Source organism: Phycicoccus mangrovi (genome assembly GCF_018729305.1).
GTDB lineage: Bacteria > Actinomycetota > Actinomycetes > Actinomycetales > Dermatophilaceae > Phycicoccus > Phycicoccus jejuensis.
The window spans coordinates 56,796-111,649 of sequence record NZ_JAHHWP010000004.1 but is presented as its reverse complement, the minus strand read 5'-3'; the positions used below and the strand labels follow the sequence as shown (position 1 = coordinate 111,649).

The window sequence follows — 54,854 nt, the reverse complement described above, 5'->3', positions numbered from 1 at the left end:
GCCGTTGCGCCGCACCCCCGCCTCGACAGCCCTGGAGCGCACCGCGCGGGAGGTCGACGGTGCGGTGTTCGCCGACCTCGACCCGTGGGTGTGTCCCGGGGACCTCTGCCGGGCCACGTACCGCGGCGTCCTCACGTACCGCCAGGGGTCGCACGTGACCGACACCTACGCGGCGACGCTGACCGGGCCGGTGGAGGCGCTGCTCGACGCCGCCCAGGCGCAGGCCAGGGCCGAGGTGTCCCGGTAGCGTCGACGCCATGCCCGAGAACGTCCACGGCCTCCCCGGGGCCGCCGCCCGGATCGTCGACACCGTCCTCGACCGCACGGTGGCGCCGGGCTTCACCGCGCTCGGCCTCGCCGTGCGGCGGCGGCTGCCCGGCTGGCCCGCCGACCCCGCCGTCGGGGCCCTCGCCGGCCGGCACGTCGCCGTCACCGGCGCGACGTCGGGCCTGGGCCGGCGCACGGCCCTCGACCTCGCCACGCTCGGCGCCACCGTCCACCTCGTCGTCCGCGACCCCGAGCGCGGCGAGCGCGTCGCGGCGCAGGTGGCCGCCGCCGTCGGACGACCGGACGCCGCGCGGGTCTGGCGCTGCGACGTCGCCGACCTCGACTCGGTACGGACCTTCGCGGGCCGCTTCGCCGCCGCCGACCTGCCGCTGCGTGGGCTGGTGCACAACGCCGGCGCGCTGCCCGCGGAACGCACGGAGTCCCCGCAGGGCCACGAGCTGACCCTCGCCCTGCACGTGCTCGGCCCGGTCCTCATGACCGAGCTGCTCCTGCCCGTCCTCGAGCAGGACGCCGGCCGCGTCGTCCTCGTCACCTCCGGCGGGATGTACACCCAGCCGCTGCCCGTCGACGACCCCGAGTACACGACCGGCCGCTACAGCGGGTCGGTCGCCTACGCCCGCAGCAAGCGCGGCCAGGTCGAGCTCCTGCCCGTCCTCGCCGACCGCTGGGCGTCGCGCGGCGTCACGGTCCACGCCACGCACCCGGGCTGGGCGCGCACGCCCGGTCTGGACGCCTCGCTGCCGTCCTTCTCCAAGGCGCTGCGCCCGGTCCTGCGCACCGACGCCGACGGCAGCGACACCACCGTCTGGGTCGTGGCGACCGAGCCCGCCCCGGAGCCGGGCCGGCTGTGGCACGACCGACGGCCACGGCCGACGAGCGTGCTCCCGTCGACGCGCACGACCACCGCGGACCGCGTGCGCTACTGGACCGGCGTCGCCGACGCCCTCGACCTGCGCCCCTGACCCTCAGCTCCCGCGGGGCGACCCGAAGCGCACGACGTGGTGCCAGACCTTCTTGAGGTCCTGCGGGTCCTCGCGACCCGTCTCGACGGCCCGGCCGACGACCGCAGCGTCCAGCCGGCCCTCCTCGGCCACCCGCCGGCCGACCTCGACGACCTGGGGCCCGCGGTAGTCCGGATGGCGTTCGAGCTCCGCGACCTCAAGGACGCGGCCCTCGTGCCACTCGACGGGCACACCCAGGGCCGCGGCGTGGTGCTCGACCTCGCTCCCCCGGAAGCAGGGGTCGAGGACGAGGGCCTCGACGTCCTCGGGGATCCGCACCGGCCCGTGCACCTGGGCCTCGACGTAGTCGTCGAGGACCCCGCCCTCCTCCCGCTCGAGGGCGTCGGTCAGCGGCCGTGCCGCGAACGCATCGGCCGGACCGATGAGGTCGCAGCGCTCGACCGTGCCGACGGCGGTGGGCAGGAAGACGGAGTCGGGGAAGCAGAAGGTCGTCCGCGGCAGGACGGACGTGGCCAGCCGGAGGTGGGCCGAGCCGAAGCGCGGGGCCCCACCGAGTCCCCGCCGCCGGTGGTCCAGCGCCCCGTAGCGGGGCCGCTCCGCCGCGGGCGCGTCGTCGTAGGCGCCCCCGAACATCCGCTGCTCCCACCGCCAGCGGCTGCCCCCGGGGTGGGCGGTCAGCCCGCCGTTGCTCGTCCCGGTCTCGAACTGCGAGCGGTACACGCGGTCGTGGCCCAGGTGCTCCAGCACCGTACGGCCGCCCGACGTCCGGTCCGGGTGGAAGTTGACCGTCACCCGGAGGGTGGGATCCAGCGGCCCTCCGCGGGCGAGCCGCCGGACGTGCTCCAGGGCCCGCAGCCGGCGGTCGTCAGCGCCCGTCACGGGCGACGTGGAAGCGCTCGAGCTGCGCGTCGCCGAAGGCGAGGTCGGACCACCGGCCGGCGTAGTGCAGGACGGCGAGCGCGCAGGTCGGGAAGCCCTCGGCCATCGCCCGGTGCCCCTCGGCGCTGCCCTCGCCGTCGGCGAGCAGCTCGGCGAGGGCGGGGATGCCGGGCGCGTGGCCGACGACCATGACGACGTCGGCGTCGTCGTCGGCCTCGTGCACGACGTCGAGCAGCGCCTCGGGAGAGGCGTTGTAGATGCGCCGGTCGTGGTGCACGTCGGCCTCGGGGCAGCCGGCCTCCCAGACGAGCTCGCACGTCTGCCGGGTCCGCTCGGAGGTCGAGCAGAGCACCTCGTCGATGCCGATGCCGTGCTCGTGCAGCCAGCGACCGGCGGCGCTCGCGTCGCGCCGGCCGCGGCCGGTCAGCTCGCGCTCGTGGTCGCCGCCCGGGTTGGTCTCCTCCGTCTTGGCGTGCCGGAGCAGGACGAGGACGCGGTCTCGGGCGGCGCTGGTCATGCTCCGATCATGCACCCGCGGGGCACGCGGGTCATCCCCACGCGCCTCCGCGTGAGGAGGGCGACAGGACCTCGCAGGTCAGGCCTGGCCGAGGCGCTCGAGGATGATGGCGCGGGCCGCGCCGGCGTCGGCCTGGCCCTTCATCTCGCGCATGACCTGGCCGATGAGCGCACCGACCGCCTGCACCTTGCCGTCGCGGATCTTCGCGGCGACGTCGGGGTTGGCGGCGATGACGGCGTCGACGGCCGACTCGAGGGCCCCGGTGTCCTGCACCAGCTCCAGGCCGCGGGCGTCGGCGACGGCGGTGGGCGTGCCCTCGCCGTCGAGGACGCCCTCCCAGGCCTGGCGGGCCATCGAGTCGTTGAGGCGGCCGCTCGTGACGAGGCCCTCCAGCTCGACGACGTGCGCCGGGGTGACGCCGAGACGCGCGGCGTACGACGGCACGTCCTCGCCCTCGGTGTTGGCGCGGCGGGCGATCTCACCGGACCACCACTTGCGGGCCGCCGCGGGCGAGGCGCCGGCGGCGACGGTCTCCTCCACGAGCTCGACGAGCCCGGCGTTGACGACGTCGCGCATCTCCAGGTCGCTGTAGCCCCAGTCGGCCTGGAGCCGCTTGCGGCGGGCGGCCGGCGGCTCGGGCAGCGTGGCCCGCAGCGCCTCGACGGTCTCGCGAGACGGTGCGACCGGCACGAGGTCCGGCTCGGGGAAGTAGCGGTAGTCCTCGGCGTCGGACTTCACGCGGCCCGAGGTCGTGATGCCGGTGTCCTCGTGCCAGTGGCGGGTCTCCTGGGTGATGGAGCCGCCGTCGGTGAGCACCGCTGCGTGCCGGCCGATCTCGTAGCGGACGGCCCGCTCGACCGAGCGCAGCGAGTTGACGTTCTTGGTCTCGGTGCGCGTGCCGAAGGTGTCGCCGTCGCGCGGCATGAGCGAGAGGTTGACGTCGCAGCGCATCGAGCCCTGCTCCATCTTCACGTCGGAGACGTCCATCGCCTTGAGCAGGTCACGCAGCGTCGCGACGTAGGCCTTCGCGACCTCGGGGGCCTTCTCGCGCGTCGCGACGATCGGCTTCGTGACGATCTCGATGAGCGGGATGCCGGCCCGGTTGTAGTCGACGAGCGAGTGGGTGGCGCCGTGGATGCGACCCGTCGCGCCGCCGACGTGCAGCGACTTGCCGGTGTCCTCCTCCATGTGCGCGCGCTCGATCTCGACGCGGAAGGTCGAGCCGTCCTCGAGCTCGACGTCGAGGTAGCCGTCGAAGGCGATCGGCTCGTCGTACTGCGAGGTCTGGAAGTTCTTCGGCATGTCCGGGTAGAAGTAGTTCTTCCGGGCGAACCGGCACCATTCCGCGATGGAACAGTTGAGCGCCAACCCGATCCGGATGGCCGACTCGACCGCGACCGCATTGACGACCGGCAGGGCGCCGGGCAGCCCGAGGCAGACCGGGCAGACCTGCGTGTTCGGCTCGGCGCCGAACTCGGTCGGGCAGCCGCAGAACATCTTCGTGTTCGTCCCGAGCTCGACGTGCACCTCGAGCCCCATGACGGGGTCGAACGAGGCCAGCGCCTCGTCGAACGAGAGCGTGCGCTCACCGGTCGTCGTGCTCATCGGGACACCTCCGTCAGGTCGGGCGCGCGGTCCAGCAGGGGGCCTCCCCAGGCCGCGGCGAGGCGCGCCTCGAGGGCCGCGCCCACCGAGTACAGGCGCTCGTCGGCCATCGCCGGGGCGAGCACCTGGAAGCCGGCCGGGAGGCCGTCCTCGTCGGCGAGGCCGCTCGGCAGCGACAGGCCGGGGATGCCGGCGAGGTTGGCCGGGATCGTCGCGATGTCGTTGAGGTACATGGCCATCGGGTCGTCGAGCTTGTCGCCGAGCTTGAACGCGGTGGTCGGCGCGGTCGGCGTCACGAGGACGTCGGCCGTCTCGAAGGCGGCCGCGAAGTCGTTCGCGATGAGCCGGCGCACCTTCTGCGCCGAGCCGTAGTACGCGTCGTAGTAGCCGCTCGAGAGCGCGTAGGTGCCGAGGATGATGCGGCGCTTGACCTCGTCGCCGAAGCCGACGTCGCGCGTCGCGGCCATGACCTGCTCGGCGCTCGGCGCGTCGACGCCGTCCGGCGTGACCCGCAGGCCGTAGCGCATCGCGTCGAACTTGGCGAGGTTGCTGCTCGCCTCGCTCGGGAGGATGAGGTAGTACGCCGCGAGCGCGTAGGTGAACGACGGGCAGGAGACCTCGACGACCTCGGCCCCGGCGTCGACGAGGTGCTGGACGGCCTCGTCGAAGCGGGCCTGGACGCCGGGCTGGAAGCCCTCGCCGGTCAGCTCGCGGACGATGCCGATGCGCATGCCGCTGACGTCGGCGCGGCGCGCGGCCTCGACGACGGCGGGCACCGGGGCGTCGACGGACGTCGAGTCCATCGGGTCGTGCCCGGCGATGACCTCGTGCAGGAGAGCCGAGTCCAGCACGGTGCGGCTGCACGGGCCGGCCTGGTCGAGGGAGGACGCGAGCGCGACGAGGCCGTAGCGCGAGACCCCGCCGTAGGTCGGCTTGGTGCCGACCGTGCCGGTCACCGCGGCCGGCTGGCGGATCGAGCCGCCGGTGTCGGTGCCGATGGCCAGCGGCGCCTGGAACGAGGCCACGACCGACGACGAGCCACCACCGGAGCCGCCGGGGATGCGGTCGAGGTCCCACGGGTTGTGGCTCGGCCCGAAGGCGCTGTGCTCGGTCGAGGAGCCCATCGCGAACTCGTCCATGTTCGTCTTGCCGAGGATCGGCATCCCGGCCTCGCGCAGGCGACGCACGACGGTCGCGTCGTACGGCGGCACCCAGCCCTCGAGGATGCGGCTGCCGCAGGTCGTCGGCAGCCCGCGGGTGGCCATGACGTCCTTGACGGCGATCGGCACGCCGGCGAGGGCGTGCAGCTCCTCCCCCGCGGCGCGACGGCGGTCGACGTCGTCGGCGGCGGCGAGCGCGCCGTCCTCGTCGACGTGCAGGTAGGAGCGCACCGCGCCGTCGACGGCGGCGGTGCGGTCGAGCAGCGCGCGGGTCACCTCGCGGGAGGAGACGGAACCGGCACCGAGGAGGTCGGCGAGCTCGGCGGCGGTGGCGCGGGTCAGGTCGGTGGTCACGCGGTCGGTCACTCCTCGTCCAGGATGCGGGGCACGCTGAAGCGCTGCTGCTCGCTCTCGGGGGCGCCGGCGAGCGCCTCCTGCGGCGTCAGCGACGGCCGGACGACGTCCGGGCGGGTCACGTTGACGAGCGGCAGCGGGTGGCTCATCGGCTCGACGTCGGCGATCGGGGCCTGCTGCACCGTCGCGACGGACTCGAGGATGACGCCCAGCTCCCCGACCATGCGGTCGAGCTCGGCGTCCGAGAGGTCGATCCGGGCGAGCCCGGCGAGGTGCGCGACGTCGTCGCGGGTCAGGTCGGCCATGGCGGTCAGTCTATGGGGGCACGCGGGCACGGCCGCGCGGTGCCCGGCCGCCTCACGACCGGGAGAGCCCGAGCGCCCCCAGCCGGACCAGGCCCGCGAGCCCGGAGCCGACCGCGACGGTCAGGAGCACCGACTGGACGAGCCAGAACCCCCAGCGCAGGACGAGACCGGGCCGACCCCCACGGGTCTCCGCCCGACCCGCGCTCCACCAGTGGTTGGCGGTGAGCGGCCCCCACGAGCCGTCGTCGCGGCGCAGCCACGGCACCCACGGGTCCCGCGCCCGCACGGCCCGACCGGTCTCGCGCAGGACCGGCACCACGATCAACCACCACGCGCCGACGAGGACCGCCGCGACGAGCAGCAGCATCCCGGCCACGAACACCGCGATCACGATCCCGACCGCCGTCATGCCGTGCGACCTGTCGCGTCGAGGACGGCGAACAGCTCGCGGGTCGCTTCGTCGCGGACGAGCTCCGGGCGCCGGCGCACCCACTCCCGCAGGACCGCGAGCACCGCCACCCAGTCCGCCTCGGTCGAGCGGTAGGACGCCGCGACCTCCCCGTCGGCACCACGGACGACGAGCGCCGCCGGGCGGCGACCGGTGACGGAGAAGTCGCGACCGTGCTGCAGCTCGACGGCGGTGGCGTCCTCGACGGACACCGTGCTGCGGCGCCAGAGGAACCACGTGGTCGAGCGACTGGTCGTGAGGGTGGACCGGAACGACACGAGCACCGCCAGGGCACCTGCGCAGAGCGGCAGCAGCGCGAGGACGACGAGCCACCCGACGACGACGAGGGGCGACCACCCGTCCACCCCGAAGGGCTCGCCGACGTTGCCCGCCCGGACCGCGTCGACGATGCCGATGACGACGCCGACGGTGAGCCCGCCGAGCAGCGGGACACCGAGGAGCACGAGGCCCCACGGGACGTGCGCCCGGACGGTCCGGGCGAGCGGCAACGGGTCCGTCCCGGGACGGAAGCCCCGCCAGCCCCGGTCCACCCGCTCCACGTCCGTGCCGCTCCCCCCGGTCATGGGGCCAGAGCCTAGACCGCACGGCGCGACGGCCCGTGCCGCTGCGAGAATCGGCCGGTGCTCACCGACACCGCGTCGCTCCAGACGGTCCTCGACGTCGTCGGGGTCTTCGTCTTCGCCCTGTCGGGCGCCATCGTCGCGGTCCGCCGGGGGCTGGACCTCTTCGGCATCCTCGTGCTCGGCTGGGTCGCCGGCCTCGGCGGCGGGATCATCCGCGACCTCTTCCTCGGCATCACCCCGCCCGTCGCGGTGAGCGACTGGCGCCTGCTCGCCGCCGCCGTCACGGCGGGCCTAGGGGTCTTCCTCCTCCACGGCACGTGGGAGCAGTCCTCCTCGACCCGCCCGCAGGCTCGTCGCCGCCGCGTCTCGTCGGTCGTGCGCCTGCTCGACGCGGCCGGGCTCGCGGTCTTCGCGGTGAGCGGCGCGCTCGTCGCCCTCGACCGGTCCGCCGGGCCGCTGGCCGCGACGCTCATCGGGGGCATCACGGCGGTCGGCGGCGGGATGCTCCGCGACGTCCTCGCCCGCCAGGTCCCCGAGGTGCTCCAGCGCGAGCTCTACGCCGTGCCGGCCCTCGTCGGGGCGGCGCTCGTCGTCCTCCTGCACGACCTCGGCGCCCTGACGCCCCTCACGGCCTGGCTGTGCGTGGGGCTCGTCTTCGCCATCCGGGTCGTGGCGGTCGCCCTCGACCTCAACGCCCCCCGGGCGCTGCGCAGCACCCCGGTGGAGTGAGCCGTCGCGGTCAGGGCAGCAGGGCCTGACGCGAGTACTCGCCCTCGACCAGCCCAGGGTGCTGTCGGGCCCACTCCCGCAGCACCACGAGTGCCGCGGGCCACTCCCTCATCGACTCCTCGACCTGCGCGGCGACCCGCCCCTCGGCGTCGAGCACCTGCACACGGGCGCCGCGGTTCGCGCGGCCGACCGGCGCCGCCGGGAGGGCGCGCAGCTCGCGCACCTCGCTGACGGCGAGCGAGACGTTCCCCGGGCGCCGCTCCACCCGGCCGTTGGCCAGGTCGAGCACGGTCCGGTAGCGGACCACCGACCACGCCGCGGGCGGGATGACGACGACGAACAGGCCCAGGAGGACGTACGAGACGACCGCGGCAAGGAGCGGGGTCCCGTCGCCCACACCCACCCCCGAGACGAGGAAGCCGACGAGCATGAACGCGCACAGCCCCCACCACAGCACCATGAGGGGCAGCCCCACGTACCGCACCCAGGTCGGCGCCCGCACGACCACGCGGGTGGGGAGTTCTCCCCGTTGAGGATCCGTCATGGGCCTCAGTATGGTCGGATGACAGGACGACGCATCCGGGGATGTGCGTCGCGACGGACGAGAGGGGACGGCAGTGACCTACGACGTGAGCCCGGGCGAGATCCGCGCCCACGCCGGCGACGTCGCCCGGGTGGCCCAGACCCTGGGCCAGATGCGACAGGCGAGCTCGATCAGCGGGGACAGCTACGGCCTCCTGCTGCAGTGGATCCCCGGCGTCGTCAACTCGGCGATGGGTGACGTCGAGGGAGCGCTCGACGGCGTGGCGACGAACGCGGACCAGGCGGTCAACGGCCTGCGCGCGATGGCCGACCAGTACGAGACCGACGACCTGAACGCCTCCTGGCAGCTGAGGAGCTCCTACCCGTGAGCGAGACGCCCACCATCGGCCCCACGAACCCCTACGCCGTCGCGGACCAGGGCAGCACCAACGCCGGCGACGCCTTCTTCGGCTACGACGAGGGATCCGGCATCACCTCGGGCGCGGGGATCATCGACAGCGGCTACGGCACCATCTCGGCGCTGTGCGACGGGAACTGGATCGACGCCGCCCTCAGCGGGGTCGCACTCGTCATCGACACCGCGGCCACCGTCGCCGACCCCCTCGGCTCCGCCATCGCCGCCGGCATCGGCTGGGTCATCGACCACCTCAACCCCGTCAAGAAGTGGTTCGAGGAGGTCGCCGGCAACCCCGGTGGCGCGGTCGCGCAGGCGCAGACCTGGGGGCTCATCGCGAACGATCTCGGCCCGGCCGGCAGCGACTGGGGCACGAGCGCCGCCGTGCTGCAGGGCGGGAACGAGGGGCCGGCCGTCTCGGCGTACCTCGGGTGGCAGCAGACGCACACCGAGGCCATCGCGGCGCTGCAGCAGACCGCGAGCGGCATGGAGAAGGCGATCAGCGCGATGGCGGCCGTCGTCGGGTTCGTGCACGGCTTCCTCCGCGACGTCCTCGCTCAGCTCGTCGGCGCGGCCATCAGCTGGGTCACCGAGGCCGTGCTCTCGCTCGGCACCCTCATCCCGTGGATCTGCGGCCAGATCAGCACGCGCATCGCGGCCGTCACGGCCCGCTGCTCGTCCTTCGTCACCGGGCTGGTCCGGACGGGCAGCTCGCTCGACGGGCTCCTGTCCTCGCTGTCGTCCTGGGGGCGTCAGCTGCTCCAGCTGCTCGACAAGGTCAAGACCAACCCCGCGCTGCACCGCCCGACGCCCCGGCACGCGGGGCCGCCGTCGGCGACACCCCCGTCCGTGCCTCCGTGGAGCTGGACCCCGCCCGACGGGTGGAGCCCCGGCGGACGGCACAGCGCCCCGCAGCCCTCGTTCCCGGCGCACATGCAGGACGCCGTCGCGGCCGCGGGTCGGGACAGCGGCTACTCGGCGGCCACGAATGGCACGGACGCGGGCAAGCAGGGGCACGCCGGGGTGACCGACCCCGACGAGTGAGCGGCCCCCGTCAGAGGATGGCCAGCGCCATGGCGGCGAACTGCGCCGGGAGGTAGGACAGGGCGACCACGACGACCACCCAGAAGGCCCAGCGCGCCACGAGACCACCGCGTGTGCGTCGTGCCGGCTCGGGGGCGCGGAAGAGCGCGAAGTACCGCGACGCCGCGAGGACACCCCACCGTCCGTCCTCCCGCTGCACGAACGGGGACCACCAGTCCCCGGAGCGCAGCCCCTGGACGACACCGCGGACGAACGGCACGAGGAAGAGGAGCAGGACGGGACCGAACACCGCCAGTCCGATGGCTCCGGCGACGGCGACGCCCCGCTCGGGGTGGAGCTCCTGGAGCAGCACGTGTCGTCGTCCCTCCCAGACGGGGTGCCCGGCCGGCGGCGGGCGCGATCGGGTCGACCGTACACGGTCGACCCCGTCGGTCGGCGCACGGCGGACCTCGCCGCTAGGGTCGTGAACATGACTGAGCCACGCGGGTACTCGGGTCCCGAAGAGGCGCTCGCCGCCATCGCGCACGACACCGCCCAGGCCGGGCCGTCGGCCGACAAGGCCCTCGCCTGGCAGCGGGAGGCCGAGTCCCTCACGGGCACGGGGACCTCCGAAGGGGGACACGTCCGCGCGGAGGTCGACGTCCAGGGCATGCTCACCGGCCTCGTCGTCGCCGACGTCGTCGCCGCCCGCGGTGGACGCGTGGTGACCCGCGCCGTCCGGGCTGCCCTGCGCGCCGCTCAGGAGTCCGTGCGGGAGAAGGCCGCTCGCTCGGCCGAGGACGCCTGGGGCGCGGGGTCGGCGACGGCCGCGGCCTTCAGGGCCGAGGTGGAGCAGGCCACTCCCCTCGTCCGGGTCGACCCACCGGAGACGGACGGACGGTCCATTCCCGGCCGCGGTCCGCGGACGCCCGCCCCCGGAGGCACCTGGTGACCCGGCCCGAACCGACGCCGGCGATGGACCCGTCGCGCTTCGACGGCGACACCCCGACCGAGGGCGAGCTGGCCGGGCTCGTCGCGCAGGCGCGGGCGGCCATGGCCTGGCGCGCCGCCGCGGACGCGCTGCGCGGCACCGGTCGCTCCGAGGACGGCATCACGGTCGAGGTCTCCGCCAGCGGAGGGGTGCTCGAGGTGGCCGTCCCCGACGAGGCCTGCCGTGCCGGCGGCCGAGCGGTCAGCGAGCAGGTCCTCGACGCCGTGCTCGCGGCCCAGCGCGACCTCGCCGAGCAGCTGCGGCGCTCCAGCGCGGAGACCTTCGGCGAGGAATCGAGCGCGGCAAGGACCGTGGCGACCGCCACCGAGACACGGTTCCGCCGCGCGCAGGTGCTGCCCGAGGACCCGGACGCCACCCCCTGAGGCGCGACCCGACGTCCCGCTCAGACCCACACCGCGACCACGCCGACGACCGCCGCCGCGGCGGCGGCCACGCAGCCGACTCCGAGGACCAGGGCGACCCCGCCCCAGACACCCCACCGCACGGCGAGCGCCGACCTCTCGCCCCTCTCACGGGCACGGAACTCCGCCCACCACCGGTTGTCGGTGAGGGGTCCCCACGACCCGTCCTCGCGGGGCACCCACGGCGCCCACCAGTCCCCCGCGTGCCGCGACCGGCGCAGCTCGAGCAACACCGGGCGGACGGCGCTCCGCCAGATGGACCAGAGCAGCCCGAGGACGGCGACGAGCGAGACGACGAGCACCAGCCGCACACCCCACACCAGCGCTCCGAGGTCGGCGTCCACGGCGCTCACGCCCCCTGCCGATGGTCCAGGTACACGCCGAGGCACCACACGAAGGGGTAGACGAACGTCGCGATGACCCCGAGCCAGACCACGTAGCGCACGGCGAGGCCCACCGGTCCGCGCCGAGAGACGGCCGGGGCGCGGAAGGCCGAGAACCAGCGGTGCCGCGCCATGAAGGTGTACCCGCCGTCGGGCTTCCGGTCGAACGGCAGCCACGGGTCGCGAGCCGCGACGGCGCGGGCGACGTGCCAGAGGAACGGGAGGAGGAACAGGGCCAGCAGCACGCCCGTGAGGACGACGCCGACGACGAAGATCCTCCCGCCCGACCCGGTGACGGCGACCAGGTCGCGCATCACTCGGTTGAGCCGGTCTCGAGCAGGCGGGTGAACTGCGCCTCGTCGAGGATGGTCAGCCCGAGCTCGCGCGCCTTGTCCTCCTTGGAGCCGGCGTTGGCGCCGACGACGACGTAGTCGGTCTTCTTCGAGACCGACCCGGACGCCTTGCCGCCGCGCGCGAGGATGGCCTCCTTGGTCTCGTCGCGCGAGTACCCCTCGAGCGAGCCGGTGACGACGACGGTGAGCCCGGCCAGGGTCTGTTCGACCGACTCGTCGCGCTCGTCCTCCATCCGGACCCCGTCGGCGGCCCACTGCTCGACGATGCGCCGGTGCCAGTCCGACCCCTCGCCGTCGAACCACTCGCGGACGGCCTGGGCGATGACCGGCCCGACGCCCTCGACCCCGGCGAGCTCCTCGAGGCTCGCCTCGCGCACGCGCTCCATCGAGCCGAGGTGCTGCGCGAGCGCCCGGGCGGCCGTGGGCCCGACGTGCCGGATGGACAGCGCGACGAGCACGCGCCACAACGGCTGGTCCCTGGCTGAGCCGAGGTTGTCGACGAGCCGCTGCCCGTTGGCCGACAGGACGCGACCGTCGACGACGGCGTCCTCGGGGTCCGTTTTCTTGGCCGCACGCGTGTAGAGCGGCACACGGGCGACGTCGGCAGCGGTGAGCGAGAACACCATCGCCTCGCTGGGGCCGCCGAGCTCGGGGTCGTCGAGGACGCCGGACTCCAGCAGCGCCGTCGAGCCCTCCCAGCCGAGCGCCTCGATGTCGAACGCGCCGCGTCCGGCCAGCGAGAACAGCCGCTCGCGCAGCTGGCTCGGGCAGGACCGCGAGTTGGGGCAGCGGATGTCCTTGTCGCCCTCCTTCTCGTACGCGAGCTCGGTGCCGCACGACGGGCAGTGCGTCGGCATCTCGAACTCGCGCTCCGAGCCGTCGCGCAGGGCGACGACCGGGCCGAGGATCTCGGGGATGACGTCGCCGGCCTTGCGCAGCACGACGGTGTCGCCGATGAGCACGCCCTTGCGCACGACCTCGTGGGCGTTGTGCAGCGTGGCCATCGAGACGGTCGAGCCCGCGACGGTGACCGGCTCCATCACCCCGAACGGCGTGACCCGGCCGGTGCGGCCGACGTTCACCTGGATGTCGAGGAGCCTCGTGTTGACCTCCTCCGGCGGGTACTTGAACGCCATCGCCCAGCGCGGCGCGCGGCTCGTCGAGCCGAGCTGCCGCTGCACCGAGAGCTCGTCGACCTTGACGACGACCCCGTCGATCTCGTGCTCGACGCTGTGCCGGCGCTCGCCGTAGCCGTCGACGAAGGCCTGGACGTCCTCGACGCTGCCGAGGACCCGGTAGTGGGTGCTCGTGGGCAGCCCCCACGCGTGGAGCAGGTCGTAGGCCTCCGACTGCCGCGTGATGTCGAAGCCGCGCCGCGCGCCGATCCCGTGGACGAGCATCCGCAGCGGGCGGGTCGCGGTGACGCGAGGGTCCTTCTGTCGCAACGACCCCGCCGCGGCGTTGCGCGGGTTCGCGAAGGGCGGCCGACCCTGCTCGACGAGCGAGGCGTTGAGGTCGCCGAAGGCCTCGATGGGGAAGAACACCTCGCCGCGCACCTCGACGAGCTCGGGCACGTCGTCGCCGTGCAGCTCGGTGGGGACCCCGTCGATGGTGCGGACGTTGAGGGTCACGTCCTCGCCGGTGCGCCCGTCGCCGCGGGTCAGCGCGCGGGTGAGCCGGCCGTTCTCGTAGAGCAGGTTGATCGCGAGGCCGTCGATCTTCAGCTCGCAGAGCCAGTGGAAGGACGCTCCCCCGGCGTCGCGCTCGACCCGCGCGGCCCACGCCGCGAGCTCCTCGGCGGAGAAGGCGTTGTCGAGGCTGAGCATCCGCTCGAGGTGGTCGACGGCCGTGAAGTCCGTGGAGAAGGTCGCCCCGCCGACCTGCTGGGTCGGGCTGTCGGGCGTGCGCAGCGAGGGGTGCTCGTCCTCGAGGGCGTTGAGGCGCTTCATGAGCGCGTCGTACTCGCCGTCGCTGACCGTCGGCGCGTCCTTGACGTGGTAGTCGAACTGGTGGCCGCGCGCCTCCTCGGCCAGCGCCTCCCACTCGTGCCGGACCTCGTCCGGGACGGTGGCGGCGGGCTCCTGCGCGGCGGGGTCGGTCGGGGTCTCGCTCACCCGCCCATCCTGCCGCAGACCACCGACGGCCCGGCGCGGGTCAGCCCTGCGGGTACGGGCCGGGCGCCGGCACGGCGGGCGGGGCGGGCTCGAGGTCATGGCGGTCGGCGAGGACGGCCGCGACGCCGAGGCACGAACCCGCGAGAGCGAGCAGCCCGAGGACGCCCTGCACGAGGGCCAGCACCGGGTAGATCTCCATCCCCCAGACGCCGACGAAGTAGAAGCTCCCCGTGATGATCGCCTGGGAGGCCCCGGTCACGACCCCGATCCCGAAGAAGAGCAGGGCCCAGGTCCTCCACGACCCGCGGGCGCGACGCCGGGCGACGAGCACGAGCCCCACGGCCGGCGGAACCACCTGCCCGACGAGCAGGACCATCGACAGCACGCTGGTGACCGAGAGCTCCACGACCACGCCTCCCCGGACGGACCCCCCGCCCTCCTGCGACGGACCCTAGCGGGCGACGCCGCCGCGGCGGGCACGCTCGAGGACGATGTCGCGCGTCACCTCCAGCTGCCCGAGGTGCTGGGCGAGCTCCTCGTGGACGTGGAGCAGGACCGCACCCTGCGTGGGGTAGGCGTCCGGCTGGTCCGGCGGGGGTGCGACGGGCGGGTCCCCGAGCCGAGCGGCGCGCACGTCGTCGACGAGGTCGCGACGGGCGCGCTCGAGCAGGGCGAGCGCCTCCTCCACGGTGCCCGAGGCCCGGAACTCCGCGTCCCGGTCGCGCGGCACGGGCATCCCGCGGTTGACCGTCCTCCCCCACCGGGTCATCACGCCCGCGACGTGGGTCACGAGCGCGAAGGCGCTGTTGGACCCCGAGACCTCGTCGAGGCGCGCGGTGACGTGCTGGTCGCCCAGCTCACTGCACAGGGCCTCGTACTGGTCGAGGAGGCCCTCGCAGGAGGCCAGCAGCTCGTCGGCGGCGGTCATCCGGCGAGGCTAGCCCGCCCCCGTGCGAGGTCGTGGGAGGGCGGCTGTCGAGAACCGGGTCGCTCGCTCGTCGTCCCGGTGACCGCCCCCACGAGAGGATGCCCACCGTGCCCGAGTTCATCGTCATGTTCCCCGCCGACGACGAGGCGGCCTGGCTGGCCGCCACCGCCGAGCAGCGCCAGGCCACCTACGACATTGACGTCGAGTTCGTCGGGCGGCTGCGTGCCGCCGGCGGGTCGGTGACGGGCGGCGCGGCCCTCGGTCCGAGCTCCGGCGTCGCCACGCTGCGTCGCGACCCGAGCGGCGACGCCCTCGTCACCGACGGGCCCTTCGCCGAGACCGCCGAGCAGCTGTCGGGCTTCTACGTCGTGCAGGCGAGCGGGCGCGACGCGGTCGTCGAGGCGGCCCGCGTCCTGCTGCGGGCCCACCCGGTCGTCGAGGTCCGTCCGGTCGACGAGGACTGAGCGGTCCGCGCCTCGACACGGCGCGGGCCGGGTCGGCCGACCTCTGGCGCGAGCGCGCCCCGGCGTATGAGGATGGGGGTCCGTCACCGACGCCGGACCCAGGAGCACCGATGACCAACCTCTCGACCAACCTCACCACCACCGCCGCGGCGCACCCCGAGCAGGACGCGCTGCGGGTCAACGGCCAGGGCGTCACCTACGCCCAGCTGCACGGCATGGCCGCCAAGGTGGCGGGGACGTTGCGCGAGAACGGCATCCAGCGCGGCGACCGCGTCGCCGTCATCCTCCCCAACGTGCCGGCCTTCCCGGTCGTCTACTGGGGCATCCTCCTCGCCGGCGGCATCGTCGTCCCGATGAACCCGCTCCTCAAGGCCGGCGAGATCGACTACTTCTTCACCGACTCCGGCGCGAAGATCGCCTTCGTCTGGCCGGACTTCGTCGACGAGGCGGTCAAGGGGGCGCAGAACAGCGGCACCCGGGTCGTGACGACGGGCGCGATGGGGCCGGAGGACTTCGAGGGCGGCACGCCCCTCCCCGAGCCCACGCCCCGCGAGGACGACGACACCGCGATCATCCTCTACACCTCGGGCACGACCGGCCGCCCGAAGGGCGCCGAGCTGACCCACAGCAACATCCACCTCAACGCGATGCGCTCGGCGCAGGTCATCCAGCAGATGACCGCCGACGACGTCGTCATGGGCTGCCTGCCCCTCTTCCACGTCTTCGGGCTCGTCGTCGGTCTCAACGCCGCGACGATCTCCGGCGCCTCGCTCGCGCTCATCCCCCGCTTCGACCCGCAGGCGGCGGTCGAGGTCATCGAGAAGGAGCGGGTGACGATCATGCAGGGCGTGCCGACGATGTACGCCGCGATCCTCAACCACCCGAGCTCGGACGGGATGGACGCCAGCTCGCTGCGCACCTGTGCCAGTGGCGGGTCCGCGATGCCGCTCGAGGTCATGAAGGCCTTCGAGGAGAAGTTCGGCTGCGTCATCCTCGAGGGCTACGGCCTCTCCGAGACCTCCCCCGTCGCGAGCTTCAACATGCCCGACAAGGAGCGCAAGCCGGGCACCATCGGCGTGGCCATCCCCGGGTGCGAGATGCGGTGCGTCGACCTCGACGGGAACGAGGTGCCGGTCGGCGAGGTCGGCGAGATCGCCATCCGCGGCGACAACGTCATGAAGGGCTACTGGAACAAGCCCGAGGCGACCGCGGAGGCCATCCCCGACGGCTGGTTCCGCACCGGCGACCTCGCGACGATGGACGACGAGGGCTACTTCACGATCGTCGACCGCAAGAAGGACATGATCCTGCGCGGCGGGATGAACGTGTACCCCCGCGAGGTCGAGGAGGTCGTCTACCAGCACCCCGACGTCCTCGAGGTCGCCGTCGTCGGCATGCCGGACGACCTCCTCGGCGAGCAGGTCGGCGCGGCCGTCGCGCTGCGCGAGGGCTCGACCGCGACGCCGGAGGACATCATCGCGTTCACGAAGGAGCGCATCGCGGCCTACAAGTACCCCCGCAAGGTGTGGGTCGTCGACGCGCTGCCCAAGGGCCCGACCGGCAAGATCCTGCGCCGCGAGGTCCGGGCCCCCGCCGAGGGATGACCGGTTCGCCACCGGCGGCCCCGGCCCAGGTCGGCCGCCCCGGGCACCCGGCCGCGGTCCGGACCGCCGACCGGTGGCGCGCCGCGGGCGTCGTGGCGTGCGTCGCGTGGGTCGCCTGCGCGGTCGTGGTCGTCGGCTGGTACGTCGGCGTCGTGACGAACGACGACCCGCTCTCGGACGTGCACGGCTACATCACCGTGTTCGGGCCGTTCGTCCTCGTGCTGCCCGCCCTCGGCCTGCTGGCCTGGGCGTTGCTGACCGTGCGCCTGCTGGTCCGTCGCCGCGACCTCGCCTGGGTCTTCCACTGGACGGTCGGGGGCGTGGGGCTGGTCGGGTCCGCCCTCGTCGTCGCCCTGCCCGTGGTGCTGCTCAGCGCGGCCACCCTGCTGGTCGCGTGGGCCGGCAGCCGCTCCTGGCGCCGGGCGGCCGGCCCCCCGGCCTGATCGCCGCCTCCCCGGCTCAGGCGGAGGCCCGCTCGCGCTCCCGCACGGCCGCGGCCTCGGGGGTGCGGGGCCGGCGGTTGACGACCCACGCCGCCGCGAGGACGACGCCGAACCCGACCACCTGCCAGGCCCCGAGCCGCTCGTGGAGGACGAGGACGCCGAGCAGCACCGAGACGACCGGGATGAGGTAGGTGATCGTCGAACCGACGACCGGCCCGGCGCCGCGGACGACGTCGAACTGCAGGACGTAGGCGAACCCGGTGCCGACGACCCCGAGCACGAGGACGCAGGCGAGCGGGAGCCAGCCGGGCACGTCCGTCGCGGGCCCGTGCGCCCAGAGCGCGGCCAGGCCCTCGGGACGGGTCAGCGCCCAGCCGAGCGCCGTCGGGACCATGAGCGCGAGCCCGGTGAGGAGCGTCGCCGCGGGCATCGCGAGCCCACCGAGGTCGGCGCCGGCGAGGAAGCGGCGGTTGTAGGTCCACCCGACGCCGTAGCTGGCGCCGCCCGCGAGCGCCATCGCGAACCCGACGAGGTCCGGCCCCTCGGTCGAGGTCCACGGCTGCATGATCGTCACGACGCCGAGGAACCCGACGCCGACGGCGACGAGGCGCCGTCCGGTGACCCGGGCGCCGGGGAGCAGCGCGAGGGTCGCGAGGACGGTCGCGATCGGGGTCGCGGCGTTGCCGATGCCCGCGAGCGCCGACGCGATCCGCGTCTCGGACAGCGCGAACAGCGTGAACGGGAGCGTCGCGAGCAGGAGGCCGCACACGAGCAGGTGCCCCCAGACGCGCGCCCCGCGCGGGAGCCGCCCGCCCCCGGCGACGAGCAGCGCGGTGACGACGACGGCGCCGGTGACGATGCGCAGCCCGGAGATCTGCACCGGCTCGAGCGACTCGAGCCCGACCTTCATCAGCAGGAAGCTCGACCCCCAGATGAGGACGAGCGCGACGAACTTGACCTGCCAGGCCACGCGCGGGCGGGCCATCAGGACGCCTGCTCGGCGAGGCGGCGGGCGGTGTCGAGCGCGGCCCGCAGCACCCCCTGCGCCACCGCGGGGGTGACCCCCGCGAGCCCGCAGGCCGGCGCGACGACGAGCCCCTCGACGGCGGCCGCGTCGAGGCCCGCACGCCCGAGGCCCTCGACGAGCGCGCGGTGCGCGCCGGTGTCGCTCGTCGAGCCGTCGGTCGCGAGGACGCCGGCGTACACCCCGGTCCCGGCCTCGAGCGTCGCCGCGACGCTCTCCCAGCGCGCGGGCGAGGCGGCGGTGAGTTCGAGCGCGAGCGCCCCGGCCCCGGTCGACCTCAGGAGCGGCACCGGCGCGGCGGGGTGGCAGGAGTGGACCACGGTCGGACCGTCGTGGGCCGCGAGGAGCTCACGCAGGCCGGAGGCGACGGTCTGGGGGTCGACCGAACGCACCCGTCCGTAGCCGGACGCCGTCGGCAGCGACCCCTCGAGGACGGCCGTGAGGGCCGGCTCGTCGACCTGGAGCACGACCTCGGCGCCGGGCACGAGCCGGCGCACGTCGGCGACGTGCCGGGCCATCCCCTCGGAGAGCGAGGCGCGCAGGTCGGCGGCGGCCCCGGGGTCGGTGACGACCCGTTCGCCACGGGTCAGCTCGAGGGTGGCCGCGAGCGTCCACGGCCCGCACACCTGCACCTTGAGCGGGCCCGACCAGCCGTCGTAGGCCTCGGCGAGCTCGTCGAGGTCCTCGCGCAGGAGCGAGGCGGTGCGCGCGGCGTCCCGGCCCGGCCGGTCGACGAGCCGCCAGCCGCTCGGCTGGAGGTCGACGGGCAGGTCGACGAGCATCCCGGCGGCCCGGCCCACCATGTCGGAGCCGGGACCCCGCGAGGGCGTCTCGGGGAGGAAGGGCAGCCCGATGCCGTCGCCGTCGACGAGCAGGTCGCGCACCGTGCGGACGGCCTCGCGGGCCGACGCCCCCGGCCACGAGCCGATCCCGGTGGCGCGCACCGGTGCCGACGCCATCACGACCACCGCCCGACGAGGGTCTGGACCGAGACCGGCACCGGCGCGTCCCCGGCCCACGGCGCGGGCTCGGGCGTGCCGGCCACCGTCCGCAGCGGCACGACACCGCACCAGGCGCCGCCGGTGTCCTCCTCCGGGGCGCTCGGGCCGCCGGTGCGGGCCTTGAGCAGCCAGCGCCCGTCGGTGATGGGGAGGGCCATCGCGAGGGTCGCGGCCTCCTCGCGGCGGGTCATCGGCCGCACCTCGCCCGTGCGGCCGGGCAAAAGGCGGTCCGAGAGCCGGTCGAGGGCCCCGGTGCGGTCGGCGCCGGTCAGCGTCACGAGCTCGCCGTGGACGACGGCCGAGCGGTAGTTCGCCGAGGACTCGAACGTCGTGTGGGCGACGACGAGCCCGTCGACGGACACGACCGTCAGGGCGGCGGGCGCGCCCGCGGCCACCCGGCGCAGCGCGCCGGCCCCGGTCGAGCCGTGCAGGAGGATGCGGTCGCCGTCGCGGGCGAACAGCATCGGCACGACCCACGGCCGGCCGTCGACGACGGTCGACAGCGTGCCGGCGAGGACCTCGTCGAGGAGCGCGTCGAGGGCCGCGCGCTCCGTGCTGCCACGCTCGGCGTGGCGAGCCAGCCCTTCGGGCGCCCGATCGGCGTGCGCGAGACCGGAGTAGCCGGGGCCGGGGCACTCCCCTGCGGACACCACGCGCTCGCTCGAGGCGGGGTGACGGCGCAGCGCGTCGCCGACGCGGGTCGGGCGCGGCATGAGCTCCCCCCCGCAGTTCGGGCACACCCGCTCGAGGTGCTCGGCGCAGCCGGCGCAGAACGTGCACTCGAAGGAACAGACGACCGCCCCCACGGCGTCGGCGGGCAGGTCGGCGTCGCAGCACTCGCACGACGGGCGCATCTCCAGGGTCACGGGACCATCCTGCCAACAGCACTGGACCCCGCGGAAGGACCACTACCGGCCGTTCCGGCAGGACCGGTATGGTGCGGCCCGTGGCCCGCTCCCCCCGCGCCGTCGACGTGCCCCTGCGCCTCGCGGTCTCGTCCGCGCCGCTGCGGCACCGGGTGGCCGACGCGGTCGTCGACGCCCTGCGCTCCGGTCGGCTGCGCCCCGGGGACACGCTCCCCTCCACCCGGACCCTGGCAACCGCCCTCGGCGTCTCCCGCGGCCCCGTCGTCGCGGCCTACGACGAGCTCGCCGCGGCCGGATTCGTCGTCTCCCGGGCCGGGTCGGGCGCCGTCGTCGCGGCCGGGGCCGACGCCGCCGCGCGCGGCGGGGCGGCCACCCACGTCCCCGAGCCCGGCCGCGAGCCCGTGGCCTCCCCCGCGCGGCCGGCCGCCGGCCCACGCTTCGACCTGCGCCCGGGGCGCCCCGACACCTCGCTGCTGGACCGCGCGGCGTGGCGGCGCGCGTGGCGGGCGGTCGGCGACGCGCTGCCGGGCAACGACGCCGGCGAGGTCCCGCGCCACACGCTCCTCCGGGGCGTCCTCGCCGACCACCTGCGCCGCAGCCGCGGTGTCGTCGTGGACCCGGACGACCTCTTCGTCGTGCCCGGGGTCGGCGGCTCGCTGCGTGCGCTGCCCGAGGCGTTCGGCCTCGTGGGCCGGACGGTCGCCCTCGAGGACCCCGGCTACGTCGAGGCATGGACCGCGTTCGCCGCGGAAGGGGCGCGGACGCACCCCGTGCCCGTCGACGCCGACGGCCTGGACCCGGCCCTGCTGCCGGCCGACGCCCGCGCCGTGTACGTCACGCCGTCGCACCAGTACCCGCTCGGTGCGCGGATGCCCGTCACCCGGCGCGTCGCGCTGCTCGACTGGGCCCGCACGACCGGTGGGCTCGTCGTCGAGGACGACTACGACGGGGAGTTCCGCTACGACGTCTCCCCGCTCCCCGCGCTCCGCTCGCTGCCCGGCGCGCAGGACCACGTGGCCTACGTGGGCACCGCCTCCAAGCTGCTCGCGCCGTCGCTGCGCGTGGCCTGGGTCGCCGTGCCCCGGCACCTGCGCAACGCCTTCCGCGTGGCCGTCGAGTCACGTGGCCTCGTCGTCAACGAGGCGACCGGTCTCGCGCTCGCCGAGCTGGTGTCGTCCGGCGCCCTCGCCGCCCATCACGCGCGCGCGAGCCGGACGTACGCGGCCCGCCGCGGGGCGTTCGTCGCCGCGGTCGCCGACCGGATGCCGGACGCCGTCCTCGAGGGCGTCGACGCCGGCCTGCACGTCGTGCTGCGCCTGCCGGACGGCACCGACGACCACGAGGTCGCCCGGCGCTGCTCACGGGTCGGTGTCGAGGTCAGCCCGCTGTCGGCCTACGCGGTGGAGTCGGACGTGCGCGGCCTCGTCGTCTGCTACGCCGGCCTGCCCGATTCGTCGGCGCGTGCCGCGGTCGAACTCCTCGCCGGCGTGATGGCGGGCTGACCGGTTCGCCTGCGCCGCAGGCGTCCCGGCCGATAGCGTCGGTCCTTCGACACCAGGGAGGGAAGGACCCGTCATGTCCAGGAAGTCCGGCGCAGCAGCCGTCGGCGCAGCGGTTGCCGTCGCGCTCACCGTCGGACCGGCCGCGCCCGCGGGCGCCGTCACCGGCACGTGGAAGAACTGCACGAGCGTCAACAAGAAGTACCCGCACGGGGTGGGCAAGGTGAAGGCCAGAGACCGCACGTCGGGCCGGCCGGTCACGACCTTCCGCAAGAGCGACTCGCTCTACGCCCAGGCGATGCGGGCCAACAAGGGTCTCGACCGCGACAAGGACGGCATCGCCTGCGAGAAGCGCTGAGCCGCGTCGCCGCACGACGACGCCCCCGGCACCGTGAGGTACCGGGGGCGTCGTCGTCCGCGCGGTCAGAGCACGTCGTGGCCCGGGTGCGGCTCGCTCGGGATGGTCCCGAGGCGACCGGCCTGGAAGTCCTCGAACGCCTGGATGAGCTCGGCGCGGGTGTTCATGACGAACGGGCCGTACGCCGCGACGGGCTCGCGGATCGGGCGCCCACCGAGGATGTAGAGGTCGAGGCTCGGGCTGCGGCTCTCCTGGCTCTCGTCCGCGCCGACCTCGACGACGTCGCCGCCACCGAGCACCGCGAGCTGGCCCATCCGCAGCGGACGCCTGTCGGGGCCGACCGAGCCGTTGCCGTTGAGCGAGTACACGAGCGCGTTGTAGGCCGGGTTCCACGGCAGCCGCACCCGCGCGCCGGGCGCCACGGTGACGTGGAGCGCGGTGATGGGCGTGTGCGTGATGCCCGGGCCCTCGTGCCCGTCGAGCTCGCCGGCGATGACGCGCACGAGCGCGCCGCCGTCGGGGCTGGACAGGAGCGCGACGTCGCCGCCACGGATGTCCTGGTAGCGCGGCGCCGACATCTTCTGCGCCGCCGGCAGGTTGACCCACAGCTGGAGGCCGTGGAAGAGGCCGCCGCTGACGACGAGCTCCTCCGGCGGGACCTCGATGTGGAGGAGGCCGGAGCCGGCCGTCATCCACTGGGTGTCGCCGTTGGTGATGACGCCGCCGCCACCGTGGCTGTCGCGGTGCACGAACGAGCCGTCGATGATGTACGTGACGGTCTCGAAGCCGCGGTGCGGGTGCCACGCGGTGCCCTTGGGCTCGCCCGGGGCGTACTCGACCTCACCCATCTGGTCCATGTGGATGAAGGGGTCGAGGGCGGCGAGGTCGACGCCGGCGAACGCGCGGCGCACCGGGAACCCCTCGCCCTCGAAGCCCTGCGGGGCGGTGGTCACCGAGCGCACCGGGCGGGACACCGCCGTGGGCAGGGGCTCGGAGACCCGGGGCAGGGTCAGGATGTTCTCGACGGTCACGGCCGGCATGTCACTCACGCTCCTCGTGGTCATCCTCCGGGGTGGAGGGTCACCGCGTCCAACAGTAGTTGACAGTTCAACTATTCCGCGACCCGGGGCACGGGTTAGCCTTCGACGCATGAGCCGCTCCGTGTCCGTCGTCCTCGGCGCCGTCCTCGTGCTCGTCGGCCTGCTCTGGATGCTCCAGGGCCTCGGCTACGTCGGCGGCAGCCCGATGACCGGCGTGACCTTCTGGGCCGTCGTCGGCCCGCTCGTGGCGTTCGCCGGGCTCGCCCTGGCCTTCCTCGGGGGCCGACGCCGCCGCGACGGCTGACCCGTCAGCCCGCGTGCCGCACGCAGGTGCGGGCCGTCGGCCGGGCCTCGAGCCGACCCGCCGGGATCGGCTCGCCGCACACCGAGCACACGCCGTAGGTGCCGTCGTCCACGCGTCGCAGCGCGGCGTCGAGCTCGGCGAGGTGCTCGCGCTGCCCGTCGGTCAGAGCCGCCAGCTGCGAGCGCTCGTACGCGATGGTCTGCCCCTCCGGGTCGTGCTCGTCGTCGGCGTTGGAGTCCTGCGAGGCCTCGACGAGGCGATCCATGTCGGCCTCCATCCCCGCGAGCCGTTCGAGGAGGTCCGCCCGCTCGGCGAGCAGCCGCTCGGCGGGGGTGGCCTCAGGCGGCACGCGAGGTCCCCGTGATCGTCGCGGACCCGACGACCCGGGTGCCGTCGTAGAGCACGACCGACTGGCCGGGTGCGACCCCGCGCAGCCGTCGCTCCAGCCGCACGCGGACCGCGTCGCCGTCGACCGCGGCGGTCGCGGGCACCTCCTCGCCGTGGGCCCGCACCTGCGCCCCGACGGCGACCTCTCCCGTGGGCGCCGGGCCGCACCAGCGCAGGTGCGCCCCCTCGACGACGTCGACGCCGAGCAGGTCGGCCGTGCCGACGAGCACGCGGTTGCGGGGCGCGTCCACCTCGACGACGTAGCGGGGGTCGCCGTCGAGGCGGGAGCGGTCGATGCCGAGCCCGCGGCGCTGGCCGACCGTGAAGCCGTGCGCGCCGGCGTGCTCGCCGACGACCTCACCGCTCACCGCGTCGACGAGCTCACCCGGCCGCTCCCCCAGGCGCCGGCCGAGGAAGCCGCGGGTGTCACCGTCCGGGATGAAGCAGATGTCGTGGCTGTCCGGCTTGCGGGCCACCGAGAACCCGCGCTCGGCGGCCTCCTCGCGCACCTGCGGCTTCGTGAGGTCACCGAGCGGGAAGAACGCACGGGCCAGCTGGCCGGCGTCGAGGACGCCGAGGACGTAGGACTGGTCCTTGGCCGTGTCGACCGCCCGGTGCAGCTCGCGCCCCGCCGGCCCCTCGACGACGCGCGCGTAGTGGCCCGTGGCGACGGTGTCGAACCCGAGGGCGAGCGCCTTGTCGAGCAGGCCGGCGAACTTGATCTTCTCGTTGCACCGCAGGCACGGGTTCGGGGTGCGCCCGGCGGCGTACTCGGCGACGAAGTCCTCGACGACGTCGCGCTCGAACCGGGCGGCGAGGTCCCAGACGTAGAACGGGATGCCGAGGCGGTCCGCGACCCGGCGCGCGTCCCCGGCGTCCTCGAGGGTGCAGCAGCCCCGGGCCGACTCGCGCAGCGTCGCGGCCGAGCGCGAGAGGGCGAGGTGCACGCCGACCACCTCGTGGCCGGCGTCGAGCATCCGGGCGGCGGCGACCGCGGAGTCGACCCCGCCGGACATCGCGGCGACGACGCGCATCAGAGCAGCCCGCCGGCCCGCCGGGCCCGCTCGACGACGCCGGGGAGGGCGGCGAGGACGGCGTCGACGTCGGCGTCGGTCGAGGTGTGCCCGAGGGTGAGGCGCAGCGCGCCGCGAGCCGCGGTCTCGTCGTGGCCCATCGCGAGGAGGACGTGGCTGGGCTGCGGCACGCCGGCCTGGCACGCCGAGCCGGTGCTGCACTCCACCCCGGCCGCGTCGAGGAGGTAGAGCAGCGAGTCGCCCTCGCAGCCGGGGACGAGGAGGTGGGCGTTGCCGGGCAGGCGGCCCTCGGCGTCCCCCGGGCGCCAGCAGCCGCTCACCGTGATGCCGAGGTCGAGCGCGAGCGCGCCCTCGACGAGGCGGTCGCGCAACGCCATGACCCGCTTGGCCTCGACGTCGCGGGTGGCGACCGCGTGGTCGAGCGCGACGGCGAACGCGTGGACCGCGGGGGCGTCGAGGGTCCCGCTGCGGACCTGGCGCTCCTGGCCGCCGCCGTGGAGCTGCGGGACCAGGACGGCGTCGCGACGCGCGACCAGCGCCCCCACCCCGAGGGGGCCGCCGAGCTTGTGCGCGGTGACGGTCATCAGGTCGGCGCCGGAGTCGTCGAAGCGCACCGGCAGGTGCCCGACCGCCTGGACGGCGTCGGTGTGGAAGGGGACGCCGTGGGCGCGCGCGGCGGCGGCCAGCGCGGCCACCGGCTGCACGGTACCGACCTCGTTGTTGGCCCACATGACCGACACGAGCGCGGTGTCGTCGACGTGCTCGGCGAGCAGGGAAGCGAGGTCGTCCGCCGACAGGTGCCCGCAGCGGTCGGGCTCGAGCCACGAGACCCTGGCCCCGCGCCGCTCGACGAGGTGCTCGACGGGGTCGAGCACCGCGTGGTGCTCGATGGCGCTGGCCACCACCCGCACCCGGCGGGGGTCGGCGTCCCGGCGGGCGAGCCAGGTGCCCTTGACCGCGAGGTTGTCGGCCTCTGTCCCGCCCGAGGTGAAGACGACCTCCGAGGGTCGGGCGCCCAGGGCCGCGGCGATCCGCTCGCGCGACTCCTCCACGGTCTTGCGCGCGGCGCGACCCGAGGTGTGCAGCGAGGAGGGGTTGCCGACCCGGCCCGCCGACTCGACGAACGCCTCGACCGCGGCGGGGAGCATCGGCGTGGTCGCCGCGTGGTCGAGGTAGTGCGTCACGAGGGTCGAGTCTACGTTTCGGGGGTGGCCCCACCCGCCGCCGGAGTCGCCCCGGGCACGGCAGAGGGGCGAGCGGATCGCTCGCCCCTCACCTGTCGCGCTCGCGCGCGACGAGACCGCCTCGTGAGCGGTGGTCGGGTCAGCCCTTGCGCTTCTTGACCTCGGTCGTGGCCTGCGGGAGGACCGAGAAGAGGTCGCCGACGACGCCGAAGTCGACGAGCTCGAAGATCGGCGCCTCCTCGTCCTTGTTGACGGCGACGATCGTCTTGGACGTCTGCATGCCCGCGCGGTGCTGGATGGCGCCCGAGATGCCGGCCGCGACGTACAGCTGCGGCGAGACCTGCTTGCCCGTCTGCCCCACCTGGTTGCTGTGCGGGTACCAGCCGGCGTCGACCGCCGCGCGGCTCGCGCCGACCGCGGCGCCGAGGCTGTCGGCGAACTCCTCGACGGGCGAGAAGTCGCCGCCGGTGCCGCGGCCGCCGGAGACGACGATGGCCGCCTCGGTCAGCTCCGGGCGCCCGGTCGCCTTCTTCGGCTGCGAGTCGGTGATGCGGGCCGCCTTCGCGGCGTCGCTGACGCTCACCTCGACGGCCTCGACCGCGCCGGCCTCGGGCGCGGCCTCGATGGAGGCCGAGTTCGGCTTGACGCAGATGATCGGCGTGCCGGTCGTGACCTTCGCGGTCACGGTGTACGAGCCGGCGAAGACCGACTGCGTCGTCTCCGGCGTGCCGTCCTCGCCCGCGCGGACGTCGACGGCGTCGGTGATCATCCCGGAGCCGGCCTTGATGGCCAGGCGGGCGGCGATCTCCTTGCCGGCGGCGTTGCTCGGGATGAGCACGGCTGCGGGAGAGGTCTTCTCGATGAGCTGCGCGAGGACCTCGGCCTGCGGGGCCACGAGGTAGCTCGCCGCGTCGGCGTCGTCGACGACGTACACCTTGTGCGCGCCGTACTTGGCGTAGGTCTTCTGCGCGGTCTCGGCGCCGGGGCCGATGTGCACCGCGGAGGGCTCGCCGAGGCGGCGGGCGAGGGTCAGCAGCTCGGCGGTCGCCTTGCGCAGGCGCCCCCCGGCGTGGTCGGCGAGGACGAGTACTTCAGCCATCTGTCTGTGCTCCTGGTCTCGGGCGGCCGCGGTCAGAGGAACTTCTGGGCGCTGAGGAACTCGGCGAGCTTCGCGCCGCCCTCGCCCTCGTCGGTGACGATCTGGCCCTGCTCGCGCGGCGGGCGCTTGGCGAACGCGACGACCGAGGTCCACGCGGCGCCGAGGCCCACGTCACCGGCGTCGACGCCGAGGTCGGCCAGCGACCACGTCTCGACCGGCTTCTTCTTGGCCGCCATGATCCCCTTGAAGGAGGGGTAGCGCGGCTCGTTGATCTGGTCGGTGACCGAGACGAGGGCCGGCAGCGACGCCTCGATCGTCTCGGAGGCGACGTCGCCGTCTCGGCGGATGGTGACGCGGCCGTCGCCGACGGTCAGCTCCGAGGCGTACGTGACCTGCGGCAGGCCGAGGCGCTCGGCGAGCATCGCGGGCACGACGCCCATGACGCCGTCGGTCGAGGACATCCCGGTGAGGACGAGCTCGGGGCTGCCGTCGGTCGCCTTCTCGACGGCCTTCGCGAGGACGAGCGAGGTGCCGACGGCGTCCGAGCCGTGGATGGCCTCGTCCTGCACGTGGACCGCCTTGTGGGCGCCCATCTGGAGGGCCTTCTTCAGCGCGTCGGCGGCGGCCTCGGGGCCGACCGTCACGACGGTGACCTCACCGTCGCCGGCGGCCTCGACGATCTTGAGGGCCTCCTCGACGGCGTACTCGTCGAGCTCGGAGAGCAGGCCGTCGACGGCGCGGTCGACGGTGTTGTCGGACTCCTGGAACGTCCGGTCGGACTGGGCGTCCGGGACGTACTTGACGCAGACGACGATGTTCATCCGTCCCTCGTCCCTTCGTGTCGTGGGGGTCTTGCGCCCGGGGGTCTCCGGCGCACAACGCCTCCCATCCTCTCAGCCGGTGAGCGCTCGTTCACCACCCGGCCGGCGTGACGGTCACCACCCCGTCGAGGGTCCCGCGGCCATCCGGCGCACGACGGCGCGCCGAAGAAACCTGCGACGGCGTTCAACAGGCGCGCGCCGGGCCCCGTATCCACCGGTACCAGCCCACGGACCGAAGGAGCTCCCGATGCACCGCACCCGCCTCGCCGCCGCCGGCGTCCTCACCGCCGCCCTCGCCCTCCCGATGGCGCCCGCCGCCACCGCCACCCTCCTGCCCTCCCCCGACGCCGTCGGGCTGGCGGGTGCGAAGACGCTCGTCGCCGTCGACCTCGACCGACCGGGCTCGGCGCGCACGCTGGGTGCGGTCACCGGCCTGACCCGGGACACGCGCCTCCTCGGCATCGACCACCGTCCGGCCGACGGGCGCCTCTACGCCGTCGGCGACCGCGGCGGTGTCTACACGGTGACCGTCCCCGAGCGGCGCCTGCTCTTCACCAAGGCCCCGAGGGCCACGCTCGTCAACCGGCTCACGGTCGCCCTCGACGGCAAGCACTTCGGCGTCGACTTCAACCCCGCGGCCGACCGCCTGCGCGTCATCAGCGACACCGGCCAGAACCTGCGCCACGACGTGAACCCCGGCGGCACGACGATCGCCGACACCCCGCTCAACGTCACCGGCGCGACCACGGCGTCCACGGGCGTGACCGCCGCCGCGTACACCAACCCGGACACCGACGCCGCGACCGCGACGACGCTCTTCGACATCGACACGAAGGCCGACCAGGTGGTCGTCCAGTCGCCGGCCAACGCCGGATCGCTGGCCCCGACGGGCTCGCTCGGCGTCGACGCCACCCGCGGTGGCATGGACATCGACCGGAAGAACCGTGCGTACGCCGCGCTCGAGGTCGACGGGAAGGCCGGTCTGTACCGCGTCGACCTGCTCACCGGGAAGGCCACCCGGGAGGGCTGGTTCCCGCGGGGCGCCCAGGTGCTCGACCTCGCGGTCCCGACGGGTCGCTGACCGAGGCCGTCGGATGCTCGTGCGCCGCCCCCGGACGTCCTCCTCGCTCACCGAGGAGGACGTCCGGGCGGCGTACGCGGCGCACGGCGCGGAGCTCTACCGGTTCGCGCTGCGCGGCCTCGGCGACGGTGGCCTGGCGCAGGACGCCGTCCAGGAGACCTTCCTGCGCGCCTGGCGGGCCCGGGAGCGCTACGACCCGGCGGTCGCGGCACTGCGCACGTGGCTGTTCGGCATCGCCCGCAACGTCGTCATCGACCTGCACCGGGTCCGTCAGGCGCGTCCGTGGCTGCGCGACCTCGCCGACCACGAAGGGCTCGAGGGCGCGGCGCCCGCGACCGACGGGTGGGACGCCCTGCTGCACACGTGGCTCGTCGAGGAGGCGCTCGGCCGCCTCGGCGAGGCCCACCGGCAGGCGCTCACCGAGACCCACCTCGCCGGCCGGCCCTACGGCGAGGTCGCGGCCGAGCTGGGCATCCCGGAGAGCACGCTGCGCAGCAGGGTCTTCTACGGTCTCAAGGCCCTGCGGGTCGCGATGGAGGAGATGGGAGTGGAGCGATGAGCACGCCGACCGACCACGAGGCGCTGCGGACGGCCCTCGGTCCGTACGTCCTCGGCGACCTCCCCCCGGACGAGGTCCCGGCGCTCGAGGCGCACCTCGACGGGTGCGCCTCCTGCACCGCCGAGCTCGCCGCACTCGCCCCGGTCGCCGCTGCGCTGACCGGGCTGCGCGGCTCCCTGCCGGCCCTCCCGCTGCCGCCCGCCGACCTCGGCGACCGGGTCTCCGCGGCGGTGGCCGCCGACGCCCGGCGCGGATCTCGTCCGGGTGGCGCTGCCCGTCGGGCCGGGACGCTGCTCGTCGCGGCCGCGGTCGGTGCGGTCCTCACCCTCGGCGTGACGCGTCTCGTGGCCGAGCCCGCGGCCCCGGCGGTCCCGCTCGAGGCCGTCCCGGTCGCCGTCGGCGCCCCGGGGGTCGTCGCGTCCGCCGGGCTGGTCCCCCACACCTGGGGGGTCGAGGTCAGGCTCACGGCGCGCGGCTTCACCGCCGGGGACCGCTACCGCGTCGTGGTCCTCGGGCCGGACGGCACGCAGTTCCCGGCCGGCGAGTTCGTCGGCACGGGCGAGCGCACCATGCGCTGCAACCTCAACTCGTCGGTGCTGCGCGAGCGCGCGAGCGGCTTCGAGGTCCTCGGCGACGACGGCCGGGTCCTCGTCCGCTCCTCCTTCCCCCGCGCCTGACGGTCCGCGCCACGCCCCCGACGGTCTGACAGGATCGATGGATGAGCGACGAGAGCGGTACCGGGCCGGGCACCGTGCGACGCACCGTCGGGCCCGTCGGGGACCCCGTCACCGTCGGCTGGTGGGAGTCGCTGTGGCGCCCCTTCTGGGCGCTCCCCTCCGCCGTCGTCGTCGTGACGGTGCTCGCCGGTGCCACCCTCCCCCTCGTCGACGAGCACCTGCTCGGCGACGTCGACGTCCTCTTCGGCGGCAACGCGGACTCCGCGCGCAGCCTGCTCGGGACGATCGCCAGCGCGATGATCTCGGTGACCGGGCTGGTCTTCTCGATCACGATGGTCGTCATGCAGCTGGCGAGCAGCCAGTTCACGCCGCGGCTGCTCTCCACGTTCCTCGGCAGCCGTGTGGTCCAGGTGACCCTCGGTGTCTTCATCTCCTCGTTCGTCTTCGCGCTCATGGTGCTGCGCGACGTGCGCGGGGGTGACGGGCCGTTCGTGCCGCAGCTGTCGGTGACCGTCGCCTTCCTGCTGGTCCTCGCGAGCGTCGCCCTCTTCCTCGCGTTCATCCACCACATCACCGACTCCATCCGTGTCGACCAGGTCGTCGACCGGATCGCGCGGCTCACGGTCGAGGCGCTGGAGCGCGGGTCGGCGCAGGAGTGGGACGACACCTCGGCAGTGCCCCCGACGTGGTCGCAGGGCGACGGGCCGGGGGTGACGGTGACGACGGGGTCGGACCACGGCGTCGTCTCGCGGGTGCACCTCAGCGCACTCGTCGAGTGCGCCGAGCGGGCCGGCGCGGTCGTCGAGCTGCGCACCCGCCTCGGCGAGGTCCGGCACCGCGGCCAGGTGCTCGCGGTCGTCCACGGGGGTCACCGCGACGACGACCTCACCGAGTCCGTCCGCGAGGCGATCGGGCTCGGCCGGGAACGCAGCATGACCCAGGACCCCGAGTTCGGGGTGCGCCAGCTCGTCGACATCGCCGAGCGGGCCCTCTCCCCCGGGGTCAACGACCCGACGACGGCCGTGCAGGTCCTCGACGACCTGCACCGCATCCTGCGGGTCGCCGCGCTGCGCCCGGACCCGTCACCCCACCTCGTGGACGGGTCGGGCGCGGTCCGCGTCGTCGACCGCCCGACGACCTTCGCCCGCCTCCTCGACCTCGCGCTCGACGAGGTCTGGCACTACGGCCGGGACGGGCTCCAGGTGCCCCGGCGCATCGAGGACCTGCTCGAGGACCTCGTCGCCGACGGGCGCCCGGAGCACGCCGCGACCGCCGCCGCCAAGCTCGCCGGGCTGCGTCGGATGGCGTGACGCCCCGGGCAGGGTGACGCCGGCGGGTCAGGCGCCCTCGAAGGGGGCCGGGCCCTTGCCCTTCTCGACGAAGTGGCGCATCCCGGTGGACTGGTCCTTCGTCGCGAAGAGGCCGGCGAAGAGCACGCGCTCGATCTCGAGACCGGTCTCGAGGTCGACCTCGAGGCCCCGATCGATGGCCTCCTTCGCGGCGCTCAGGGCGTACGCGGGGCCGCCGACGTAGCGAGCGACCAAAGAGCGGGCCGTCTCGTACACCTCGGCGGCCGGGACGACGCGGTCGACGAGGCCGATGGCCAGCGCCTCCTGCGCGTCGACGAAGCGACCGGAGAACACGAGGTCCTTGGCCTTGGCCGGTCCGACGAGGCGCGCGAGGCGCTGCGTGCCGCCGGCCCCGGGGATGATGCCGAGGTTGATCTCGGGCTGGCCGAGCTTCGCGTCGTCGGCGGCGACCCGCCAGTCGCACGCGAGCGCGACCTCGCAGCCGCCGCCCAGGGCGTACCCGGTGACGGCGGCGACGGTCGGCTTCGGCAGCCCGGCGAGCGCCTTCGTGAAGTCCTGGAGCAGCGCGGAGTGGTCGACCATGTCGGTGTACGACATCGTCTCCATCTCCTTGATGTCGGCGCCCGCGGCGAAGACCTTCTCGCCGCCCCAGACGACGACGGCGGCGACGTCGCGGCGCTCCGCGGCCTCGCGGCACGCGGCGACGAGGCCGTGCTGGATCTCCGCGTTGAGCGCGTTCATCGGCGGCCGGTCCAGCCGGATGGTCCCGATGCCGTCCGCGACCTCGAGGCGGACGAGGTCGGTCACTGCCCGTCCTCGATCGGCTGGCCGGTCTCGGGGTCGATGCCGAGGATGCGCTGGTGCCACAGGTGGACGGCGGAGAGGACGACCTGGATCGAGACCTGGGTGAGCGTCGAGAGGTCGGCGCCCGGGGTGACGACGTGCTCGCCGGTGACGACGAGGGTCGTGCCCGCGATGCCGGTCTTCACGTGGTTCATGTGCAGGTTGATCTCGTTGCACGTCTCGTGGAGCTTGAGGCGGTCGGCGGTCAGCTCGTCCTGGATCTGCCACTGGCCGAACAGGCGCATGATCTCGACGTCGCCCTCGGTGCAGCGGACGAAGAGCTGCTGGTCGTTGACCGTGAAGGCCACGTCACCGTCGCCGTCGAGGTTCGGGGCGAGCCCGAGGTCGACGAGGACGTCGAGGACCCGGCCGCGCAGCGGGTGCTCGTTCGCGGGCGGCGGGAAGTTGGGCAGCGAGGTGGGGTCGGTCATGGCCCCACCGTATCGACCGCACCCGAGGGCGCGACCGGGCCGGGTGGGCCGGACGAGGGGCGCCGTCGAGGCACGATCCGGCCCTCAGGACTCGCCCCGACCCCGGATCCGGTAGTACATTCGCCCCTAGACCTCTGTGATGGGTAGCCTGACGGCCCCGTCGCCACGGATTCCACCACCCCAGGAGCAGCGACGATGTCCGCGACCGAGACCCCGGCCCGCCCGTACCCCGCCCACGACCCGGCCACCTACCGCCGCCTCCCGGCGAGCAGCCGCCCGGTCGACCCGGCCCGCGTCGAGTCCCTCCTCGCGGCCGAGTGGGAGCGCTTCGCGGCGAGCACCCCGGCCTCCGGCGAGCACAACACCCGCGCTGCGCGCACCCTGCCGCTCGGCGTCACCTCCTCCTTCCAGCACTGGGACCCCTACCCCGTCTCGGTCGCCTCCGCCCGCGGCGCCTGGCTGACCGACGTCGACGGCCGCCGGATGCTCGACCTGTCGATGGGCTTCGGCGCGATGCTCGTCGGCCACCTCAACCCGACCGTCGTCGAGCACGTGCAGCGCGCGCTGACCGACACCGGCACCCTGTTCGTCACCCCGTCCCCGCAGGCCACCGAGATGAGCGAGCGGTTCTGCGAGCGCTTCGGCCTCGACATGATCCGCTTCACCAACTCCGGCACCGAGTCGCTCATGTACGCGATCCGCGCCGCCCGCGCCTACACCGGCCGCAAGGCCGTCGTGAAGATCGAGGGCGGCTACCACGGCGGCTACGACGCCCTCCAGGTGTCGGTCAAGCCCGCGCTCGAGGACATCGGCCCGGCCGAGGCCCCCGTGCCCGAGGTGCCGTTCGACGTCGAGGCCGGCACCGTCCACGTCGTCCCCTACAACGACCTCGACCGCCTGCGCGCGATCCTCGTCGAGCACGGCCGCGAGATCGCCGTCATGGTCGTCGAGCCCGTCGTCGAGAACCTCTCGATCGTCGTCCCCGACGCCGGCTACCTCGCCGGTGTCCGGGAGCTGTGCGACGAGCACGGCGTCGTCCTGCTGTTCGACGAGGTGAAGACCGGGCTCACCGCCGGCTACGCGGGCGCCGCGCAGCGCCTCGGCGTCAAGCCCGACCTCATCACCCTCGCCAAGTCGATCGGTGGCGGCCTGCCGCTCGCCGCGTTCGGTGGCCGCCGCGAGGTCATGGAGGTCGTGGTCGACGGCCGGATGGCGCACTTCGGCACCTACAACGGCAACCCGCTCGTCATGGCCGCCGCGAAGGCCGTCGACGAGATCTGCACCCCCGAGGCCCTCGCCGCCACCGAGGCGATCAACGTCCGCGCCCTCTCGGCCATCGACGACGTCATCGACACCTTCGAGCTGCCGGCCCACACCGTCGGCCTCGGCGTCAAGGGCTGCGTCACGTGGTCGACGTCGCCGGTGCGCACCTACCGCGACTACAAGGCGACGGACTTCGCGATGGCCGAGCTGTCGTGGCTGTGGGGTGTCAACCGCAACATCCTCACGCCTCCCGGCCTCGACGAGCAGTGGCTGGTCTCGCTCGCGCACACCGACGAGGACATGGACCTCCTCGTCGAGCACGTCCGCGAGCTCGCCGAGGCCCTGCGCGCCTGAGCCGCACCGACACCGCCGACACCACCACGCCCGCGCGACCGCCCGGCTAGGGTCCTGCCGTGCCCACCCGCCCCGCCCCGCCCGGGCCGACGACCCGCGACCTGCCGCCGCCCCCCGGGGTGACGCTCGTCCCGGGCGGCGCCGACGTCGCCGTGTACGCCGGGCACGCCGAGGCGGTCGACGTCTGCCTCTTCGAGCCCGGCGACACCGCCGGCACGAGCGAGCGACGGGTCGCGCTGCGCGAGCGCGCCCACGGCTGGTGGTTCGGCTTCGTCCCGGGGATGGGTCCGGGCACGCGCTACGGCGTGCGCGTCGACGGCCCCTGGTCGCCCGACCAGGGGCTGCACCACAACCCCGCCAAGCTGCTCCTCGACCCCTACGCCGGCGCCGTCGAGGGCGACGTGGCGTGGGGGCCCGAGGTGTACGGCCACCGCGTCGACGAGCAGTGGCGCGGCGACCTCGAGCACCGCTCGCCGCTCGACAGCCGGGGACACGTCCCGCGCGGCGTCGTCGTCGACCACTCCTTCGACTGGGGCGACGACGCCCCGCCGCGTCGCTCGCGCAGCGAGACGGTCGTCTACGAGGCGCACGTCCGCAACCAGACGATGCTGCTGCCAGGGGTGCCGGAGCACCTGCGCGGCACGTACGCCGGTCTGGCGCACCCGGCCTCGGTCGAGCACCTGCTCTCGCTCGGGGTGACGACGGTCGAGCTGCTGCCGGTCCACGCCTTCACCCACGAGCCCCACCTCGTGCAGCGCGGCCTGACCAACCACTGGGGCTACAACACCCTCGGGTTCATGGCGCCGCACGCGCGCTACGCCGCCGCGTCCGACCCCCAGGGGGTCGTCGACGAGGTCAAGGGCATGGTCAAGCTGCTCCACGCGGCGGGCATCGAGGTCGTCCTCGACGTCGTCTACAACCACACCGCCGAGCAGAGCCGGTCGGGGGCGATGCTCTCGTGGCGCGGCCTGGACCAGCGCGCCTACTACCGGCTCGACGAGCGCGGGCGCGACATCGACGTCACCGGCTGCGGCAACACCCTCGACCTGCGCCACCCGGTCGTCTGCCGGATGGTCCTCGACAGCCTGCGACACTGGGTGCAGGCCTACCGCGTCGACGGGTTCCGGTTCGACCTCGCCGTCGCCCTCGGCCGGGGTCGCGGCGACGACTACGACCCCGACCACCCGTTCCTCGTCGCGCTGCGCACCGACCCCGTGCTCTCGCGGGTCGTGCTCGTCGCCGAGCCCTGGGACCTCGGGATGCACGGCTGGCGCACGGGGCAGTTCCCGCCGCCGTTCCTCGAGTGGAACGACCGCTTCCGCGACACCGCCCGGCGCTTCTGGGTGGGGGACGTGCGCGCCCAGTCGCTCGGCGAGCGCGGGCACGACGCGCGCGAGCTCGCGACCCGGCTGTCCGGCTCGCGCGACCTCTTCGGGGCGCGCGACCGCGGCCCGACGGCGTCGGTCAACTTCGTCACGGCGCACGACGGGATGACCCTCGCCGACCTCGTCGCCTACGACCGCAAGCACAACGAGGCCAACGGCGAGGACAACCGCGACGGCACCGACGGCAACGGCTCGTGGAACCACGGGGTCGAGGGACCGAGCGAGGACGCCGGCGTGCTCGGCGCCCGGACGCGGGCCATCCGCAACCTCCTCGCGACCCTCCTGCTCTCGCAGGGCGTCCCCATGCTGACGGCCGGTGACGAGATCGGGCGCAGCCAGGGCGGCAACAACAACCCCTACTGCCAGGACACCGAGGTCTCGTGGGTCGACTGGCGGCTCGCGCCCTGGCAGGCCGACCTCCTCGAGACCACGCGGCACCTGCTGGCCCTGCGCCGCGCCCTCCCCGTCCTGCGCCAGCGCACCTGGCTGACCGGCCGCGAGGTCGACGACGAGGGCACGCTCGACGTCGCCTGGTACGCCGCCGACGGCCGGCCGATGGGCGACCGCTGGCACGGCGAGGGCACCCGCGTGCTCCAGATGGCCCTCGCGCCCCCCGTCGACGGCAGCAGCGCCGCGCTGCTCGTCGTGCAGGGCGGCACGGCCGACGCGGCCGTGACGCTCCCCGCGGGCGCGCACCGGCTGCTCTTCGACAGCACCCGGGAGCGGCCGCACCCCGAGGAGGAGCCGCACGAGGGCACGGTCGTCGTCCCCGGGCCGTCGGTGCGCCTCTACGTCCCCGCCTGAGCGTCGCCGTCACCCCGCGGAGACCGCCCGGTGTCGCCTCCCGACGTGTCGCGGCCCGCGTCCTAGACTGGCGGGCAGTCCGCGAGTCACCGATCCGAGGAGACACCGAGCATGACCGCGACCGCACCCGCGCCGACCGGTTTCGAACCGATCGACCCGGCCATCCGCGAGCAGTACGACCGTGACGGCTTCGTCGTCATCAAGGGAGCCCTCCCCGAGGAGGACCGGGCGTACTTCGAGAACGCCGTCGACCGCATCTACGCCGAGGAGGAGGCCGCCGGCGAGCTGCGCCCGGACCGCTCCATCCACGTCATGGGGTGGCTGCACAAGGACCCGCGCTTCCCCGAGCTGCTCACCTGGCCGACGACCTTCCCCTACATCTGGGGGAACATGGGCTGGAACATCTACACGCACCACAACCACATCGACGTCAACCCGCCGAAGGACGAGCCGCCCTTCTGGAACTGGCACCAGGACGGGTACCGGCAGAACTCGGACATCGACATGGACGTCCGTCCGATGTTCATGACGAAGATCTGCTACGCCCTGACCGACCTCTCGGAGCCGGGCTACGGCAACACCAAGGTCATCCCGGGCAGCCACAAGAACAACACCCTGGAGGGCCGCCCCGAGAAGCCGGGCGACCCGATCATCGAGCCCGAGGGTGCCGTCGAGGTGCTCCTGGAGCCGGGCGACGCGTTCATCTTCGACCGCCGCATCTGGCACAGCCGCTCGATGAACAAGAGCGAGCGCATCCGCAAGCTGATGTTCATCGGCTACACCTACCGCTGGATCCGCCCGCTCGACGAGGCGGTCGCCGACCAGTCCTCCGAGTGGTTCCAGGGCCTCTCGCCGCTGCACCAGCAGCTCCTCGGCTACGGCCCGGACCACGCGTCCTTCTGGGGCATCAAGCAGAGCGGCTGGATCGACGACGAGATCCCGCTGCGCGCCGAGCTCAAGGAGCGGGGCCTGCTCGACCGGGCCATCCCCTACCTGCGCTGACCGCGTCACGCACGGCACGACGAGGCCCCCGGACCGCACGGTCCGGGGGCCTCGTCGCGTCGCGGGGCGGGCGTGCGCCGGTCAGGCGGTGGCGATCCACCCGGCACGGGCCACGCGCTGGACGAGGATGACGGTGAGCACGCCGACGACGACGCTGGCGAGGAAGGTCAGCGGGTAGAGCCCGAGACCGCCGACGGTGAGGACGATGGCGAGAAGCATGAGCACACCGACGACGAGGGTTGCGACGCGCAGGATGCGGGCCCAGCGGGCGGAGTCCGGGTCGTCCGCCGGCGCGGTCGCGAGGATGCCGGTGCAGACCTGGTGGACGAGCAGGGTGGTGACGACGACCTGCACCGTGAGGGCGGTGACGAGCAGCGTCCCGTAGCGCGGCGAGGCGAAGAGCGGGGTCCCGAGCACCGCCCAGACCGGGATGCCGACGACGGCCGCCGACCGCGCGCGGACGAACGCCGGGTGGACGCCCGCGGCGCCCGTCAGGCCGTAGATGACCCAGGCGTACCCGACGACGTCGGGCAGGACGTCCCAGCCGTCGAGCGGCAGGTCGACGACGACGACGAGGAGACCCCAGGCGACCCACACGAAACGCTGCACGGCACGACCCTAGGGCGTCCACCGCGGACCGGGTCGCCCGGTTCGCCCGGCGGGCCCCCGGACCGGTCGACCGGTCGGCGCCGCGCCGCCCGACCGACGCCGCGCCGTGCCACCCACAGGGTGCACTCCCCAGATCCTGTGACCCCGGAAGGTTTCCCTTCCACCCGCAACCACTCCTTCCACCCGCAACCACTCCTTCCACCCGGCAAGGTCTTCCTTCCGCGGCGCATGGGATTCTTTCCGCGGCGCATGGATCCCGGGACCACACCCCTTTCCCCGGCGCCGCCGGATCCCCGTCCGGGCCCCGCCCCACAGCACGACTCGTCCGACCGACACCGCCACCGCCCGGCTCCGCACCGTGTAGACAGGCGGGCATGACGCGAGCACCCAGGCAGGTGGCCGAGGGCATCGGGCGCGTGGCGCAGGCGGCGATCTACCGGGCGGGCTCCTTCGGGCGGCGCCCGGCCGTCCCCACCGACGGCACCCGCCTCGAGGAGGCCGCCGAGAAGGTGATGTCACGCCGCGGCTTCGCCTACGTCGCCGGCTCGGCCGGCAGCGAGGCCGGGGCCCGCGCCAACCGCGAGGCGTTCGACCGCTGGCGCGTCGTCCCGCGCCTCCTCGTCGACACCTCCGAGCGAGACCTCGGCGTCGAGGTCCTCGGCCGCCGCCACGCGACGCCCCTGCTCGTCTCCCCCGTCGGCGTGCTGTCGGCCGCCCACCCCGACGCCGACCTCGCCGTCGCCCGCGCCGCCCGGGACGCCTCCGTCACCCCGGTGCTCAGCACCCAGGCGAGCGTCCCGATGGAGACCGTCGCCGAGGCGCTGGCCGGCAGCCCGTTCTGGTACCAGCTCTACTGGAGCCGCGACGACGACCTCGCCGCCTCCCTCGTCCACCGCGCCGAGGCCTGCGGCGCCGAGGCCCTCGTCGTCACCCTGGACACCGCCTACCTCGGGTGGCGACCCCGCGACCTCGACCTCGGCCACCTCCCCTTCGCGCGCGGCGAGGGCATCGCGCAGTACACCTGCGACCCGGTCTTCGCGCGGCTCGTCGCCGAGCGCGTCGCCGCCGCCTCCGCACGCCCGGCCGAACCGAGCCCCCGCCCCACCCCCACCGCCGTCCGCACCCTCCTCGCGATGAGCCGCAACCACCCCGGCGGCACCCGCGACAACCTCCGCTCCCCCGTGCCGCGCGCCGCCGTCGAGACCTTCCTCGACGTCTTCTCGCGCCCCTCGCTCACCTGGGCGGACCTCCCACGCCTGCGTGAGCTCACGAGCCTGCCGGTCGTCCTCAAGGGCGTGCTGCACCCGGACGACGCCACCCGGGCCCTCGACCTCGGCGTCGACGGCCTCTGGGTCAGCAACCACGGCGGCCGGCAGGTCGACCGCACCGTCGCGGCGCTCGACGCGCTGCCCGGCGTCGTCGCAGCCGTCCGCGAGCGCGCCCCCGGCACGCCGGTCCTCTTCGACAGCGGGGTGCGCACCGGCGTCGACGCGCTCGTCGCGCTCGCCCTCGGCGCGACCGCGGTCGGCATCGGTCGCCCCCACGTCTACGGGCTCGCCCTCGCAGGTGAGGAGGGCGTCGGCGAGGTCCTGCGCAACATCGCCGCCGAGCTCGACCTTACGGCCGCGCTCACCGGCGTCCGCACCCTCGCCGACCTCACGCCCGACCTCCTCACCCGCTCCGGCTGACCGGCATCCGGTCGAGGGGCTGCGCGCCACCCCCCGAGTGTGCAAGCGTTTCCGCACGAGGTCGCTACCCTGTGTCAGCGCACCACCGTCGCCGCGCCCGACCCACCTCATGCCCGAAGGACGAGCACCGATGACCGACACCGTGCCCACGAGCTCCCTCGTCTCCGACGAGTCGCCGTCGACCGACGCCCGCCGGATCGGCCCGGAGTTCCGCACGACGCACCCGCTGGCCAACGGCCCGGTCGTCCAGCCGGCCACGACGGTCGACGGCTTCGTCGAGACCTTCCTCGCCGAGCTGAACTACAGCCAGGGCACGCTCCTGTCGCAGTCGACGGTCAACGACCAGTACCTCGCGCTGGCCCGGACGGTGCGCCGCTACCTCATGGCCGACTGGCTCGAGACCGGCGCGCGCCGCCGCCAGGCGCAGCAGAAGACCATCGGCTACCTCTCGGCCGAGTACCTGCTGGGCCGCCAGCTCGGCAACAACGTCCTCGCGACCAACCTCCAGGACATCGCCGAGGAGGCGATGCGCCGCTGCGGCATCGACATCGCGACGCTGCGCGCGCAGGAGGTGGAGCCCGGCCTCGGCAACGGCGGTCTCGGCCGGCTCGCGGCCTGCTTCGTCGACTCCCTCGCGACGATGGACGTCCCGTGCATCGGCTACGGCATCCGCTACGAGTACGGCATCTTCCGCCAGACCTTCGAGGAGGACCGCCAGGTCGAGCGGCCGGACTCCTGGCTCTCCCTCGGCAGCCCCTGGGAGTTCCCGCACCCGGAGCGCCAGGTGCTCGTCGGCTTCGGCGGCTCGACGACCACGACGACGGACGACGCCGGCACCGAGCGGACCACGTGGACGCCCGACTGGAACGTCCTCGGGATGCCGTACCACTACATGGTCCCGGGCTTCCGCAACGGCGTCGTCAACACCCTGCGTCTGTGGAGCGCCCGCGCCACGCAGGCGTTCGACCTGCAGATCTTCAACTCCGGCGACTACGCCCAGGCCGTGCGCGCCCAGACCTTCGCCGAGAACATCTCGAAGGTCCTCTACCCGGAGGACTCCACGCCGCAGGGCAAGGAGCTGCGCCTGCAGCAGCAGTACTTCTTCGTCGCGTGCTCGCTGCACGACTTCATCGACAACACGCTGCCGGCGGACTTCGACCTGCGCCGCCTGAACGAGCGGATCATGTTCCAGCTCAACGACACCCACCCGGTGATCGCCATCCCCGAGCTGATGCGCATCCTCGTCGACCGCAAGGGCTTCGACTGGGACGAGGCGTGGAGCATCACCCAGAAGTGCTTCGCCTACACCTGCCACACCCTGCTGCCCGAGGCCCTCGAGGTCTGGCCCGTCGAGCTCCTCGGCCGGCTGCTGCCCCGCCACCTCGAGATCATCTACCGGATCAACGAGGAGTTCCTCGAGGAGGTCCGCGCGGCCTTCCCCGGCGACGAGATGCGGGTGCGCCGGATGTCGGTCATCGCCGAGTACCCCGAGCGCTCCGTGCGGATGGCCTACCTCGCGACGGTCGCCGGATCCAAGGTCAACGGCGTCGCCGAGCTGCACAGCCAGCTGCTGCGCGACAAGGTGCTGCCCGACTTCAGCGAGCTCTGGCCCGAGAAGTTCACCAACGTCACCAACGGCATCACCCCGCGCCGGTTCGTGCGCCTCGCCAACCGCCGGCTCTCGGAGCTGCTCAACGACACGATCGGTGAGGGCTGGGTCACCGACCTCGACCGGCTGCGCGAGCTCGAGCCGCTCGCCGACGACGCCTCGTTCCGCGCCGAGTTCCGCCGGGTCAAGCAGGCCAACAAGGAGCGCCTGCACGACCTGCTCAAGGTCCGTGACGGGCTCGAGATCCCCCGCGACACGATGCTCGACGTCATGGTCAAGCGCCTCCACGAGTACAAGCGCCAGACCCTCAAGCTGCTCCACATCGTCTCGCTCTACGACGACGTCGTCTCCGGCCGGGTCGCCGCCGACGACATCGTCCCGCGCACCTTCGTCTTCGGCGCCAAGGCGGCCCCCGGCTACCACATGGCGAAGGAGATCATCTTCCTCATCAACGCCGTCGCCGACGTCGTCAACAGCGACCCCGTCGTCGCCGGCCGGCTCTCGGTCGCCTTCCCGGCGAACTACAACGTGACCCTCGCCGAGAAGCTCATCCCGGCCGCCGACCTCTCCGAGCAGATCTCGCTCGCGGGCAAGGAGGCCTCGGGCACGGGCAACATGAAGTTCGCCCTCAACGGCGCGCTGACCATCGGCACCGACGACGGCGCGAACGTCGAGATCCGCCGGCTCGTCGGCGACGACCACTTCTTCCTCTTCGGGATGACCGAGCCGGAGGTCGAGCGGCTGCGGCCGGGCTACTCCCCCTCGAGCTACTACGAGGAGAACCCGCGCCTGCGCAGCACGATCGACCTCCTCGCGAGCGGCCGGTTCACCGACGGCGACCGGCAGGCGGTCGCCCCGGTCATCGACAACCTGCTCCACCAGGACGCCTTCATGGCCCTCGCGGACTTCCAGGCCTACCTCGACGCGCAGGCCCGCGTCGACGCCGCCTACCGCGATGAGGACGCCTGGTCGCGGTCGGCCATCCTCAACGTCGCGCGCTCGGGGTTCTTCTCCTCCGACCGCTCGATGCGCGACTACCTCGAGCGCATCTGGCGCGCCTGACCAGCACGCGGACGGGCGGGTGACGCGACCCGCGCCACCCGCCCCCGTCCGTGTAGGTTCGGTGGGGTGAGTGATGCCCTCCGCACCGCCCCGCCCCAGGTCCCGATCGGCCGCATCCCGGTCCAGGACGTCCGCCCCGTCGTCGACCACGGGGCGCGCCCCGCGAAGGCCGTCGTCGGCGAGGAGCTCGAGGTCTCCGCGACCGTGTTCCGGGAAGGCCACGACGCGGTCAACGCGACCGTCGTGCTCACCGACCCCGACGGCGGCGAGCACCCCGTGCCGATGACGTGCACCAACGAGGGGCTCAACACGTGGGTCGCCCGCGTGACCCCCGACCGCACCGGCTGGTGGTCCTACCGCGTCGAGGGCTGGTCGGACCCCTACGGCACCTGGGAGCACGACGCGACGATCAAGGTCGCCGCCGACGTCGACACCGAGCTGATGCTCGAGGAGGGCGCGCTCGTCCTCGAGCGGGCCCTCGACGAGGTCGACCGCACCCCCGCCCAGGAGAAGGTGCTCGTCGACGCCATCCGCACCCTGCGCGACGCGAGCCGCCCCGACCTCGTGCGCCTCAAGGCCGGCACGGACGCGGCCGTCGAGCTCGAGCTCGGCGCCCGCCCGCTGCGCGACATGGTCTCGCCGTCGGCCGAGCACGCGCTGCTCGTCGAGCGCGAGCGCGCCCTGTACGGCGCGTGGTACGAGCTCTTCCCGCGCAGCGAGGGCGCCCGCTACGACGCGGAGGACCACCGCTGGGTCACCGGCACGCTGCGCACCGCCGCCGAGCGCCTGCCGGCCATCGCCGCGATGAAGTTCGACGTCGTCTACCTCACGCCCATCCACCCGATCGGGCAGGCCGCGAAGAAGGGCCCGAACAACACCCTCGACGCGCGCCCCGAGGACCCGGGCAGCCCGTACGCCATCGGCTCCCCCGACGGCGGCCACGACGCCATCCACCCCGACCTCGGGACCTTCGCCGACTTCGACGCGTTCGTCGCCGAGGCCGAGCGCCTCGGGATGGAGGTCGCGATGGACCTCGCCCTGCAGTGCTCCCCCGACCACCCGTGGGTGGCCGAGCACCCGGAGTGGTTCACGACGCGCGCCGACGGCACGATCGCCTACGCCGAGAACCCGCCGAAGAAGTACCAGGACATCTACCCGCTGAACTTCGACAACGACCCGGCGGGCATCTACGCCGAGGTGCGCCGCGTCGTCCAGGTGTGGATCGACCACGGCGTCAAGATCTTCCGCGTCGACAACCCGCACACCAAGCCGGTCGAGTTCTGGCAGTGGATCATCGCCGACGTGGCGAAGGACCACCCCGACGTCATCTGGCTCGCCGAGGCCTTCACGAAGCCTGCGATGATGCACACGCTCGCCAAGGTCGGCTTCCAGCAGAGCTACACGTACTACACGTGGCGCAACACCGCCCCCGAGCTGCGCGAGTACCTCCAGGAGCTCTCGGGCGAGGCCGCCGACTACATGCGCCCCTCGTTCTGGCCGACGACCCACGACATCCTCACGCCGTACATGCAGTTCGGCGGCCCGGCGGCGTGGAAGGTGCGCAGCGCCCTCGCCGCGACCCTCGTGCCGACCTACGGCATCTACGCCGGCTACGAGCTGATGGAGCACGTCGCCCGCCCCGGGGCCGAGGAGCAGATCGACAACGAGAAGTACGAGTTCAAGGACCGCGGCTGGGCGGACTACGAGCCCGGCGGCCCGAAGGACGGCCAGTCCCTCGCCGGCTGGCTGACCATGCTCAACGAGGCGCGCCGCGCCCACCCGGCGCTGCACCGCCTGCGCAACATCGAGTTCCACCACGTCGACGACGAGAACTTCATCGCGTTCTCCAAGCGCCGCGTCCTCGACGACGGCACGGACGACGTCGTCCTCGTCGTCGCCAACCTCGACCCGCACTCGACCCGGGCCACGACCCTGCGCCTCGACATGCCGGCGCTCGGGCTCCAGCCGGGCGACTCCTTCGAGGCCCACGACCTCGTGACCGGCGAGACGTGGACGTGGCAGCGCGACGTCTACGTCCGCCTCGGCCCGGAGGTCGAACCCTGTCACGTCGTCGAGCTGAGGAGGCCCTGGTGAGCGCGATCCCCGGGATGGGGCACAGCACCCCGGGCCTCGGCATGAACCAGCCGGGCCTGCGGCACGACCCCGAGTGGTTCCGCACGGCCGTCTTCTACGAGGTCCTCGTGCGCGCCTTCGGCGACTCGACGGGTTCGGGCGAGGGCGACTTCAAGGGCATCATCAACCGGCTGGACTACCTCCAGTGGCTCGGCATCGACTGCCTGTGGCTGCCGCCGTTCTACGCGAGCCCGCTGCGCGACGGCGGCTACGACATCTCCGACTACACGCAGGTGCTGCCGGAGTTCGGCACGCTGCCGGAGTTCCGCGAGCTCATCACCCAGGCGCACGCCCGCGGCATCCGCATCGTCACCGACCTCGTGATGAACCACACGAGCGACCAGCACCCGTGGTTCCAGGCCTCGCGCAGCGACCCGGACGGCCCGTACGGCGACTTCTACGTCTGGTCCGACACCGACGACCGGTACACCGACGCGCGGATCATCTTCATCGACACCGAGACCTCGAACTGGACCTTCGACCCGATCCGCCGGCAGTTCTTCTGGCACCGGTTCTTCAGCCACCAGCCCGACCTCAACTTCGAGAACCCGGCCGTACACGAGGCGATCTTCGACGCCGTCCGGTTCTGGATGGACATGGGCATCGACGGCTTCCGGCTCGACGCCGTCCCCTACCTCTACGAGGAGGAGGGGCACAACTGCGAGAACCACCCGAAGACGCACGAGTTCCTCGCCTCGCTGCGCCGGATGGTCGACACCGAGTACCCGGGGCGCATCCTCCTCGCCGAGGCCAACCAGCCGCCGCGCGACGTCGTCGACTACTTCGGCACCGAGGAGTCGCCGGAGTGCCAGATGTGCTTCCACTTCCCCGTCATGCCGATGCTCTACTACGCGCTGCGCGAGGAGAAGGCGTCGCCGATCATCGACGTCCTCGCCGACACCCCGGCCATCCCGGCCGGCACCCAGTGGGGCACGTTCCTGCGCAACCACGACGAGCTGACCCTCGAGATGGTGACGCCGGAGCAGCGCGCCGCGATGTACGGCTGGTACGCGCCGGACCCCCGGATGCGCGCCAACGTCGGCATCCGGCGGCGGCTCTCGCCGCTGCTCGACAACAGCCGCCCCGAGATCGAGCTGATCCACGCGCTGCTGCTCTCGCTGCCCGGCTCGCCGTGCCTCTACTACGGAGACGAGATCGGGATGGGCGACAACATCTGGCTCGACGACCGCGACGCGGTGCGCACGCCGATGCAGTGGACCCCGGACCGCAACGCCGGCTTCTCGACCGCCGACCCCGGCAAGCTCTACCTGCCCGTCGTGCAGTCGCTGGTCCACCACTACAACCACGTCAACGTCGAGGCGCAGATGGCCTCGGGCTCCTCGCTCCTGCACTGGGTGCGCGGCATGCTCGCGGTCCGGCGCGAGCACCCCGTCTTCGGGCTCGGCGACTTCACGGTCTGCGACTCCACGCACGACCGCGTCCTCGCCTACACCCGGGTCGACCGGCGCGACCGCGACGTCGAGGACCGCTCGGCCAAGGCGGTGCTCTGCATCAACAACCTCTCCTCACGCCCACAGGCCACGACGGTGACCCTGCCGGAGGAGCTCGCCGGCTGGGAGACGCGGGACCTGTTCGGCGGCACCGGGTTCCCCGACGTCTCCGCCGACGGCACCCTCACCGTCACCCTCGGCTCGCGCGACTTCTTCTGGCTGGCGCTCGACCCGCCGCCCGGGAGCGACCGTGGCTGAGATCCACACCGGCGCGAGCCTCACCCCCTCGAAGCAGGAGCTCGTCGAGGAGTGGATGGGAGCGCAGCGCTGGTACGCCGCGAAGGGCCGGCGCCCGTCGGTGCGCCGGCTCGCGGCGTGGCGGCTCGACGACCCGGCCGGCGAGGTCGGCATCGAGACGATGGTCGTCGTCGACGAGTCCGGCGACGAGCCGGTCGTCTACCAGGTGCCGCTCACCTACCGCGGCGAGCCGCTGGCGTCTGCCGACCACGCGCTCGTCGGCACGCTCGAGCACTCGGTGCTCGGCCGCCGCTGGGTGTACGACGCGCCGCACGACCCCATCTACGCCGCGCAGCTCCTCGAGCTCGTCCAGGGGCGCGTCCCGGCCGCGTCGTCGTCCGCGTCCGACTCGGTCGACGACTCGGTCTCCGGTGTGCCGCAGCCGAGCTGGACCTCGGCCGTCCGCGTCCGCTCGTCCCGGGTCCTCACCGGCGAGCAGTCCAACACCTCGGTCATCCTCGACACCGAGGACGAGTCCGGCGCCCACGTGCCGCTCATCGTCAAGGTCTTCCGGATGCTCTCGCCCGGCGACAACCCCGACGTCGTGCTCCAGGGCGCCCTCGTCGACGCCGGCTCGCGCCGCGTGCCCGGGGTCGTCGGGGCGGTGACCGGCGCCTGGCCGCACCCCGGCCCCGAGGGCGACCGCCCGGCCCACGGCCACCTCGCCTTCGCTCAGGAGTTCCTGCCCGGCGTCGAGGACGCCTGGCGGGTCGCGCTGCGCGCCGCCGAGGACGGGACGGACTTCACCGGCCCGGCCCGCGAGCTCGGCGAGGCCACCGCCGAGGTGCACCGCACCCTCGCCGGCGTGCTCGGCACGACCCCGACGACGCGCGAGCAGGTCGACGCCATCCTCGCGAGCATGCGCTCGCGCTTCGACGCCGCCGTCGCGGCGGTGCCCGGGCTCGCGGCCGAGGCACCGGCCGTCGAGGCCGTCCTCGCCGCCGCTGCGGGCGCCGACTGGCCTGCGCTGCAACGCATCCACGGCGACTACCACCTCGGCCAGGTGCTGCGCTCCCCCGAGCGCGGCTGGGTCCTGCTCGACTTCGAGGGCGAGCCGCTGCGTCCGCTCGCCGAGCGCGTGCTGCCCGACCAGTGGGTCCGCGACGTCGCCGGGATGCTCCGCAGCTTCGACTACGTCGGCGGCACGCTCGAGCGCGTCGTCGGCCGGTCCGCCCGCTCGTGGGTCACCGCCGCCCAGGACGCCTTCCTCGACGGGTACGCCGCCGAGGCCGTCGAGGACCCCCGCCACCGCCCCGCCGTGCTCGCCGCCTTCGAGCTCGACAAGGCGCTCTACGAGGTGGTCTACGAGGCCCGCAACCGACCCGAGTGGCTCACGGTCCCTCTCGACGCCGTGACCCGGCTGACCGCCCGCTTCTCCCCCGCCACCCCGCCGCAAGGAGATCTCTCGTGACCCCCTCCCCCAGCCCCGAGGTCGGAGGCGCCATCGCCGCCCTCGTCCAGGGCCGCCACCAGCAGCCGCACGACCTGCTCGGCCAGCACCTCGAGCCGGCGGGACTGCGCATCCGCGTCCTGCGGCCGATGGCCCGCTCGGTGCGGGTGCGGTTCGAGGACGGCGAGGAGCTCACGCTCGAGCACGAGGCCGAGGGCGTGTGGACCGCCGTCCGGCCGGAGACGACGCGGACGATGGACTACCGCCTCCTCGTCGCGTGGGACGACGGCATCGAGCACGAGCAGGACGACCCCTACCGCTTCGCCCCGACCCTCGGCGAGGTCGACCTGCACCTCGTCGGCGAGGGCCGCCACGAGCAGCTGTGGACCGTCCTCGGCGCCCGCGTGCACACCTACCCGGGCCCGATGGGCGAGGTCCGCGGCACCTCCTTCGCGGTGTGGGCCCCGCGGGCCAAGGCCGTCCGGGTCGTCGGCGACTTCAACGGCTGGGACGGGCGCGTGCACCCGATGCGCCACCTCGGCAGCAGCGGCGTCTGGGAGCTCTTCGTCCCTGGTGTCGGCGCGGGTGCGGTCTACAAGTACGAGATCCGCGGCGCCGACGACGTCGTGCGCGCCAAGGCCGACCCGATGGCCCGCCGCACCGAGTGCCCGCCGCGCACCGGCTCGGTCGTCGACGAGAGCACCCACGCGTGGGACGACGCCGCCTGGATGGAGCAGCGCGCCGCGCGCGACCCGCACACCGGCCCGATGAGCGTCTACGAGGTCCACCTCGGCTCGTGGCGCCAGGGCCTCACCTACCGCGAGCTCGCCGAGCACCTCGTCAACTACGTGACCGACCTCGGGTTCACCCACGTCGAGCTCCTGCCCGTCATGGAGCACCCGTACGGCCCGTCGTGGGGCTACCAGGTGACGGGCTACTACGCCCCGACCGCACGCTTCGGCGACCCCGACGACTTCAAGTACCTCGTGGACGCCCTGCACCGGGCCGGCATCGGGGTCATCCTCGACTGGGTGCCGGGGCACTTCCCGCGCGACGAGTGGGCCCTCGCCCGCTTCGACGGTCTGCCCCTCTACGAGCACCCGGACCCCCGCCGCGGCGACCAGCCCGACTGGGGCACGCACGTGTTCGACTTCGGCCGGCTCGAGGTGCGCAACTTCCTCGTCGCCAACGCGATCTACTGGCTCGAGGAGTTCCACGTCGACGGCCTGCGGGTCGACGCCGTCGCCTCGATGCTCTACCTCGACTACTCGCGCAAGGACGGCGAGTGGATCCCCAACGTCCACGGCGGCCGCGAGCACCTCGAGGCGATCGGGCTGCTCCAGGAGGCCAACGCGACGGCCTACAAGCGCGTCCCCGGCATCGTCACGATCGCCGAGGAGTCGACCTCGTGGCCGGGCGTCACCCGCCCGACGTCCGCCGGCGGCCTCGGCTTCGGCCTCAAGTGGAACATGGGCTGGATGAACGACACCCTGCGCTACCTGCAGGAGCAGCCGGTCCACCGCCAGTACCACCACAACCTCCTGACGTTCTCGCTCATGTACGCGTTCAGCGAGAGCTTCGTGCTGCCGATCAGCCACGACGAGGTCGTCCACGGCAAGGGCTCGCTGCTGACGAAGATCCCCGGCGAGCGGCCCGAGCAGCTCGCGACGCTGCGTGCCTTCCTCGCCTACATGTGGAGCCACCCCGGCAAGCAGCTGCTCTTCATGGGCTCGGAGTTCGCCCAGCCCCAGGAGTGGGCCGACGGGCGCTCGCTCGAGTGGTGGCTCCTCGACCACGCCGCGCACCACCGCGTGCACGCCCTCGTCAAGCAGCTCAACGCGCTCTACCGCGCGCACCCCGCCCTCTGGACGCTCGACGAGCAGCCCGCCGGCTTCCGCTGGCTCGACGCCGACGACAACACCGGCAACCTCCTGTCGTACCTGCGCCACGAGCGGCACGACGGCACGGGCGACGTCGTCGTCACGGCCGTCAACTACAGCGGCGAGGACAAGGAGTGGGTCCGCCTCGGCGTGCCGCGCTCCGGCGACTGGGAGGTCGTCCTCGACACGAGCGGCTATGACGAGGCCGGCAGCCCGAGCCAGGGCGGTGTCGTCCTGACCGCCGAGCCGACGCCGTGGAACGACCAGCCGTGGTCGGTCACGGTGCGGGTCGCCCGCCTCTCGACGGTCTACCTCGCGCCGGTCCCCGGCACCGAGCGTCCGGCCACCGTCCTCGACATCTGACGACGCGCGAACGGCCCGGCGGGTGACAGGGTCCCGCCGGGCCGTCGTGCGCGCCGCCCGTCAGATGAACAGCAGCTGCGCGCCGTCGGTGAGCTCGATGAAGTCGCTGGCGGAGATGATGCCCTCGACGCCCTCGTAGAGGTCGTCCTCGGTCACGTGGTTCATGTCCGCCGACATCCGGCAGGCCCACATGTGCACCCCGGAGCCGCTGAGCAGCTCGAGGAACTCCGGCACGTCGGGCACGTCGAGGTCGGCGATCTGCTTCTTCATCATCTTCGTCGCCGCGGCCGTGGCCCCCGGCAGGGCGCCGAGCATGTGGTGGATCCCCATGCCGCTGTGGCCCGGCGGGTGCATCGCCGTGTTGCCGACGAAGCTGAACTTGAGGTCGGCCATCGTCGCGCGCGTGATGATGTCGAAGCCCCAGAAGGTGAAGAACATGTGCGTCTCGACGCCCTCGCCGACAGCGGCGTTGGCGAGGATGAGGCCCGGGTAGGCCATGTCGAGGTTGCCCTTGGAGCAGATGATCGCGAGCTTGCGCCCGCTGTCGACGGCGTCGTCGAACGAGGGGACGACGACGGGTGCGGTGTCGGTGGCGGTCATGTCAGACACATCCCTTGGGCTTGGGCAGGCCGGAGACGTAGGCCATCTTCTTGGCGGGCTTGCCGGGGAAGAGCGCGAAGAGCTGCTTGACGGGCGTCCCGGTCTGCGTTGAGACACGGCGCAGCGTGGCGGTCTCGCCCTGGGCGGCGAAGTCGTCGCGCAGGAAGTGGATGAGCTTCCAGTGCTCGTCGCCGAGCTGGAGTCCGATGAGGCCGGCGAGCTCCGGGGCGAGGTCCTCGCTCCACTCGTCGGGGCGGGTGAGGAAGCCCTCCTCGTTGACCTCGACCTGGTGGCCGGCGATCGTCGTGGTGGTCATCGCGGTGTGTCCTTTCCGTGGGGCTCAGGCGGGGTTCTTGCCGGCCATCGACATCTCGGCGGGCAGGCCGAGCGGGTGACCGGGGAGCAGGGCGTTCCAGTAGACGTGCCGGAACGCGAGCTTGCCGAGGTGGTTGGTGCGCGACTCCCCGAGCAGCCGCATGGGGCCGACCTTCGGGAGGGGGAAGGTGCCCGTCAGGGGCTCGGTGTCGTAGTTGAAGTCGAGGAGCAGCGCCTTGCCGTGGCCCGACTCGACGAAGCAGTTCGCGTGTCCGTCGAAGGAGTGGGTCATCGGCCGGCCGGCGACGTGCTCGACGAAGTTCTCGACGAAGACGTCGACCGAGAAGTGCGCGACCGACCCCGCCTTGCTCGTCGGGATGTTGCTCGCGTCGCCGAGGGCGAAGACGTCGTCGTACCCGTGCGCGAGGAAGGTGTGCTTGTCGACCGGCACGTAGTTGAGCTCGTCGCCGAGCCCCGACGTGCCGACGAAGTCCGCGCCCATGTTGAGCGGCACGGTGACGAGCTGGTCGTAGGCGACCTCCCGCTCGTCGAAGGAGACGATGACCTTCCGCTCCTGGTCGATCCGCTCGATCATGAAGTCGGGCTCGACGGTGATGCCCTTCTCCTCGAGGAGGCTGCCGAGCGTCCGGCTCGCGACGGGCTTGGTGAACGCGCCGTCGAGCGGGGTGACGAAGACGAGCTCGGTGCGCTCGCGCAGGCCGCGCTGGCGGAGCCAGTCGTCGGCGAGGAAGGTGAACTCCAGCGGCGCGACCGGGCACTTGATCGGCAGCTCGGTGATGTGCACGACGAGACGACCGCCCGTGAAGGTGTCGAGCTGCTCGTGCAGGGCGAGGGCGCCCTCGTACGTGTAGAACTCACCGACCTCCTGGTGCCACTGCGGCCCGAGGGTCCCCTCGGTCTGGTCGGGGCGCGGCGAGGTGCCGGTGGCGATGACGAGCTGGTCCCAGGGCAGGACGCGGCCGCCCTCGAGGCGCACCTCGTGCGCCTCGGTGTCGACCCGTTCGACCACCCCCATGACGACGTCGACGCCGTCGTGGATGAAGGGGCGCTTGGTCTTGCGGACCTGCTCGGGGGTGTTGATCCCGAAGGGGATGAACAGGTACCCCGGCTGGTAGTCGTGGACGTCGTCGCGGTCGACGACGGTGATGGTCCACGCCTCGCGGGACAGCCGCTTGCGCAGCTTGTTGACGATCATCGTCCCGGCGGTCCCGGCGCCGAGGACCAGCAGGTGCTTCTGGGTTCCGGTCATGGTCCATTACTACTCGTCGTAGTAGTTGCGTGTCTACCCCGTGGGGTATGTCCCGGTGTGATCTCGCAGACACCGTCACCTGTCGGTGGTGCGGGTGGTCTGCGAGGATCGGCGCCATGACCTCCTCGCGCGCCGGACAGCCCGCCCAGCCCTCCGACCTCGTCGACGTCGCGGCGCTCGTCACGGCGTACTACACGCGCGTGCCCGACCCCGAGGACGTCGACCAGCAGGTCGCGTTCGGGACCTCCGGCCACCGCGGCTCGAGCCTGCGCACCTCGTTCAACGAGGCGCACATCCTCGCGACGACGCAGGCCATCTGCGACTACCGGCGCGAGCAGGGTTACGACGGACCGCTGTTCATGGGTCGTGACACCCACGGCCTGTCCGAGCCCGCGTGGTCGAGCGCGCTCGAGGTGCTCGCCGCGAACGACGTCACGGTGCTCGTCGACTCCGCCGACCGCTACACCCCGACCCCGGCGGTCTCCCACGCGATCCTGGTCGCCAACCGTGGCAAGGTCTCCGGCGTCGACGACATGCCGGCCGGCCGCGGCCTCGCCGACGGCATCGTCGTCACCCCGTCGCACAACCCGCCGACCGACGGCGGCTTCAAGTACAACCCCCCGCACGGCGGGCCGGCCGACTCCGACGCGACGAAGGTCATCGCCGCGGCGGCCAACGCGTACCTGCGCGCCGGGCTGGACGGCGTGCGGCGCATCCCCTTCGCGCGCGCCCGGGCCGCCGCGCAGTCCTACGACTTCATGGGCCGCTACGTCGACGACCTGCCGAACGTCCTCGACCTCGATGCCGTCCGCGAGGCCGGGGTCCGCATCGGCGCCGACCCCCTCGGGGGTGCGGCCGTCGACTACTGGGGCGCCATCGCCGAGCGGCACCGCCTCGACCTCACGGTCGTCAACCCGCTCGTCGACCCGACCTGGCGCTTCATGACGCTCGACTGGGACGGCAAGATCCGGATGGACTGCTCCTCCCCCTCGGCGATGGCCTCGCTCATCGAGCGGCGCGACGAGTACGACGTCGCGACCGGCAACGACGCCGACAGCGACCGTCACGGCATCGTCACCCCGGACGCCGGTCTCATGAACCCCAACCACTACCTCGCGGTCGCCATCCGCTACCTCTACGGCGGGGCGCGCCCGCAGTGGCGCGAGGACGGCTTCATCGGCAAGACCCTCGTGTCGAGCTCGATGATCGACCGGGTCGCGGCGGACCTCGGGCGCCGGCTCGTCGAGGTGCCGGTCGGCTTCAAGTGGTTCGTGCCCGGGCTGCTCGACGGCTCCGGCCCGTTCGGCGGCGAGGAGTCGGCCGGCGCGTCGTTCCTGCGCCACGACGGCTCGGTGTGGACGACCGACAAGGACGGCATCCTCCTCGCGCTGCTCGCCTCCGAGATCATCGCGCGCACCGGGCGGACCCCGAGCGAGCACTACGGCGACCTCGTCGCGCGCCACGGCGAGCCGGCCTACGCCCGCATCGACGCCCCCGCCGACCGCGCGCAGAAGGCCAAGCTCGCGGCCCTCTCCCCCGCCGACGTCGCGGCCGAGACCCTCGCCGGCGAGCCGATCACCGCCAAGCTCACCGAGGCCCCCGGCAACGGCGCGGCCATCGGCGGCCTCAAGGTCGTCACCGAGTCGGCGTGGTTCGCGGCGCGGCCGAGCGGCACCGAGGACGTCTACAAGATCTACGCCGAGTCCTTCCGCGGCCCCGACCACCTCGCCCAGGTCCAGGCCGAGGCCAAGGACGTCGTCTCCGCCGCCCTCGGCTCCTGACCCGACCGCCCCACTCGCCCCATCAGCCCCCGCATTTCGGGGTCACCCCGAAATGTCCACGAGACCCCGGCTCCGAGCCGGGGTCTCGTGGACGAACCGGGGTCTCCCCCGGTGCCGGGCCGATCTCACCGTGCCGGAGCGACCTCGCCGTGGCGGGGTGGTGCCGCCGCGCCAGGGTGGTGTCGCCGTGCCGGGGTGGTGCCGCCGCGCCAGGGTGGTGTCGCCGTGCCGGGGTGGTGCCGCCGCGCCAGGGTGGTGTCGCCGTGCCGGGGTGCCGTGTCGGGGCGGCAGGACGAGATCAGGGCGGCGTGGTGGTCAGCGGTCGTCGATCTTCGCGACGAGCCTGGTCAGCATCGTGACGTTGCGGCTCGTGCTGCTCGCCGGGCCGAGGATGCGCTCCCAGTCGCGCGTGACCAGACGCGAGTCCGTCGACTTCCCGCGCATCCGCCAGTGCACGTCGCTCCCCCGGACGACGATGGTGTCGAACTCGTTCGAGAGCGCCTCGAGCGCCGCGCCGTCCGCGGCCGACGGCGCCGAGCGCAGGAACGTCACGAAGTGCGTGTCACCGTCGGCGACCTCGAACGGCC

Annotated in this window: 57 protein-coding genes (2 of these 57 cut by a window edge); 27 read left to right on the top strand and 30 right to left on the bottom strand. The window is 73.6% G+C overall.

Annotated elements, in window-relative coordinates; all coding sequences use genetic code 11:
• Together KMZ30_RS01590 and KMZ30_RS01585 are read left to right on the top strand one after the other, a co-directional pair.
• Window positions 1-247 carry the 3' portion of an acyltransferase family protein gene (locus KMZ30_RS01590; protein ID WP_215511098.1) on the top strand. It extends 1,853 nt beyond the left edge of the window, so only the last 247 of its 2,100 coding nucleotides appear in the window; its start codon lies off the left edge, out of view; it ends in the stop codon at window positions 245-247.
• Between the two features lie 10 nt (window positions 248-257).
• Window positions 258-1,250: an SDR family NAD(P)-dependent oxidoreductase gene (locus KMZ30_RS01585; RefSeq protein WP_215511097.1), complete on the top strand. Its 993-nt coding sequence runs from the start codon at window positions 258-260 to the stop codon at window positions 1,248-1,250.
• 3 nt (window positions 1,251-1,253) lie between these two features.
• Here KMZ30_RS01585 and KMZ30_RS01580 read toward each other — a convergent pair whose 3' ends face one another.
• The 7 genes from KMZ30_RS01580 to KMZ30_RS01550 form a co-directional block, all read right to left on the bottom strand.
• Window positions 1,254-2,129, bottom strand: a complete 876-nt coding sequence (locus KMZ30_RS01580; protein WP_215511096.1) for a DUF3626 domain-containing protein — start codon at window positions 2,127-2,129, stop codon at window positions 1,254-1,256.
• Window positions 2,116-2,646, bottom strand: coding sequence for a SixA phosphatase family protein (locus KMZ30_RS01575; RefSeq protein ID WP_215511095.1), 531 nt, complete (start codon window positions 2,644-2,646; stop codon window positions 2,116-2,118). The genes KMZ30_RS01580 and KMZ30_RS01575 overlap by 14 nt, the downstream gene beginning before the upstream one ends.
• 78 nt (window positions 2,647-2,724) lie before the next feature.
• Entirely contained in the window at window positions 2,725-4,251 is a 1,527-nt protein-coding gene (gene gatB, locus KMZ30_RS01570) for an Asp-tRNA(Asn)/Glu-tRNA(Gln) amidotransferase subunit GatB (protein WP_215511094.1), read from the bottom strand.
• Window positions 4,248-5,765 (bottom strand): Asp-tRNA(Asn)/Glu-tRNA(Gln) amidotransferase subunit GatA, encoded by a 1,518-nt coding sequence (gene gatA / locus KMZ30_RS01565; RefSeq protein WP_215511093.1) that lies wholly within the window; start codon window positions 5,763-5,765, stop codon window positions 4,248-4,250. Before gatA ends, gatB begins: the two co-directional genes overlap by 4 nt.
• Window positions 5,766-5,773: 8 nt before the next feature.
• A complete protein-coding gene (gene gatC, locus KMZ30_RS01560) occupies window positions 5,774-6,070 on the bottom strand; it encodes an Asp-tRNA(Asn)/Glu-tRNA(Gln) amidotransferase subunit GatC (RefSeq protein ID WP_030527871.1) in 297 nt (98 codons plus the stop codon).
• 52 nt (window positions 6,071-6,122) lie between these two features.
• Complete coding sequence (locus KMZ30_RS01555) at window positions 6,123-6,479, bottom strand: hypothetical protein (RefSeq protein ID WP_215511092.1); 357 nt, start codon at window positions 6,477-6,479, stop codon at window positions 6,123-6,125.
• Window positions 6,476-7,102 (bottom strand): hypothetical protein, encoded by a 627-nt coding sequence (locus KMZ30_RS01550; protein ID WP_215511091.1) that lies wholly within the window; start codon window positions 7,100-7,102, stop codon window positions 6,476-6,478. Before KMZ30_RS01550 ends, KMZ30_RS01555 begins: the two co-directional genes overlap by 4 nt.
• Window positions 7,103-7,159: 57 nt before the next feature.
• On the opposite strand from KMZ30_RS01550, the gene KMZ30_RS01545 reads away from it, so the two are divergent.
• On the top strand, window positions 7,160-7,831 hold the full coding sequence (locus KMZ30_RS01545) for a trimeric intracellular cation channel family protein (protein ID WP_215511090.1): 672 nt from the start codon (window positions 7,160-7,162) through the stop codon (window positions 7,829-7,831).
• Window positions 7,832-7,841: 10 nt separating this feature from the next.
• Here the strand turns inward: KMZ30_RS01545 and KMZ30_RS01540 are convergent, their stop codons facing one another.
• The gene (locus tag KMZ30_RS01540) at window positions 7,842-8,375 is read right to left on the bottom strand and encodes a hypothetical protein (protein WP_215511089.1); all 534 of its coding nucleotides are present in this window, start codon (window positions 8,373-8,375) and stop codon (window positions 7,842-7,844) included.
• Window positions 8,376-8,448: 73 nt separating this feature from the next.
• Here KMZ30_RS01540 and KMZ30_RS01535 point away from each other — a divergent pair, with 73 nt between their 5' ends.
• On the top strand, window positions 8,449-8,742 hold the full coding sequence (locus tag KMZ30_RS01535) for a type VII secretion target (RefSeq protein WP_215511088.1): 294 nt from the start codon (window positions 8,449-8,451) through the stop codon (window positions 8,740-8,742).
• Complete coding sequence (locus KMZ30_RS01530) at window positions 8,739-9,812, top strand: hypothetical protein (protein ID WP_215511087.1); 1,074 nt, start codon at window positions 8,739-8,741, stop codon at window positions 9,810-9,812. The genes KMZ30_RS01535 and KMZ30_RS01530 overlap by 4 nt, the downstream gene beginning before the upstream one ends.
• Before the next feature lie 10 nt (window positions 9,813-9,822).
• Here KMZ30_RS01530 and KMZ30_RS01525 read toward each other — a convergent pair whose 3' ends face one another.
• Window positions 9,823-10,164: a hypothetical protein gene (locus KMZ30_RS01525; RefSeq protein ID WP_215511086.1), complete on the bottom strand. Its 342-nt coding sequence runs from the start codon at window positions 10,162-10,164 to the stop codon at window positions 9,823-9,825.
• Between the two features lie 117 nt (window positions 10,165-10,281).
• Here KMZ30_RS01525 and KMZ30_RS01520 point away from each other — a divergent pair, with 117 nt between their 5' ends.
• Both KMZ30_RS01520 and KMZ30_RS01515 read left to right on the top strand, forming a co-directional pair.
• Complete coding sequence (locus KMZ30_RS01520; RefSeq protein ID WP_215511085.1) at window positions 10,282-10,743, top strand: YbaB/EbfC family nucleoid-associated protein; 462 nt, start codon at window positions 10,282-10,284, stop codon at window positions 10,741-10,743.
• The gene (locus KMZ30_RS01515) at window positions 10,740-11,165 is read left to right on the top strand and encodes a hypothetical protein (protein ID WP_215511084.1); all 426 of its coding nucleotides are present in this window, start codon (window positions 10,740-10,742) and stop codon (window positions 11,163-11,165) included. Before KMZ30_RS01520 ends, KMZ30_RS01515 begins: the two co-directional genes overlap by 4 nt.
• A gap of 20 nt (window positions 11,166-11,185) precedes the next feature.
• Here the strand turns inward: KMZ30_RS01515 and KMZ30_RS01510 are convergent, their stop codons facing one another.
• From KMZ30_RS01510 to KMZ30_RS01490, 5 genes are read right to left on the bottom strand one after another with little or no spacing between them, the layout of a single operon-like run.
• Complete coding sequence (locus KMZ30_RS01510; RefSeq protein ID WP_215511083.1) at window positions 11,186-11,557, bottom strand: hypothetical protein; 372 nt, start codon at window positions 11,555-11,557, stop codon at window positions 11,186-11,188.
• Entirely contained in the window at window positions 11,554-11,901 is a 348-nt protein-coding gene (locus tag KMZ30_RS01505; RefSeq protein ID WP_215511082.1) for a hypothetical protein, read from the bottom strand. Before KMZ30_RS01505 ends, KMZ30_RS01510 begins: the two co-directional genes overlap by 4 nt.
• A complete protein-coding gene (ligA, locus tag KMZ30_RS01500) occupies window positions 11,901-14,153 on the bottom strand; it encodes an NAD-dependent DNA ligase LigA (protein ID WP_215519843.1) in 2,253 nt (750 codons plus the stop codon). Before ligA ends, KMZ30_RS01505 begins: the two co-directional genes overlap by 1 nt.
• On the bottom strand, window positions 14,095-14,460 hold the full coding sequence (locus tag KMZ30_RS01495; RefSeq protein WP_215511080.1) for a hypothetical protein: 366 nt from the start codon (window positions 14,458-14,460) through the stop codon (window positions 14,095-14,097). Before KMZ30_RS01495 ends, ligA begins: the two co-directional genes overlap by 59 nt.
• A 45-nt stretch (window positions 14,461-14,505) precedes the next feature.
• A complete protein-coding gene (locus tag KMZ30_RS01490; RefSeq protein WP_215511079.1) occupies window positions 14,506-14,982 on the bottom strand; it encodes a mycothiol transferase in 477 nt (158 codons plus the stop codon).
• Window positions 14,983-15,089: 107 nt separating this feature from the next.
• Between KMZ30_RS01490 and KMZ30_RS01485 the strand changes: the two genes are divergently transcribed.
• The 3 genes from KMZ30_RS01485 to KMZ30_RS01475 all read left to right on the top strand — a co-directional run bounded on the left by KMZ30_RS01485 (window position 15,090) and on the right by KMZ30_RS01475 (window position 17,493).
• A complete protein-coding gene (locus KMZ30_RS01485) occupies window positions 15,090-15,446 on the top strand; it encodes a YciI family protein (protein ID WP_215511078.1) in 357 nt (118 codons plus the stop codon).
• Between the two features lie 110 nt (window positions 15,447-15,556).
• Complete coding sequence (locus tag KMZ30_RS01480) at window positions 15,557-17,050, top strand: long-chain-fatty-acid--CoA ligase (protein WP_215511077.1); 1,494 nt, start codon at window positions 15,557-15,559, stop codon at window positions 17,048-17,050.
• On the top strand, window positions 17,047-17,493 hold the full coding sequence (locus KMZ30_RS01475) for a hypothetical protein (RefSeq protein ID WP_215511076.1): 447 nt from the start codon (window positions 17,047-17,049) through the stop codon (window positions 17,491-17,493). The genes KMZ30_RS01480 and KMZ30_RS01475 overlap by 4 nt, the downstream gene beginning before the upstream one ends.
• 16 nt (window positions 17,494-17,509) lie before the next feature.
• Here the strand turns inward: KMZ30_RS01475 and KMZ30_RS01470 are convergent, their stop codons facing one another.
• Genes KMZ30_RS01470 through KMZ30_RS01460 form a run of 3 tightly spaced genes read right to left on the bottom strand, consistent with a single transcriptional unit; the run spans window position 17,510 to window position 20,384 of the window.
• The gene (locus KMZ30_RS01470) at window positions 17,510-18,478 is read right to left on the bottom strand and encodes a DMT family transporter (RefSeq protein WP_226901532.1); all 969 of its coding nucleotides are present in this window, start codon (window positions 18,476-18,478) and stop codon (window positions 17,510-17,512) included.
• On the bottom strand, window positions 18,478-19,476 hold the full coding sequence (locus KMZ30_RS01465; protein ID WP_215511075.1) for a uroporphyrinogen decarboxylase/cobalamine-independent methonine synthase family protein: 999 nt from the start codon (window positions 19,474-19,476) through the stop codon (window positions 18,478-18,480). Before KMZ30_RS01465 ends, KMZ30_RS01470 begins: the two co-directional genes overlap by 1 nt.
• Window positions 19,476-20,384, bottom strand: a complete 909-nt coding sequence (locus KMZ30_RS01460; protein WP_308279521.1) for a DUF1272 domain-containing protein — start codon at window positions 20,382-20,384, stop codon at window positions 19,476-19,478. Before KMZ30_RS01460 ends, KMZ30_RS01465 begins: the two co-directional genes overlap by 1 nt.
• Window positions 20,385-20,464: 80 nt before the next feature.
• On the opposite strand from KMZ30_RS01460, the gene pdxR reads away from it, so the two are divergent.
• The gene (gene pdxR / locus KMZ30_RS01455) at window positions 20,465-21,886 is read left to right on the top strand and encodes a MocR-like pyridoxine biosynthesis transcription factor PdxR (RefSeq protein WP_215511074.1); all 1,422 of its coding nucleotides are present in this window, start codon (window positions 20,465-20,467) and stop codon (window positions 21,884-21,886) included.
• Window positions 21,887-21,959: 73 nt separating this feature from the next.
• The gene (locus tag KMZ30_RS01450; RefSeq protein ID WP_215511073.1) at window positions 21,960-22,241 is read left to right on the top strand and encodes an excalibur calcium-binding domain-containing protein; all 282 of its coding nucleotides are present in this window, start codon (window positions 21,960-21,962) and stop codon (window positions 22,239-22,241) included.
• 65 nt (window positions 22,242-22,306) lie between these two features.
• Here KMZ30_RS01450 and KMZ30_RS01445 read toward each other — a convergent pair whose 3' ends face one another.
• Window positions 22,307-23,281, bottom strand: coding sequence for a pirin family protein (locus tag KMZ30_RS01445; protein WP_207023396.1), 975 nt, complete (start codon window positions 23,279-23,281; stop codon window positions 22,307-22,309).
• Between the two features lie 109 nt (window positions 23,282-23,390).
• Between KMZ30_RS01445 and KMZ30_RS01440 the strand changes: the two genes are divergently transcribed.
• The gene (locus tag KMZ30_RS01440) at window positions 23,391-23,585 is read left to right on the top strand and encodes a hypothetical protein (protein ID WP_215511072.1); all 195 of its coding nucleotides are present in this window, start codon (window positions 23,391-23,393) and stop codon (window positions 23,583-23,585) included.
• 4 nt (window positions 23,586-23,589) lie between these two features.
• Here KMZ30_RS01440 and KMZ30_RS01435 read toward each other — a convergent pair whose 3' ends face one another.
• The 5 genes from KMZ30_RS01435 to KMZ30_RS01415 form a co-directional block, all read right to left on the bottom strand.
• On the bottom strand, window positions 23,590-23,934 hold the full coding sequence (locus tag KMZ30_RS01435; RefSeq protein ID WP_372447485.1) for a TraR/DksA family transcriptional regulator: 345 nt from the start codon (window positions 23,932-23,934) through the stop codon (window positions 23,590-23,592).
• Window positions 23,924-25,006: a tRNA 2-thiouridine(34) synthase MnmA gene (mnmA, locus tag KMZ30_RS01430; protein WP_215511071.1), complete on the bottom strand. Its 1,083-nt coding sequence runs from the start codon at window positions 25,004-25,006 to the stop codon at window positions 23,924-23,926. Before mnmA ends, KMZ30_RS01435 begins: the two co-directional genes overlap by 11 nt.
• A complete protein-coding gene (locus KMZ30_RS01425; RefSeq protein WP_215511070.1) occupies window positions 25,006-26,190 on the bottom strand; it encodes a cysteine desulfurase family protein in 1,185 nt (394 codons plus the stop codon). Before KMZ30_RS01425 ends, mnmA begins: the two co-directional genes overlap by 1 nt.
• A 139-nt stretch (window positions 26,191-26,329) precedes the next feature.
• Complete coding sequence (locus KMZ30_RS01420) at window positions 26,330-27,289, bottom strand: electron transfer flavoprotein subunit alpha/FixB family protein (protein ID WP_215511069.1); 960 nt, start codon at window positions 27,287-27,289, stop codon at window positions 26,330-26,332.
• 32 nt (window positions 27,290-27,321) lie between these two features.
• Complete coding sequence (locus KMZ30_RS01415; protein WP_215511068.1) at window positions 27,322-28,110, bottom strand: electron transfer flavoprotein subunit beta/FixA family protein; 789 nt, start codon at window positions 28,108-28,110, stop codon at window positions 27,322-27,324.
• A gap of 247 nt (window positions 28,111-28,357) precedes the next feature.
• Between KMZ30_RS01415 and KMZ30_RS01410 the strand changes: the two genes are divergently transcribed.
• From KMZ30_RS01410 to KMZ30_RS01395, 4 genes are read left to right on the top strand one after another with little or no spacing between them, the layout of a single operon-like run.
• Window positions 28,358-29,191, top strand: coding sequence for a DUF4394 domain-containing protein (locus tag KMZ30_RS01410; RefSeq protein ID WP_215511067.1), 834 nt, complete (start codon window positions 28,358-28,360; stop codon window positions 29,189-29,191).
• A gap of 13 nt (window positions 29,192-29,204) precedes the next feature.
• Window positions 29,205-29,750 carry a sigma-70 family RNA polymerase sigma factor gene (locus KMZ30_RS01405; RefSeq protein WP_215511066.1) on the top strand — a complete coding sequence of 182 codons (546 nt, stop codon included), beginning with the start codon at window positions 29,205-29,207 and terminating at the stop codon, window positions 29,748-29,750.
• Complete coding sequence (locus tag KMZ30_RS01400; protein WP_215511065.1) at window positions 29,747-30,427, top strand: zf-HC2 domain-containing protein; 681 nt, start codon at window positions 29,747-29,749, stop codon at window positions 30,425-30,427. The genes KMZ30_RS01405 and KMZ30_RS01400 overlap by 4 nt, the downstream gene beginning before the upstream one ends.
• A 41-nt stretch (window positions 30,428-30,468) precedes the next feature.
• Window positions 30,469-31,737, top strand: a complete 1,269-nt coding sequence (locus KMZ30_RS01395) for a DUF2254 domain-containing protein (protein ID WP_215519842.1) — start codon at window positions 30,469-30,471, stop codon at window positions 31,735-31,737.
• A gap of 27 nt (window positions 31,738-31,764) precedes the next feature.
• Here the strand turns inward: KMZ30_RS01395 and KMZ30_RS01390 are convergent, their stop codons facing one another.
• A complete protein-coding gene (locus KMZ30_RS01390) occupies window positions 31,765-32,544 on the bottom strand; it encodes an enoyl-CoA hydratase/isomerase family protein (RefSeq protein WP_215511063.1) in 780 nt (259 codons plus the stop codon).
• On the bottom strand, window positions 32,541-33,011 hold the full coding sequence (locus KMZ30_RS01385) for a T3SS (YopN, CesT) and YbjN peptide-binding chaperone 1 (protein WP_207023414.1): 471 nt from the start codon (window positions 33,009-33,011) through the stop codon (window positions 32,541-32,543). The genes KMZ30_RS01390 and KMZ30_RS01385 overlap by 4 nt, the downstream gene beginning before the upstream one ends.
• A gap of 195 nt (window positions 33,012-33,206) precedes the next feature.
• Here KMZ30_RS01385 and KMZ30_RS01380 point away from each other — a divergent pair, with 195 nt between their 5' ends.
• The 3 genes from KMZ30_RS01380 to KMZ30_RS01370 all read left to right on the top strand — a co-directional run bounded on the left by KMZ30_RS01380 (window position 33,207) and on the right by KMZ30_RS01370 (window position 37,819).
• On the top strand, window positions 33,207-34,628 hold the full coding sequence (locus tag KMZ30_RS01380; protein ID WP_215511062.1) for an aspartate aminotransferase family protein: 1,422 nt from the start codon (window positions 33,207-33,209) through the stop codon (window positions 34,626-34,628).
• Between the two features lie 59 nt (window positions 34,629-34,687).
• Window positions 34,688-36,817, top strand: coding sequence for a glycogen debranching protein GlgX (gene glgX, locus KMZ30_RS01375; RefSeq protein ID WP_215511061.1), 2,130 nt, complete (start codon window positions 34,688-34,690; stop codon window positions 36,815-36,817).
• Window positions 36,818-36,928: 111 nt separating this feature from the next.
• Complete coding sequence (locus KMZ30_RS01370) at window positions 36,929-37,819, top strand: phytanoyl-CoA dioxygenase family protein (RefSeq protein ID WP_215511060.1); 891 nt, start codon at window positions 36,929-36,931, stop codon at window positions 37,817-37,819.
• Between the two features lie 81 nt (window positions 37,820-37,900).
• On the opposite strand, the gene KMZ30_RS01365 is transcribed toward KMZ30_RS01370, so the two are convergent.
• Entirely contained in the window at window positions 37,901-38,428 is a 528-nt protein-coding gene (locus KMZ30_RS01365) for a hypothetical protein (protein WP_215511059.1), read from the bottom strand.
• A gap of 374 nt (window positions 38,429-38,802) precedes the next feature.
• Between KMZ30_RS01365 and KMZ30_RS01360 the strand changes: the two genes are divergently transcribed.
• The 6 genes from KMZ30_RS01360 (at window position 38,803) to glgB (ending at window position 50,301) form a co-directional block, all read left to right on the top strand.
• Complete coding sequence (locus KMZ30_RS01360; protein WP_215511058.1) at window positions 38,803-40,116, top strand: alpha-hydroxy-acid oxidizing protein; 1,314 nt, start codon at window positions 38,803-38,805, stop codon at window positions 40,114-40,116.
• A gap of 130 nt (window positions 40,117-40,246) precedes the next feature.
• Entirely contained in the window at window positions 40,247-42,787 is a 2,541-nt protein-coding gene (locus KMZ30_RS01355) for a glycogen/starch/alpha-glucan phosphorylase (RefSeq protein WP_215511057.1), read from the top strand.
• Window positions 42,788-42,853: 66 nt separating this feature from the next.
• On the top strand, window positions 42,854-44,881 hold the full coding sequence (locus KMZ30_RS01350; RefSeq protein WP_215511056.1) for an alpha-1,4-glucan--maltose-1-phosphate maltosyltransferase: 2,028 nt from the start codon (window positions 42,854-42,856) through the stop codon (window positions 44,879-44,881).
• 14 nt (window positions 44,882-44,895) lie between these two features.
• Complete coding sequence (gene treS / locus KMZ30_RS01345) at window positions 44,896-46,629, top strand: maltose alpha-D-glucosyltransferase (RefSeq protein WP_215511238.1); 1,734 nt, start codon at window positions 44,896-44,898, stop codon at window positions 46,627-46,629.
• Window positions 46,622-48,079 carry a maltokinase N-terminal cap-like domain-containing protein gene (locus tag KMZ30_RS01340; RefSeq protein WP_215511055.1) on the top strand — a complete coding sequence of 486 codons (1,458 nt, stop codon included), beginning with the start codon at window positions 46,622-46,624 and terminating at the stop codon, window positions 48,077-48,079. The genes treS and KMZ30_RS01340 overlap by 8 nt, the downstream gene beginning before the upstream one ends.
• Complete coding sequence (gene glgB / locus KMZ30_RS01335) at window positions 48,076-50,301, top strand: 1,4-alpha-glucan branching protein GlgB (protein WP_215511054.1); 2,226 nt, start codon at window positions 48,076-48,078, stop codon at window positions 50,299-50,301. The genes KMZ30_RS01340 and glgB overlap by 4 nt, the downstream gene beginning before the upstream one ends.
• A 60-nt stretch (window positions 50,302-50,361) precedes the next feature.
• Here the strand turns inward: glgB and KMZ30_RS01330 are convergent, their stop codons facing one another.
• The 3 genes from KMZ30_RS01330 to sqr are packed head-to-tail and all read right to left on the bottom strand — an operon-like array spanning window position 50,362 to window position 52,486.
• Window positions 50,362-50,901, bottom strand: a complete 540-nt coding sequence (locus tag KMZ30_RS01330) for a DsrE/DsrF/DrsH-like family protein (protein WP_215511053.1) — start codon at window positions 50,899-50,901, stop codon at window positions 50,362-50,364.
• A gap of 1 nt (window position 50,902) precedes the next feature.
• Window positions 50,903-51,217 (bottom strand): TusE/DsrC/DsvC family sulfur relay protein, encoded by a 315-nt coding sequence (locus tag KMZ30_RS01325; protein WP_215511052.1) that lies wholly within the window; start codon window positions 51,215-51,217, stop codon window positions 50,903-50,905.
• Window positions 51,218-51,241: 24 nt separating this feature from the next.
• Window positions 51,242-52,486 carry a type III sulfide quinone reductase, selenoprotein subtype gene (sqr, locus tag KMZ30_RS01320; RefSeq protein ID WP_215511051.1) on the bottom strand — a complete coding sequence of 415 codons (1,245 nt, stop codon included), beginning with the start codon at window positions 52,484-52,486 and terminating at the stop codon, window positions 51,242-51,244.
• A 116-nt stretch (window positions 52,487-52,602) separates the two neighbouring features.
• Here sqr and pgm point away from each other — a divergent pair, with 116 nt between their 5' ends.
• Window positions 52,603-54,267 carry a phosphoglucomutase (alpha-D-glucose-1,6-bisphosphate-dependent) gene (gene pgm / locus KMZ30_RS01315; protein ID WP_215511050.1) on the top strand — a complete coding sequence of 555 codons (1,665 nt, stop codon included), beginning with the start codon at window positions 52,603-52,605 and terminating at the stop codon, window positions 54,265-54,267.
• Between the two features lie 315 nt (window positions 54,268-54,582).
• Here the strand turns inward: pgm and KMZ30_RS01310 are convergent, their stop codons facing one another.
• A protein-coding gene (locus tag KMZ30_RS01310) for a DUF1697 domain-containing protein (protein WP_215511049.1) crosses the window boundary here: on the bottom strand, window positions 54,583-54,854 show its 3' portion. Its footprint extends 262 nt past the window's final position; 272 of the gene's 534 nt are visible here — the last part of the coding sequence; the start codon falls outside the window, past its right edge; it ends in the stop codon at window positions 54,583-54,585.

What these genes read in the sequence shown, in the direction of transcription:
- KMZ30_RS01585 (WP_215511097.1), top strand. Translation starts at nt 258, where the DNA reads ATGCCCGAGAACGTCCACGGCCTCCCCGGGGCCGCCGCCCGGATCGTC.
- KMZ30_RS01575 (WP_215511095.1), bottom strand. Translation starts at nt 2,646, where the DNA reads ATGACCAGCGCCGCCCGAGACCGCGTCCTCGTCCTGCTCCGGCACGCC.
- gatB (WP_215511094.1), bottom strand. Translation starts at nt 4,251, where the DNA reads ATGAGCACGACGACCGGTGAGCGCACGCTCTCGTTCGACGAGGCGCTG.
- gatC (WP_030527871.1), bottom strand. Translation starts at nt 6,070, where the DNA reads ATGGCCGACCTGACCCGCGACGACGTCGCGCACCTCGCCGGGCTCGCC.
- KMZ30_RS01555 (WP_215511092.1), bottom strand. Translation starts at nt 6,479, where the DNA reads ATGACGGCGGTCGGGATCGTGATCGCGGTGTTCGTGGCCGGGATGCTG.
- KMZ30_RS01550 (WP_215511091.1), bottom strand. Translation starts at nt 7,102, where the DNA reads ATGACCGGGGGGAGCGGCACGGACGTGGAGCGGGTGGACCGGGGCTGG.
- KMZ30_RS01540 (WP_215511089.1), bottom strand. Translation starts at nt 8,375, where the DNA reads ATGACGGATCCTCAACGGGGAGAACTCCCCACCCGCGTGGTCGTGCGG.
- KMZ30_RS01520 (WP_215511085.1), top strand. Translation starts at nt 10,282, where the DNA reads ATGACTGAGCCACGCGGGTACTCGGGTCCCGAAGAGGCGCTCGCCGCC.
- KMZ30_RS01505 (WP_215511082.1), bottom strand. Translation starts at nt 11,901, where the DNA reads ATGCGCGACCTGGTCGCCGTCACCGGGTCGGGCGGGAGGATCTTCGTC.
- ligA (WP_215519843.1), bottom strand. Translation starts at nt 14,153, where the DNA reads ATGACCTCGAGCCCGCCCCGCCCGCCGTGCCGGCGCCCGGCCCGTACC.
- KMZ30_RS01490 (WP_215511079.1), bottom strand. Translation starts at nt 14,982, where the DNA reads ATGACCGCCGCCGACGAGCTGCTGGCCTCCTGCGAGGGCCTCCTCGAC.
- KMZ30_RS01480 (WP_215511077.1), top strand. Translation starts at nt 15,557, where the DNA reads ATGACCAACCTCTCGACCAACCTCACCACCACCGCCGCGGCGCACCCC.
- KMZ30_RS01475 (WP_215511076.1), top strand. Translation starts at nt 17,047, where the DNA reads ATGACCGGTTCGCCACCGGCGGCCCCGGCCCAGGTCGGCCGCCCCGGG.
- KMZ30_RS01470 (WP_226901532.1), bottom strand. Translation starts at nt 18,478, where the DNA reads ATGGCCCGCCCGCGCGTGGCCTGGCAGGTCAAGTTCGTCGCGCTCGTC.
- KMZ30_RS01465 (WP_215511075.1), bottom strand. Translation starts at nt 19,476, where the DNA reads ATGGCGTCGGCACCGGTGCGCGCCACCGGGATCGGCTCGTGGCCGGGG.
- KMZ30_RS01450 (WP_215511073.1), top strand. Translation starts at nt 21,960, where the DNA reads ATGTCCAGGAAGTCCGGCGCAGCAGCCGTCGGCGCAGCGGTTGCCGTC.
- KMZ30_RS01445 (WP_207023396.1), bottom strand. Translation starts at nt 23,281, where the DNA reads ATGCCGGCCGTGACCGTCGAGAACATCCTGACCCTGCCCCGGGTCTCC.
- KMZ30_RS01440 (WP_215511072.1), top strand. Translation starts at nt 23,391, where the DNA reads ATGAGCCGCTCCGTGTCCGTCGTCCTCGGCGCCGTCCTCGTGCTCGTC.
- mnmA (WP_215511071.1), bottom strand. Translation starts at nt 25,006, where the DNA reads ATGCGCGTCGTCGCCGCGATGTCCGGCGGGGTCGACTCCGCGGTCGCC.
- KMZ30_RS01420 (WP_215511069.1), bottom strand. Translation starts at nt 27,289, where the DNA reads ATGGCTGAAGTACTCGTCCTCGCCGACCACGCCGGGGGGCGCCTGCGC.
- KMZ30_RS01415 (WP_215511068.1), bottom strand. Translation starts at nt 28,110, where the DNA reads ATGAACATCGTCGTCTGCGTCAAGTACGTCCCGGACGCCCAGTCCGAC.
- KMZ30_RS01410 (WP_215511067.1), top strand. Translation starts at nt 28,358, where the DNA reads ATGCACCGCACCCGCCTCGCCGCCGCCGGCGTCCTCACCGCCGCCCTC.
- KMZ30_RS01405 (WP_215511066.1), top strand. Translation starts at nt 29,205, where the DNA reads ATGCTCGTGCGCCGCCCCCGGACGTCCTCCTCGCTCACCGAGGAGGAC.
- KMZ30_RS01400 (WP_215511065.1), top strand. Translation starts at nt 29,747, where the DNA reads ATGAGCACGCCGACCGACCACGAGGCGCTGCGGACGGCCCTCGGTCCG.
- KMZ30_RS01395 (WP_215519842.1), top strand. Translation starts at nt 30,469, where the DNA reads ATGAGCGACGAGAGCGGTACCGGGCCGGGCACCGTGCGACGCACCGTC.
- KMZ30_RS01385 (WP_207023414.1), bottom strand. Translation starts at nt 33,011, where the DNA reads ATGACCGACCCCACCTCGCTGCCCAACTTCCCGCCGCCCGCGAACGAG.
- KMZ30_RS01380 (WP_215511062.1), top strand. Translation starts at nt 33,207, where the DNA reads ATGTCCGCGACCGAGACCCCGGCCCGCCCGTACCCCGCCCACGACCCG.
- KMZ30_RS01370 (WP_215511060.1), top strand. Translation starts at nt 36,929, where the DNA reads ATGACCGCGACCGCACCCGCGCCGACCGGTTTCGAACCGATCGACCCG.
- KMZ30_RS01360 (WP_215511058.1), top strand. Translation starts at nt 38,803, where the DNA reads ATGACGCGAGCACCCAGGCAGGTGGCCGAGGGCATCGGGCGCGTGGCG.
- KMZ30_RS01355 (WP_215511057.1), top strand. Translation starts at nt 40,247, where the DNA reads ATGACCGACACCGTGCCCACGAGCTCCCTCGTCTCCGACGAGTCGCCG.
- treS (WP_215511238.1), top strand. Translation starts at nt 44,896, where the DNA reads ATGGGGCACAGCACCCCGGGCCTCGGCATGAACCAGCCGGGCCTGCGG.
- KMZ30_RS01330 (WP_215511053.1), bottom strand. Translation starts at nt 50,901, where the DNA reads ATGACCGCCACCGACACCGCACCCGTCGTCGTCCCCTCGTTCGACGAC.
- KMZ30_RS01325 (WP_215511052.1), bottom strand. Translation starts at nt 51,217, where the DNA reads ATGACCACCACGACGATCGCCGGCCACCAGGTCGAGGTCAACGAGGAG.
- sqr (WP_215511051.1), bottom strand. Translation starts at nt 52,486, where the DNA reads ATGACCGGAACCCAGAAGCACCTGCTGGTCCTCGGCGCCGGGACCGCC.
- pgm (WP_215511050.1), top strand. Translation starts at nt 52,603, where the DNA reads ATGACCTCCTCGCGCGCCGGACAGCCCGCCCAGCCCTCCGACCTCGTC.